At 68.7% G+C, this 54,932-nt stretch carries 56 protein-coding genes and 1 pseudogene (1 of these 57 running past the window's edge); 30 read left to right on the top strand and 27 right to left on the bottom strand.

Annotated elements, in window-relative coordinates:
- Positions 1–238 carry the 3' portion of a DoxX family protein gene (locus NO889_RS15630; protein ID WP_256413158.1) on the top strand. It extends 164 nt beyond the left edge of the window, so the window shows 238 of its 402 coding nt (coding positions 165–402); the start codon falls outside the window, past its left edge; it ends in the stop codon at positions 236–238.
- Positions 239–332: 94 nt separating this feature from the next.
- On the top strand, positions 333–635 hold the full coding sequence (locus NO889_RS15625; protein ID WP_256413157.1) for a hypothetical protein: 303 nt from the start codon (positions 333–335) through the stop codon (positions 633–635).
- Positions 636–687: 52 nt separating this feature from the next.
- On the opposite strand, the gene tmcA is transcribed toward NO889_RS15625, so the two are convergent.
- Positions 688–2,964 (bottom strand): tRNA(Met) cytidine acetyltransferase TmcA, encoded by a 2,277-nt coding sequence (tmcA, locus tag NO889_RS15620; RefSeq protein ID WP_256413156.1) that lies wholly within the window; start codon positions 2,962–2,964, stop codon positions 688–690.
- 119 nt (positions 2,965–3,083) lie between these two features.
- Here tmcA and NO889_RS15615 point away from each other — a divergent pair, with 119 nt between their 5' ends.
- Entirely contained in the window at positions 3,084–3,533 is a 450-nt protein-coding gene (locus NO889_RS15615; protein ID WP_256413155.1) for a UPF0179 family protein, read from the top strand.
- 12 nt (positions 3,534–3,545) lie between these two features.
- Here the strand turns inward: NO889_RS15615 and NO889_RS15610 are convergent, their stop codons facing one another.
- Positions 3,546–4,271 (bottom strand): guanosine phosphorylase, encoded by a 726-nt coding sequence (locus tag NO889_RS15610; RefSeq protein WP_256413154.1) that lies wholly within the window; start codon positions 4,269–4,271, stop codon positions 3,546–3,548.
- A 301-nt stretch (positions 4,272–4,572) separates the two neighbouring features.
- On the opposite strand from NO889_RS15610, the gene NO889_RS15605 reads away from it, so the two are divergent.
- From NO889_RS15605 to NO889_RS15595, 3 genes are all read left to right on the top strand, one after another.
- Entirely contained in the window at positions 4,573–7,293 is a 2,721-nt protein-coding gene (locus NO889_RS15605) for a polymer-forming cytoskeletal protein (RefSeq protein ID WP_256413153.1), read from the top strand.
- A 66-nt stretch (positions 7,294–7,359) separates the two neighbouring features.
- A complete protein-coding gene (hmgB, locus tag NO889_RS15600; RefSeq protein WP_256413152.1) occupies positions 7,360–8,703 on the top strand; it encodes a hydroxymethylglutaryl-CoA synthase in 1,344 nt (447 codons plus the stop codon).
- Positions 8,704–8,827: 124 nt separating this feature from the next.
- A complete protein-coding gene (locus NO889_RS15595; RefSeq protein ID WP_256413151.1) occupies positions 8,828–9,283 on the top strand; it encodes a 30S ribosomal protein S19e in 456 nt (151 codons plus the stop codon).
- Between the two features lie 189 nt (positions 9,284–9,472).
- On the opposite strand, the gene NO889_RS15590 is transcribed toward NO889_RS15595, so the two are convergent.
- A complete protein-coding gene (locus NO889_RS15590; RefSeq protein WP_256413150.1) occupies positions 9,473–12,181 on the bottom strand; it encodes a heavy metal translocating P-type ATPase in 2,709 nt (902 codons plus the stop codon).
- Between the two features lie 106 nt (positions 12,182–12,287).
- Complete coding sequence (locus NO889_RS15585) at positions 12,288–12,911, bottom strand: AsnC family transcriptional regulator (RefSeq protein ID WP_256413149.1); 624 nt, start codon at positions 12,909–12,911, stop codon at positions 12,288–12,290.
- 132 nt (positions 12,912–13,043) lie between these two features.
- Between NO889_RS15585 and NO889_RS15580 the strand changes: the two genes are divergently transcribed.
- Positions 13,044–13,247, top strand: coding sequence for a CopZ family metallochaperone (locus NO889_RS15580; protein WP_256413148.1), 204 nt, complete (start codon positions 13,044–13,046; stop codon positions 13,245–13,247).
- A 69-nt stretch (positions 13,248–13,316) separates the two neighbouring features.
- Here NO889_RS15580 and ppc read toward each other — a convergent pair whose 3' ends face one another.
- Entirely contained in the window at positions 13,317–16,019 is a 2,703-nt protein-coding gene (gene ppc, locus NO889_RS15575) for a phosphoenolpyruvate carboxylase (protein ID WP_256413147.1), read from the bottom strand.
- A 187-nt stretch (positions 16,020–16,206) separates the two neighbouring features.
- Between ppc and NO889_RS15570 the strand changes: the two genes are divergently transcribed.
- Both NO889_RS15570 and NO889_RS15565 read left to right on the top strand, forming a co-directional pair.
- Positions 16,207–17,043 (top strand): Rieske (2Fe-2S) protein, encoded by an 837-nt coding sequence (locus NO889_RS15570; RefSeq protein WP_256413146.1) that lies wholly within the window; start codon positions 16,207–16,209, stop codon positions 17,041–17,043.
- Positions 17,044–17,167: 124 nt separating this feature from the next.
- Positions 17,168–17,527 carry a DUF8113 family protein gene (locus tag NO889_RS15565; protein WP_256413145.1) on the top strand — a complete coding sequence of 120 codons (360 nt, stop codon included), beginning with the start codon at positions 17,168–17,170 and terminating at the stop codon, positions 17,525–17,527.
- Positions 17,528–17,535: 8 nt separating this feature from the next.
- On the opposite strand, the gene NO889_RS15560 is transcribed toward NO889_RS15565, so the two are convergent.
- The 4 genes from NO889_RS15560 to NO889_RS15545 all read right to left on the bottom strand — a co-directional run bounded on the left by NO889_RS15560 (position 17,536) and on the right by NO889_RS15545 (position 21,079).
- Entirely contained in the window at positions 17,536–18,105 is a 570-nt protein-coding gene (locus tag NO889_RS15560; RefSeq protein ID WP_256413144.1) for a DUF8060 family membrane protein, read from the bottom strand.
- The gene (locus NO889_RS15555) at positions 18,102–19,121 is read right to left on the bottom strand and encodes a DUF7490 domain-containing protein (RefSeq protein WP_256413143.1); all 1,020 of its coding nucleotides are present in this window, start codon (positions 19,119–19,121) and stop codon (positions 18,102–18,104) included. Before NO889_RS15555 ends, NO889_RS15560 begins: the two co-directional genes overlap by 4 nt.
- A 45-nt stretch (positions 19,122–19,166) precedes the next feature.
- Positions 19,167–19,697: a DUF5817 domain-containing protein gene (locus tag NO889_RS15550; RefSeq protein WP_256413142.1), complete on the bottom strand. Its 531-nt coding sequence runs from the start codon at positions 19,695–19,697 to the stop codon at positions 19,167–19,169.
- Positions 19,698–19,783: 86 nt separating this feature from the next.
- Positions 19,784–21,079 (bottom strand): helix-turn-helix transcriptional regulator, encoded by a 1,296-nt coding sequence (locus NO889_RS15545; RefSeq protein ID WP_256413141.1) that lies wholly within the window; start codon positions 21,077–21,079, stop codon positions 19,784–19,786.
- Positions 21,080–21,295: 216 nt separating this feature from the next.
- Here NO889_RS15545 and NO889_RS15540 point away from each other — a divergent pair, with 216 nt between their 5' ends.
- Both NO889_RS15540 and NO889_RS15535 read left to right on the top strand, forming a co-directional pair.
- Positions 21,296–22,672, top strand: a complete 1,377-nt coding sequence (locus NO889_RS15540; RefSeq protein ID WP_256413140.1) for an FUSC family protein — start codon at positions 21,296–21,298, stop codon at positions 22,670–22,672.
- A 104-nt stretch (positions 22,673–22,776) separates the two neighbouring features.
- On the top strand, positions 22,777–23,307 hold the full coding sequence (locus NO889_RS15535) for a type IV pilin N-terminal domain-containing protein (RefSeq protein WP_256413139.1): 531 nt from the start codon (positions 22,777–22,779) through the stop codon (positions 23,305–23,307).
- A gap of 141 nt (positions 23,308–23,448) precedes the next feature.
- On the opposite strand, the gene NO889_RS15530 is transcribed toward NO889_RS15535, so the two are convergent.
- A complete protein-coding gene (locus NO889_RS15530) occupies positions 23,449–24,072 on the bottom strand; it encodes a methyltransferase domain-containing protein (RefSeq protein ID WP_256413138.1) in 624 nt (207 codons plus the stop codon).
- Positions 24,073–24,190: 118 nt separating this feature from the next.
- Between NO889_RS15530 and NO889_RS15525 the strand changes: the two genes are divergently transcribed.
- On the top strand, positions 24,191–24,988 hold the full coding sequence (locus NO889_RS15525; RefSeq protein WP_256413137.1) for a DUF6663 family protein: 798 nt from the start codon (positions 24,191–24,193) through the stop codon (positions 24,986–24,988).
- Between the two features lie 10 nt (positions 24,989–24,998).
- Here the strand turns inward: NO889_RS15525 and NO889_RS15520 are convergent, their stop codons facing one another.
- On the bottom strand, positions 24,999–25,997 hold the full coding sequence (locus NO889_RS15520) for a C-terminal binding protein (protein WP_256413136.1): 999 nt from the start codon (positions 25,995–25,997) through the stop codon (positions 24,999–25,001).
- Positions 25,998–26,183: 186 nt separating this feature from the next.
- Between NO889_RS15520 and NO889_RS15515 the strand changes: the two genes are divergently transcribed.
- Positions 26,184–26,492, top strand: a complete 309-nt coding sequence (locus NO889_RS15515) for a DUF7536 family protein (RefSeq protein ID WP_417445378.1) — start codon at positions 26,184–26,186, stop codon at positions 26,490–26,492.
- On the opposite strand, the gene NO889_RS15510 is transcribed toward NO889_RS15515, so the two are convergent.
- Positions 26,489–26,770 carry a MarR family transcriptional regulator gene (locus NO889_RS15510; RefSeq protein ID WP_094530771.1) on the bottom strand — a complete coding sequence of 94 codons (282 nt, stop codon included), beginning with the start codon at positions 26,768–26,770 and terminating at the stop codon, positions 26,489–26,491. The genes NO889_RS15515 and NO889_RS15510 overlap by 4 nt on opposite strands.
- 395 nt (positions 26,771–27,165) lie before the next feature.
- On the opposite strand from NO889_RS15510, the gene NO889_RS15505 reads away from it, so the two are divergent.
- Positions 27,166–27,474 carry an EMC6-like membrane protein gene (locus NO889_RS15505; protein WP_256413135.1) on the top strand — a complete coding sequence of 103 codons (309 nt, stop codon included), beginning with the start codon at positions 27,166–27,168 and terminating at the stop codon, positions 27,472–27,474.
- A gap of 1 nt (position 27,475) precedes the next feature.
- Entirely contained in the window at positions 27,476–29,296 is a 1,821-nt protein-coding gene (locus NO889_RS15500) for a ribosome biogenesis/translation initiation ATPase RLI (RefSeq protein WP_256413134.1), read from the top strand.
- 19 nt (positions 29,297–29,315) lie between these two features.
- On the opposite strand, the gene NO889_RS15495 is transcribed toward NO889_RS15500, so the two are convergent.
- Positions 29,316–29,915: a universal stress protein gene (locus tag NO889_RS15495; RefSeq protein WP_256413133.1), complete on the bottom strand. Its 600-nt coding sequence runs from the start codon at positions 29,913–29,915 to the stop codon at positions 29,316–29,318.
- Positions 29,916–30,210: 295 nt separating this feature from the next.
- Here NO889_RS15495 and NO889_RS15490 point away from each other — a divergent pair, with 295 nt between their 5' ends.
- Positions 30,211–30,477, top strand: a complete 267-nt coding sequence (locus tag NO889_RS15490; protein ID WP_112080228.1) for an HAH_0734 family protein — start codon at positions 30,211–30,213, stop codon at positions 30,475–30,477.
- Between the two features lie 50 nt (positions 30,478–30,527).
- On the opposite strand, the gene NO889_RS15485 is transcribed toward NO889_RS15490, so the two are convergent.
- From NO889_RS15485 to NO889_RS15475, 3 genes are all read right to left on the bottom strand, one after another.
- On the bottom strand, positions 30,528–31,121 hold the full coding sequence (locus tag NO889_RS15485) for an L-threonylcarbamoyladenylate synthase (protein ID WP_256413160.1): 594 nt from the start codon (positions 31,119–31,121) through the stop codon (positions 30,528–30,530).
- A gap of 146 nt (positions 31,122–31,267) precedes the next feature.
- Positions 31,268–31,777 (bottom strand): redoxin domain-containing protein, encoded by a 510-nt coding sequence (locus NO889_RS15480; protein ID WP_256413132.1) that lies wholly within the window; start codon positions 31,775–31,777, stop codon positions 31,268–31,270.
- On the bottom strand, positions 31,777–32,049 hold the full coding sequence (locus NO889_RS15475) for a glutaredoxin family protein (RefSeq protein WP_256413131.1): 273 nt from the start codon (positions 32,047–32,049) through the stop codon (positions 31,777–31,779). Before NO889_RS15475 ends, NO889_RS15480 begins: the two co-directional genes overlap by 1 nt.
- Before the next feature lie 104 nt (positions 32,050–32,153).
- Here NO889_RS15475 and NO889_RS15470 point away from each other — a divergent pair, with 104 nt between their 5' ends.
- The gene (locus NO889_RS15470) at positions 32,154–33,536 is read left to right on the top strand and encodes a hemolysin family protein (protein WP_256413130.1); all 1,383 of its coding nucleotides are present in this window, start codon (positions 32,154–32,156) and stop codon (positions 33,534–33,536) included.
- 70 nt (positions 33,537–33,606) lie between these two features.
- Here NO889_RS15470 and NO889_RS15465 read toward each other — a convergent pair whose 3' ends face one another.
- The gene (locus NO889_RS15465) at positions 33,607–34,338 is read right to left on the bottom strand and encodes a DUF5781 family protein (protein WP_256413129.1); all 732 of its coding nucleotides are present in this window, start codon (positions 34,336–34,338) and stop codon (positions 33,607–33,609) included.
- Positions 34,339–34,417: 79 nt separating this feature from the next.
- On the opposite strand from NO889_RS15465, the gene NO889_RS15460 reads away from it, so the two are divergent.
- Positions 34,418–35,500, top strand: a complete 1,083-nt coding sequence (locus NO889_RS15460) for a WD40/YVTN/BNR-like repeat-containing protein (RefSeq protein WP_256413128.1) — start codon at positions 34,418–34,420, stop codon at positions 35,498–35,500.
- A 34-nt stretch (positions 35,501–35,534) separates the two neighbouring features.
- Here the strand turns inward: NO889_RS15460 and NO889_RS15455 are convergent, their stop codons facing one another.
- Both NO889_RS15455 and NO889_RS15450 read right to left on the bottom strand, forming a co-directional pair.
- On the bottom strand, positions 35,535–36,266 hold the full coding sequence (locus tag NO889_RS15455; RefSeq protein ID WP_256413127.1) for a queuosine precursor transporter: 732 nt from the start codon (positions 36,264–36,266) through the stop codon (positions 35,535–35,537).
- On the bottom strand, positions 36,259–36,447 hold the full coding sequence (locus tag NO889_RS15450; protein WP_256413126.1) for a ribbon-helix-helix domain-containing protein: 189 nt from the start codon (positions 36,445–36,447) through the stop codon (positions 36,259–36,261). Before NO889_RS15450 ends, NO889_RS15455 begins: the two co-directional genes overlap by 8 nt.
- A 314-nt stretch (positions 36,448–36,761) precedes the next feature.
- Between NO889_RS15450 and NO889_RS15445 the strand changes: the two genes are divergently transcribed.
- From NO889_RS15445 to solA, 4 genes are all read left to right on the top strand, one after another.
- Positions 36,762–37,352: a 50S ribosomal protein L15e gene (locus tag NO889_RS15445; protein WP_256413125.1), complete on the top strand. Its 591-nt coding sequence runs from the start codon at positions 36,762–36,764 to the stop codon at positions 37,350–37,352.
- Positions 37,353–37,445: 93 nt separating this feature from the next.
- Complete coding sequence (gene ubaA, locus NO889_RS15440) at positions 37,446–38,258, top strand: SAMP-activating enzyme E1 (RefSeq protein WP_256413124.1); 813 nt, start codon at positions 37,446–37,448, stop codon at positions 38,256–38,258.
- A 184-nt stretch (positions 38,259–38,442) separates the two neighbouring features.
- Entirely contained in the window at positions 38,443–39,126 is a 684-nt protein-coding gene (locus NO889_RS15435) for an HAD-IA family hydrolase (protein ID WP_256413123.1), read from the top strand.
- Between the two features lie 16 nt (positions 39,127–39,142).
- Positions 39,143–40,276, top strand: coding sequence for an N-methyl-L-tryptophan oxidase (solA, locus tag NO889_RS15430; protein WP_256413122.1), 1,134 nt, complete (start codon positions 39,143–39,145; stop codon positions 40,274–40,276).
- Positions 40,277–40,296: 20 nt separating this feature from the next.
- Here solA and NO889_RS15425 read toward each other — a convergent pair whose 3' ends face one another.
- Positions 40,297–41,370 carry an aldo/keto reductase gene (locus tag NO889_RS15425; protein ID WP_256413121.1) on the bottom strand — a complete coding sequence of 358 codons (1,074 nt, stop codon included), beginning with the start codon at positions 41,368–41,370 and terminating at the stop codon, positions 40,297–40,299.
- 170 nt (positions 41,371–41,540) lie between these two features.
- Between NO889_RS15425 and NO889_RS15420 the strand changes: the two genes are divergently transcribed.
- The 4 genes from NO889_RS15420 to NO889_RS15405 all read left to right on the top strand — a co-directional run bounded on the left by NO889_RS15420 (position 41,541) and on the right by NO889_RS15405 (position 44,473).
- Positions 41,541–42,470, top strand: a complete 930-nt coding sequence (locus NO889_RS15420; protein WP_256413120.1) for an acyltransferase — start codon at positions 41,541–41,543, stop codon at positions 42,468–42,470.
- A 32-nt stretch (positions 42,471–42,502) separates the two neighbouring features.
- On the top strand, positions 42,503–43,291 hold the full coding sequence (locus NO889_RS15415; RefSeq protein ID WP_256413119.1) for an Nmad3 family putative nucleotide modification protein: 789 nt from the start codon (positions 42,503–42,505) through the stop codon (positions 43,289–43,291).
- A gap of 100 nt (positions 43,292–43,391) precedes the next feature.
- Positions 43,392–44,084: a haloacid dehalogenase type II gene (locus NO889_RS15410; RefSeq protein WP_256413118.1), complete on the top strand. Its 693-nt coding sequence runs from the start codon at positions 43,392–43,394 to the stop codon at positions 44,082–44,084.
- Positions 44,085–44,176: 92 nt separating this feature from the next.
- A complete protein-coding gene (locus NO889_RS15405; RefSeq protein WP_256413117.1) occupies positions 44,177–44,473 on the top strand; it encodes a hypothetical protein in 297 nt (98 codons plus the stop codon).
- A gap of 19 nt (positions 44,474–44,492) precedes the next feature.
- On the opposite strand, the gene hisS is transcribed toward NO889_RS15405, so the two are convergent.
- From hisS to NO889_RS15385, 4 genes are all read right to left on the bottom strand, one after another.
- A complete protein-coding gene (gene hisS / locus NO889_RS15400; RefSeq protein WP_256413116.1) occupies positions 44,493–45,815 on the bottom strand; it encodes a histidine--tRNA ligase in 1,323 nt (440 codons plus the stop codon).
- Positions 45,816–45,866: 51 nt separating this feature from the next.
- Positions 45,867–46,322, bottom strand: a complete 456-nt coding sequence (locus NO889_RS15395) for a ferritin-like domain-containing protein (protein ID WP_256413115.1) — start codon at positions 46,320–46,322, stop codon at positions 45,867–45,869.
- An 87-nt stretch (positions 46,323–46,409) separates the two neighbouring features.
- Complete coding sequence (locus NO889_RS15390) at positions 46,410–47,003, bottom strand: DUF7411 family protein (RefSeq protein ID WP_256413114.1); 594 nt, start codon at positions 47,001–47,003, stop codon at positions 46,410–46,412.
- Positions 47,004–47,357 carry a DNA-binding protein gene (locus NO889_RS15385; RefSeq protein ID WP_256413113.1) on the bottom strand — a complete coding sequence of 118 codons (354 nt, stop codon included), beginning with the start codon at positions 47,355–47,357 and terminating at the stop codon, positions 47,004–47,006.
- Positions 47,358–47,479: 122 nt separating this feature from the next.
- Between NO889_RS15385 and NO889_RS15380 the strand changes: the two genes are divergently transcribed.
- A complete protein-coding gene (locus NO889_RS15380) occupies positions 47,480–48,586 on the top strand; it encodes a 60S ribosomal export protein NMD3 (RefSeq protein WP_256413112.1) in 1,107 nt (368 codons plus the stop codon).
- Positions 48,587–48,766: 180 nt separating this feature from the next.
- On the opposite strand, the gene NO889_RS15375 is transcribed toward NO889_RS15380, so the two are convergent.
- Positions 48,767–48,958, bottom strand: a complete 192-nt coding sequence (locus tag NO889_RS15375) for a DUF7317 family protein (protein WP_256413111.1) — start codon at positions 48,956–48,958, stop codon at positions 48,767–48,769.
- Between the two features lie 315 nt (positions 48,959–49,273).
- Positions 49,274–51,181 carry a helicase C-terminal domain-containing protein gene (locus NO889_RS15370; RefSeq protein WP_256413110.1) on the bottom strand — a complete coding sequence of 636 codons (1,908 nt, stop codon included), beginning with the start codon at positions 51,179–51,181 and terminating at the stop codon, positions 49,274–49,276.
- A 119-nt stretch (positions 51,182–51,300) separates the two neighbouring features.
- Between NO889_RS15370 and NO889_RS15365 the strand changes: the two genes are divergently transcribed.
- The 3 genes from NO889_RS15365 (at position 51,301) to NO889_RS15355 (ending at position 54,632) form a co-directional block, all read left to right on the top strand.
- Positions 51,301–53,337, top strand: a complete 2,037-nt coding sequence (locus tag NO889_RS15365; protein WP_256413109.1) for an AMP-dependent synthetase/ligase — start codon at positions 51,301–51,303, stop codon at positions 53,335–53,337.
- 196 nt (positions 53,338–53,533) lie between these two features.
- On the top strand, positions 53,534–53,827 hold the full coding sequence (locus tag NO889_RS15360) for a hypothetical protein (RefSeq protein ID WP_256413108.1): 294 nt from the start codon (positions 53,534–53,536) through the stop codon (positions 53,825–53,827).
- Positions 53,828–54,023: 196 nt separating this feature from the next.
- The gene (locus NO889_RS15355; protein ID WP_303653182.1) at positions 54,024–54,632 is read left to right on the top strand and encodes a trimeric intracellular cation channel family protein; all 609 of its coding nucleotides are present in this window, start codon (positions 54,024–54,026) and stop codon (positions 54,630–54,632) included.
- A 119-nt stretch (positions 54,633–54,751) separates the two neighbouring features.
- Here the strand turns inward: NO889_RS15355 and NO889_RS15350 are convergent.
- Positions 54,752–54,932 (bottom strand): annotated as a pseudogene (locus NO889_RS15350) (IS6 family transposase); the annotation flags it as partial.

The raw sequence follows: 54,932 nt of genomic DNA, 5'->3' as shown, positions 1-54,932 counted from the left end.
GGCACCGCTGGCCTCCGGAACGATGGTCGTCGCCGGCGTGGGAATCGCGCTCTGGCGGCTCCCGCGAGTTGCGACCGGCGCGGCCGCGACCTTCCTCGCCGTCGTCACCGCGACGATGCACGACTTCTGGAACGCCGACGAGGCCGACCGAAGCGGCGAGCGACTGGCCTTCTTCGGGAACCTGGCGATGCTCGGCGGCGTGCTCGTCTTCCTCCGGCGGGCGTACCGCTCCGAGTGAGCGGTCGTCGCGTCCGGACCGTCCCATCCGGTCCGTCGCGTCCGTACTTTTATTTCTCTACACCGTGTGAATAGGATTACACACGGAACCGACCATGTCCTACGACACCACCGCCGTCGACGCGCCGACGCTCGAGTTCGTCCCCCGACGCCGCGTCGTCGCGGCGATCGCCGACGACGCGGTCGACTCGCTGAGCGACCTCCGTCCCCGCGGCCGTGCCGAGGAGATAGAGGCCGAACTCCGCGAGATCCATCTTCCCGCGCTCGATGAGGCGGGATACATCGAGTGGGACCCCGAGACCGGCGAGATCGAACCCGGCCCGAACTTCTCCGAGGCCGCGGCACACGTTTCGGACCTCCCGAGCCCGGTTCACGACCCGGAGTCCGCCGACGACTGATCGACCCCCGTCGGCCGATCCACCGCGGGCCGGTCGGTGGTCGATGACGCGGTCAGCGGTCGAGAAAGCGGTCGCGTTCCGCCAGCGCGAGGTCGGTCCCGTACCGCTCGACGAGCGGCTCGACGGCCGATCCGAGCGCGCGCATACACGCCGCCGTCGAGACGTAGTCCAGCTCGTCGGCGACCGACTCCCACGGGCGACCCTGTAACACCTTCCGGACGAGCAGCCGCTCCTCGCGGTCGTCGAGAGCGACGTTGCCGGTCCCTCCGAGAAGCGTCGCGACCGCGAGGTCGCGGAACGCGCCGGGGGCGACGTCGTACATTCCCGGTCCGACCGACGCCGCGATGACGGCCCGCCACTCGTGAGGTGTGAGATCGACCGATACCGACGCGGGACAGGCCGCGAGAGCCCCGCGGACCACGTCGGCGTCCACGTCGCGGTGGGCGTCCGAGAGCGCGTCGCGCTCGCGGTCCCGGAAGGCGACCGCGTGCCGGTCGAGGAGGGCCCTCCCGGCGTCGCCCTCCGGGCGGAGCATGATCGCGGAGTGCTCGCCGGAGGCGTCGTTTCGGGTGGTCGAGAGGTGGACGCTCCGGTAGCCCGCCCGCCGCCAGAAGCGGAGGAGCCGCGGGGTCGCGCCGAACCCGACCGAGAGGTAGTCGACCTCCTCGCCGAACTCGTCGCGGACCTCCTCGAGCAGGCGCGATCCGATCCCGTGCCCGCGGAGCGCGTGGTGGACCGCGATCCGGACGGTTCGGAGCCCGCGGGGCTCGGCGGCGGCCTCGTCGCGGAGCTGGCTCGTGAGCACGTCCGGAACCATGTTGCCGCGGACGCGCTCTCCCTCGTACATCCCGCGCCGCGTCTCCGGGTCGAGCCCGCCCTCCCGCGCGAGCAGCGCGACGGCCACGACGCGGTCGCCCGCGACGAGCGCCCGCGCGACGAGGTTCGGCGCGTCGAGCAGCCGCGCGAGGTCGTTCGGCTCCGTCCGGTAGTGGGCGGCCACGAGCAGCCCGAACGCCTCGCCCAGCAGGGTCTCGTCCGCGATCAGGTCGTCGGGCGGGAGCGCCCGGTAGTCGACCTCCGCGACGGTCGTCCCCGCGACCGCCTCCGGGACCGCCGGGCGGGCGTCGAGCAGCAGCGCGCGGGCGACCCACGACTCCACCGGGTCGTCGCGGGCGTACCGGATCGGCTCGTCGAGTCGGACGTCCCGGACCGCGAACTCGCTCTCAGCGAGGCGGTCGCGGAAGCGCACCGAGAAGCCGCGGCCCGCCCCCTCGTAGCCGTGGACCGTGGTACAGAACGCGACCGCGGGCGCGGCGAGGAACCGCTCGAGCAGCCGCACCGGCAGCGCCGCCGCCTCGTCGACGATGGCGCAGTCCGGGTCGTCGGGGAGTTCGGCCGCGACCACCGGCGGCAGGAACCGGACGCGACCGCCGCCCGCGACGCGGACCGTCCGGTCGTCCTCGGAGTTCGTCCCGCCGACGCCGCTCCCGCCCGCGCCGACGACCTCGCGGGCGCGGGCGAACACCTCCGCCGCGTTGCGGAAGGCGGGGGCGGTGACGAGCACGTCGCGTCCGGCGAGCGCGAGCGCGCCGGCGGCGAGCCCCGCGGCGCTCGACTTCCCGCGGCCGCGGTCCGACTCGACGACGACCGCCGACCCTGGCGTCGCGAGCGACTCCAGCGCCCGGACCGCCCGCGACTGGTCGGCGGTGAGACACGTGTCGTACACGGTTCCCGGAAACGTCGCGGTCGCGGGACGGCCGGGGGATGACCGCGACCGTGACGGCGGCGGGTCGGTGAGCCCGTCGCGTTCGATCGTGGGCCTCCGTCCTCGGGATCCGCGCTTCGCCCCGCCCACGTCGACGACGGCGACGCCGGGGTGCGTCCGGATCGTCTCGACGAGCCGTTCGCGGAACCGCCCCGTCACGTCCGCGAGCGCGAACGGCGGGACCGCGAGCGACTCGTCGAAACCGTCTCGGCGGTCCGGCCAGTCGTCGAGCGTCGGGGTCAAAAGCACCAGGAGTCCGCCGCCGTCCACCGCCCCCGCGGCCCGCCCCAGCGCGTTCGGGACGAACCGGTCGTGACAGTCGAGGACGACGACCTCGCGCGTGCGGCCGAGAAGCTCGTCCGCGGACCGCGGAGCGACCCGATCGAACCGGAACCCCTCGCGGGTCGAGACGATCGAGACGCGTCCCTCGTCGGCGTCGACCGCCTCGATCGCGTCGTAGGCGGCCTCGACGCCGCGGTCGCGGTCGCCGGCGAGCACGAGGAGCCGCCGCTGGTTCGCCCGCTCGGCCTCGCGTTTCAGGTCTCCCGCCAGCGCCGCGATCATTCGACGGCCCTTCTCGGGCGCGGGGGATGTGTGTTGCCTTCCGGACCGCGGTGCGCGGTTACGGGCGTCGTTCCCGCCGAGGCGAGACGCTTACGACGCCGGGGGTCCTTCCTCCGACCATGCCCACGGTCACGCTCATCGGCTCGCGGCTCGCGGACGCCGGCCGCGAGTTCGTCTACGAGGGGGAGTCGCCCGACTGTGCGGGCTGTCCCTACCGGAGCCAGTGTCTCAACCTCTCGGTCGGGACGCGGTACCGGATCACGGACGTGCGCGAGAACGCCCAGACGCTCGACTGTGCCGTCCACGATTCCGGCGTCCGCGCGGTCGAGGTCGAGCCCGCGCCGGTCCCCGCGAACGTCCCCTCGAAGGGCGCGTACGCCGGGAGTCGCGCGTCGCTCGCGGGGCCGTGTCCCCACACCGAGTGTCCGAGCCACGAGTACTGCGTCCCCGACGGGGCGGACTTCGACGAGGAGCGCCGGATCGAGCGGGTGCTCGGCGATCCGCCGCACGACTACTGCGCGCTCGACCGGGAGCTGACGCTCGTGGAGTTCAAAGCCGAGGAGGAGTGAGACCGTCCCCCGCTACAGCCCGACGACCGCCTCGAGCGTGATCCGGATCGCCCGCTCGACGTTGTCCCTCGCCTTCTCGGGGAGCTCGTCGTCGGAGTCCGCCCCCTTCTGGGTGCCCGCGACGAGGTTGCCGTCGACGGTACAGATCGCGCCGGCGGCGAGTCCCTTCCGGCGGGCGAGCGAGAACACGGTCGCGGCCTCCATCTCGATCGCCAGCAGGTTCGCGTCCTCCCAGTCGGCGACGTACGCGTCGCTCTCGTTGTAGAACGCGTCGTCGGAGACGATGGGGCCGACGTGGACCTCCTCGTCGTTCGCCTCCGCGCCCTCGACGAGCGCGGAGAGCACGTCGTAGTCCGGGACCGCCGGGTACACTGCCGACTCGTAGCGCTTGCTCGTCCCCTCCTCCTTGGCCGCGCCGGTCGCGACGACCATGTCGCCGACCTCCATGTCGGCCTGGAGCGCCCCGCAGGTGCCACAGCGGACGAACGTCTCGACGCCCACGCGCGAGAGCTCCTCCACCGCGATGGCCGCCGAGGGACAGCCGATCCCGGTCGAACAGATCGTGAGGTCGACGCCCTCGTAGCTCGCGTTGACGACCTTGTACTCGCGGTTCTCGGCGACGAGCTCGCCGTCGTCACACAGGTCCGCGATCCGGTCGACGCGGCCGGGGTCGCCCGGCACGATCGCGATATCGTGGACGTCGCCCTCCTCCACCAGCAGGTGCGGCTGTTTCGCCATACGACCGTCTCCAGCGGCCGCGCGCAAAAACGACCCGGTACTCGGACGGCGGTACTGGGTGAGAGATGGTCGGATCGAGATTTGCTATAGCGGAATGTAGTGTACTGGCAGCGTAGGAAAGGGAGTGTGCCGACTGGAACGGACCGGGATCGACGGGGCCGAGAGCGGTCAGAACCAGGGAGCCGGTGCTCCGCGGCCGGTGAGTCTCGGGGACGCGGCACGTCCGTTCGGCGTTTTCTCGGTTCTCGTGCGTGAGACGCGGCGGCGGGCATTTATAACCGTCCGCGACCCAGGGTGGGCAATGAGCTTCAGTCACGACCGTCGGGGCCAGTCGGTCGTGGTGGGGGCGGTGGTCCTCTTCGGTTTCCTGATCCTCGCGATGGCGACGTATCAGGTCCAGTTCGTCCCCATGGAGAACGAGGAGATCGAGTTCGAACACAGCCAGCAGGTGGAAGGCGAGTTCTTGGATCTGCGGAACGCGATATTGAATGTCGGTTCGACGGGATCAGTACAGTCCGAGCCGATACAACTCGGCACTCGATATCCACAGCGGACGTTCTTCCTGAATCCGCCGCCCGCATCCGGATCGCTTCAGACGACGAACACGGACCAGATTCGGATCGAGAACGTAAGCGTAGAGGAGGGAGGAAACGCCGAAGCGTACTGGAACGACACTGACAACGACCTCACGTTCAACACGAGTTCGTTACAGTATCGTCCGAACTACAACGAGTACCGGGGTGCCCCGAGACTGATATATGAACACTCCGCCGTCGCTGCCGAGTTCGGGGGTGAAGAGGAGGCACTCTTCCGGTCGAACCCCACCGTTCTTCGAGACGGTACGGGAGAGGTCAATGGTACCATCTCGATTCCCATCCTTCTCGGAGAGTTCTCCGCGAATGGAGTCGATCCGGAGAGCGTCGATCTCAGATCGGTTTCAAGCGGCGAGCGCACGATCGCTCTCTCCGCGAACGAATCCAGTCGGATCGTTCTACCGACGGCTGTCGAGAACGAAACTGAACTCGCCGACGAGTGGAATCGAACGACGCCTGCCGGCGTGACTGCCAGGCCCGGAAACGGCAACATCAGTCTCGAAGGTATCGATGGTTCCTACTCGCTCGGACTCTCCGCGGTCACAGCCGACGATGGTGGGGCTGAGAAACCGGCGTATATCGTGCCGGTCAGTGGGACCACTGCCGTCGTCGGCGACAGCGTCGGCGTCGAGGTACGAGATAAGTATAACAATCCCGTCGCGGGTGCCGAGGTCTGGTTCGATGGTTCCAAACGTGTCTCCGGTACCGATGGGCGAGCGTTCTTCGAATCCAACTCTTCGGATGGTCTTACTGTAACGATCAACGATAGTAGCAACCCACTAAATTATGAAAAGGTTCTGTTCACCGTGACTGAAGCAGGCGGTAGTGGCAGTGTAAATCGGACGTTTAGCACGGAGTGGGACCCGTATCCAGATCCTCTTACTGTAGTGGCGAACAACGATCGAGATCTGAACGTAACGGTTTCCGATCGAAGCGGAAGTGTGTCCGATCGAAGCGGAAATCCGATCGCGAACGCGACGATCGATTACTCGATCGCTCCGAGGTCTCCCAACGGCTCTCTGACGAAACTGAACCAGTCGGTTCACGACGGAGCCGATAGCGTCAAATTCGAAGCAGGAAGTGCTAAGGAAAATGAATCTTTCGATGTATACGCGTCTGCCGGAGACGATGTCGATACGATAAGCGTGAAGGTCATCGACGGGAGCGTCGCTTTTCGAGACGAAATCTCAGAAAACGATACCGAATTCACTGTGGAGCACACTCTTACGAATCTTGGCTCGGGATATCTTGTTATTAAAAACGAGGATAGAGACGTCAACTATACGCGTACCGTCTCCGGGGTATCGAGTACCATTGAGGTCGCTAATGTCGGTGGCATCCGTGATGATGAAAATATCAACGCAACGTTGTATGAGAGCAGCAATAAGGAGACGCAGTTAGATAGCGATGACGCAACTGTGGTGGGTGAGAGAGGCGATGGAGAATCCACTCCCATAACTGCGTTCGAATCTACTTCGGCGTCGAATCTCGCCGCCAACTCGGACGACCAGACACAGACACTGACGTTTAGTGTCGACGGTGACCTCGTAGAAGACGAGGATGGAGTAGTCGAGATCGACCTGAGTAACGCACAAGATGGAACTGGACCCCCTGGATCGCGCGGTGTTCAGTACGGAGATGCGACGACAACAGTCATTGCCGGTAGTGGGTCCGCTACTATCGAGGCAGGAGGACCGAATGCTGTCGTTGAATATAGTGCGGGCGCAGGCGATGATCCACCTGACGCAGAGATTCAGATCGCTATCGAGGGGGTAGATGTTGGTGACGTCGTGGGTGATGAATACGACATTGAGTTCAGGCATCCAGACGCGGGAACGGAGATAACGACATTCGGAATCGCAGAAACCTCAGGTGATAGAAGATTAAATGGCAATGTAGATGGTGACGTGTACTCGACAGGTTCGTTGACACTAGCGAACGAAGCTGATATTGACGGTGACGTTGACGCCGACGGTTCCGTCACGCTCAATTACCAATCACAAGTTCGCGGCAGCGTTACCAGTAGCGATTCAGTTATGATCAGAAATGAAGCGATCGTTCACCAGAATATCCACTCCGATGGACCAGTTACGCTCAACTTCCGGTCTGACGTTAGAGGTATGATCACAAGTCGGAATTCCGTTACCCTCGAAAACGAAGCGATTGTACGCGATGATATCAAAGCAGATGGACCAGTTATACTCAGATACCGATCTGAGGTGAAAGGCGGGGTGACGAGCCAGAATTCAGTCACCTTGGAAAATGAAGCGGTTGTTGATCAGAACATCGAAGCGAATGGAACTGTAACGCTTAATTACCAGTCTGAGGTGAAGGGTGACGTACTAGTTGATTCGGCTGGCGACATCTCGTGTGATGACGCGACGATCAACGGACAATCTTGTACGGAGTACGTCGCCGAGAACTACTGAACGATTTCCACGATCGACGTAACGCTCATCGACACACCCATATGCCCACCTCATGAACGACCGTTCATGACCGCAGTGGGGATCGACGCCATCGAGATCCGATCCGGAAAGCTCAGACTCGACCTGCCGAACACCTTCGCCCCGCAGAAGGGTGACGACCCGGAGAAGTACACGAAGGGGCTCGGACTCACGAACTCCTCGTTCCCGGACGTCTACGAGGACATCGTCACGATGGGCGCGAACGCGGCCAAGCGCCTGATGGACCGAAAGGGCCTCGAACCCGACGACATCGGGCGGATCGACGTCGCCACGGAGTCGGCGTTCGACCACTCGAAACCCGTCTCGACGTACATCGCGGGCTGTCTGGAGAAGGTGTACGACGGCGACTTCGTCCACGCCAACAAGGGCGAGCGCAAGTTCGCCTGCGTCGCCGGCACGCAGGCGGTCGACGACGCGTACAACTGGATCCGCGCGGGGCGGAACCGCGGACGGGCGGCGATCGTGATCGCGACCGACACCGCGCTGTACGCCCGCGGCGACCCCGGCGAGGCGACCCAGGGCGCGGGCGCGGTCGCGATGCTGATCGCCGAGGACCCGAACCTCGTCGAGCTCTCGAACGACCAGGGGTACGGTTCGAAGGACGAGACGGACTTCCTGAAGCCGAACCAGCAGTTCCCGAGCGTCGACGGCAAGCGCTCGATGCAGGTGTACCTCTCGCGGATGCGCGAGGCGCTCGAGGACTACGAGTCGGTCGCGGGGAAGATCGAGCTCGACGACTTCGCGTACGCCCCCTTCCACACGCCGTTTCCGGGGATGGTCCGGAAGGCTGCCCTGCTCGCGTACCGCCACGTGATCCGCGACACGGAGTACGAGGACGACCTCGCCGGCGAGATCGGCCGTCAACCGCGCGAGGGCGAGTACGACGACCGCGAGGCTTACGAGGAGGCGATCCGCGAGTACATGGACGAGCTGAAGACGACGGAGCAGTACCGGACGTGGTACGACGACGCCGTCGAGCCGACGCTCGGCCTCTCTCGGGAGGTCGGTAACTGGTACACCTCCTCGGTTCACGTCGCCCGCGTGAGCGCCCTCCGAGACGCGCTCGAGCGCGATCGGGACTTCGTCGGCGAGACGCTGCTCGTCGCCTCCTACGGCTCCGGCGCGCAGGCCGAGATCCACGCCGAGACGGTCCGCGAGAGGTGGCGCTCGGAGGTCGAGGCGCTCGACATCGACGACCAGCTCGAGCGCCGGTACGACCTCTCGTGGGAGGAGTACGAGGACGTCCACGACATCCACGAGTACGACAAGGACCTCGACCGCGAGATCGAGGAGTTCACCGCCCCCGAGGGCGAGTTCGTCTTCACCGGCTGGGGTCGGATGAACGAGCGGAAATACCAGTACGTCGAGTAGCGGATCGATCCGTCGTTTAGCGGCCGCTCGTCGGCCGTCGATCCGCCGTTCTCCGTGAAAACGGCTCACACGACGGCTCTCGAATACGATGGGTTTAAACGACCTTGGGCTGAATTCTCCCCTAATGGTAACCATCTACGACGTGCCGGCGGACGCCCTCATCGAGGCCGTCGCGGCGCGACTCGAGGAGCGGATCGACGAGCCCGACTGGGTGGAGTTCACGAAGACCGGCGCTGGCAAGGAGCTCCCGCCCGAGCAGGACGACTTCTGGTACGTCCGCTCGGCGAGCCTCCTCCGCAAGGTCGCACAGAACGAGCCGATCGGGATCGAGCGGCTCGCCACCGAGTACGGCTCGAAGAAGCGCGGCTCCAACCGCTACATCGTTCGCCCCGGCGAGCACGAGAGCGGCTCCCGCAAGCTCATCCGCGCGTCGCTCCAGGCGCTCGAGGAGGAGGGGCTCGTCACCACCGCCGCCGGCGAGGGTCGCAGAGTCTCCGACGAGGGCGAGGCGTTCCTCTCGGAGGTCGCGAGCGAAGTCTTCGAGGACCTCGACCGGCCGGAACTCGAACGCTACGCGTAGACCGCTTCCGTTCTCTCTCCGTTCTCGTCCGTCGTGAGCCCTCGGCTCGCGGCGTGACCCGTTCGTGAGCGTCGACAGGAGTTCGACCCGCGTTGCTCTACTTGTATCTCATTCCGCTATATCAAACACGATCGGGGCGCGTGTCGCTCGGCAGCCTCTCCGTTGATGTCGAGATCTCGTTCCGGCGCGTCACCGCCGCCACAACGGTCGATACTCCTCGTCCGGCGTGTACCGGCGGAACAACAGGCTGTTCGACAGCACCGACACGCTGGAGAACGCCATCGCGACGGCGGCGAGCACGGGCTGGAGCAGTCCGAGCGAGGCCAGCGGGATCATCGCCGTGTTGTAGCCGAGCGCCCACACGAGGTTCTGTCTGATCTTCGCGAGCGTCGCCTCCGAGATGCGGATCGCCTTCACGACGTCGACCGGGTCGTCGCGCATCAACGTCACGTCGGCGGCCTCGATGGCGACGTCGGTCCCCGAGCCGAGGGCCGTGCCGACGTACGCGACCGCGAGCGCGGGCGCGTCGTTGACGCCGTCGCCGACCATCATCGCCTTGCGACCCTCGTCCTGAATGGATTCCACGGCGTCGGATTTGTCCTCCGGAAGCACCTCCGCGCGGACGTTCTCGGGGGCGATGCCGACCTGCTCGGCGACCGCGCGCGCCGTCCGCTCGTTGTCGCCGGTGATCATCATCACGTCGGTGCCCCGCTCCCGAAGCTGGCTCACGGCCGCTCTCGCGCTTCCCTTGACCGTGTCGGCGTTGGCGACGACGCCCGCGATCTCACCCTCCGCTCGCGGCTGACCGCCGCTCGCATCGCGGTTCTCGCTTCGCTCCGAACCGCGCACCGCGACCAGCATCGCCGTCTTCCCCTCCCTTTCGAGGCGCTCCATCGTCTCCTCGGCGGGCGTAGGGTCGATCCCGTCGTCGCGGAGGAGCTTTCGGTTGCCGACCAACACCTCGCCTCGCGGCTCCGCTTCGTCTCGGCTCGACCGTTCGGCGGTCCGTCCGACCGCCCTGCCGTCCACGGTCGCTTTGACGCCCTGACCGGGGACGCTCTCGAAGTCGACGGGATCGGTCACGTCGATGCCGCGGGCCTTCGCGCCGTCGACGATCGCACGGGCGAGCGGGTGTTCGCTCCCGCTCTCGGCGACCGCCGCGAGTCGAAGCACGTCGTTCTCGGTGAACCGCTCGCGCGCGGCGAGTTGGCCACCGTCGGCCGCGGGACCCCCGCCGTCCGCGACGGGTGAGCCGCCGTCAAACGCGACGACGTCGGTCAGTTCCATCTCGCCCCTCGTCAGCGTCCCGGTCTTATCGAAGACGACGGTGTCGACGTCCTTCGCCCGCTCGAGGACGTCGCCGCCCTTGAAGAGGACCCCGTTTTGCGCGCCGAGGGTCGTTCCGACCATCGTCGCGGCGGGCGTCGCCAGCCCCAGCGCGCAGGGACACGCGATCAGCACCGACGAGGCGAACACGATGACGGCGAACTCGAAGACCGAGACGCCGCCGCCGACGACCACGGGCCCGTCCGCGACGAGGCCCCACAGCGGAAGCGCGTCGACGAACCCCGCGAGCGCCGCGGGGAACAGGAACCACGCGACACCCCAGAACAGGGCGTTCGCGATGACCGCGGGGACGAAGTACGCGGAGATGCGGTCGGCGAGGTTCTGGATGTCGGGCTGGCGGGACTGCGCCTCCTTCACCGTCCGGACGATCCCCTGGAGTGCGGTGTCGGCTCCGACCCTCGTCGCCTCGACGACGAGGACGCCGTTCTCGTTGATCGTCGATCCGACGACCTCGTCGCCCTCGCCCTTCTCGACGGGGACGGACTCGCCGGTCACCATCGACTCGTCGACCGCGGACTGGCCGTCGACGACGACGCCGTCCGTGGGGATCCGCTCGCCGGGTCGGACCTTCATCCGGTCGCCGACCGCGACGTCCTCGAGGGGGATCTCCTCCTCGGTGCCGTTCTCGTCGACGACGGTGGCGGTGTCCGCCTCCATCTCCAGGAGCTTCCGGAGCGCCTCGCCGGCCTGCCCCTTCGAGCGGGCCTCGAGGTAGTTCCCGAGCGTGATGAACACGAGGATGAACGCCGCCGTGTCGAAGTACGTCCCGCCGGCGATGACGTCGAGGAGGACCGCCACGGAGTAGACGTACGCGGTCGTCGAACCGAGGGCGATCAGCACGTCCATGTTGGCGCGTCCGTTCCTCACGAGCGCCTTGTACGAGTTCTCGTAGAACGGCTTGCCGAGCACCGCCTGGACGGGTGTCGCCAGCGCGAACGCGACCCAGCCGGTCGGAACGCCGGCGATCCCGTCGCCGACGAGCCCGAGTCCCAGGAGGTGATCGACCATGAACGTCAAAAGCGGCAGGGAAAGCACCGCCCCGAACAGCGTCAAGCGGAGCTGTCGACGGATCTCGTCCCGCCGAGCGGCCTCGCGGGCGTCGCCCCCCGAGCCGTCGTCGGGATCGGCGTCCTCCCGGACGGGCGAGTAGCCGGCTCCTTCGATGGCGTCGTAGAGGTCGTTCTGGCTCGTCTCGGCGGGATTGTACGTGACCTGGGCCTCGTCGGTCGCGAAGTTGGCGTCGGCGTCGACGACGCCGGGCGTCCCCTCGAGCGCCTCGCGGATCGCTTCCGAGCAGTTCGCACACGACATGTCGGTGACCGCGATCGTGACCGAGTCGGTCACCGGGTCGTAGCCGGCCTCCTCGATCGCGTCGAACACCTCGCCGAGCGAGACCGCCTCGGGGTCGTACGCGACCGACCCCTCGTCGGTGGCGAAGTTGACGTTCGCCTCCGAGACGCCCTCGAGCGACTCGACGGCCTCCGAGACCGACTGCGAGCAGTTCGCACAGCTCATTCCCTGGATGCTGATCTGGCTTCGGTGCTGGCTCATTACCAGTATCTACGGGGTCCGTACTTAGTGGAGTTTCCCTTTCAAAGGTTCAGCGATCTCCGGGTAGAACTTTCGAATCTGAAGTGGATGCCGGGATCGATCCCGATCACTCGGCTCCCTCTCGGAGTCGATCGTACTTCTCCACGAATCGGCTCTCACACGACGGACAACAGAACTGGTATAAGTCGCCGTCGACGCGGGTCGCCGTTCCCTCGCTGTCGACCGTGTTTCCGCACTGCGCACAGGAGAGGGCGAACTCCGTTCCGCCCAGATCGGGCGACCAGTCGGCCCCCGCGAGCAGCGTCACCTCGAGGTCGTCGATCGCGTCGTCGACATCCATCCCGTCGTCGACCCTGCCGTCCTCGAGGGTGTCGGCGAGCCAGCCGGCGACGTCGTTGTCCGGGACCCTGGCGTAGAGTATCAAGTCGGCTTCGGCCGTGGTGAACGCGTGTTCGACCGCGCTCTCGTTAAGGAGGTGCTCCCTGATCGACGCGACGCTCGCGTCCCCGACGTCGAGCGTGATCAGCACCTGGATTCCGCCCCGGAGCTGTGACCGATCGACGTCGAGCGTGAAGCGGTTGATGACGCCCGTCTCCCGTAACCTGGCCACCCGATCCGACACGGCCGGAGCCGAGAGCCCCACGGCGTCCGCGATGTCGCTGTACGGCCGACGGGCGTTCGACAGCAGGAGCCGGAGGATCTCGAGGTCCGTCTCGTCGAGGTCGCGCATGGCGGAACGAAGGGCGGCGGGAAGGTAAAATACACCGCCGAAACGGCTTTCGATTCCACGGTTCTGATGCGGCTTTTCCCGAACGATCCAAGGCGAAACTCGCTAAAGCGCGGGAAACGTACGCACACTCGTATGACGACGACCATCGACGTCGAGGGGATGTCCTGTGAGCACTGTGAGCGGACGGTCGAGGAGGCGCTTCGGGACGTGCCCGGCGTGACCGACGCGACCGCCGATCGGGAGGACGGACGGGCGAGCGTCGAGGGTGACGCGGACGCCGCGACCCTCGCGGCGGCCGTCGAGGACGCCGGCTACACCGCACACGTCGACGGGTAGCAGCCGAGGAAACCGCCGGAATCGACACTGCGGCTGGAGGGGGCGGGACCGAAGAGTTCGCGGCGGGCATCACCCCGTGTTCTTCATCCCGGCGGCGATCCCGTTGACCGTGAGTCGGAGCGTTCGCTCCTCGGCGTCGGTCCGGTCGCTCCGCCCGAGCAGGTCGACCTGGAGCAGGTTGAGCGGGTCGACGTAGGGGTTCCGCCGGTCGAGGCTTTCCGCGAGCCACTCGCGCCGGATGAGTTCGTCGCGGCCGCTGACCGCGAGCACGAGTTCGCGTCCGCGTTCGTACTCCTCGACGAGCCGCGGGAAGAACCGCTCGCGGAGGTCGGCGGCGGCGAGGTCGGCGTACTCGGCGGCGATCTCCGGCTCCGTCCGCGCGAGCGCGAGTGCGGCGTTGTCGAGGGTCGTCCGGAAGAACGGCCACTCGTCGTACATCTCCCGGAGCGTCGCGAGCCCCGCCTCCTCGCCGACGGCCTCGAGGTAGGCGTCGAGTCCGGACCCTAGCGCGTACCAGCCGGGGAGGATGAGCCGGGTCTGCGTCCACGAGAACACCCACGGGATCGCCCGGAGGTCCTCGACGGTGCGCTCCCCGCTTCGGGACGCGGGCCGGGAGCCGAGGTTGAGGTCCTCGACGACGGAGATGGGCGTCGCCTGTCCGAAGTACGAGACGAACCCGTCGGCGCTCAACAGGTCGCGATATTCGCGTCGGGCGACCGGCACCATCGTCTCCATCGCGTCGACCCACTCCTCGGGGACGTCCTCCGTCGGCTCCTCGTTGGCCTCGTGCCGGGCGCGGATCTGCGCGTCGAGCATCTGTTCGAGCTCGCGCTCGGCGATGCGGTGGTTGGCGTACTTCTCGGCTATCGCCTCGCCCTGCTCGGTGAACTTCACCTGCCCGGTGACCGTCTCGTTCGGGAGCGCGAGCAGCGCCTCGTTCATCGGCCCGCCGCCGCGGGAGATGGAGCCGCCGCGACCGTGGAACAGTCGGAGGGTGACTCCCGCCTCGCGACAGAAGCTCGCGAGCCGACGCTGGTTCTTGTAGAGGTCCCAGTTGGCCGCGAGGAAGCCGTTCTCCTTGTTCGAGTCGGAGTAGCCGAGCATGACCTCCTGGACCTCCCCTCTGGTCTCGAGGGCGGTCCCGTACGCCTCGTTCTCGAAGAGCGTCCCGAGGATCCGTTCGGCCCCGTTGAGCGCGGACTCGGTCTCTAAGAGGGGAACGACGTCGAGCCCGCAGTGGTCCGGAAGCGAGACGACGCCGACCTGATCGGCTAAAAAGAGCACCTCGAGGACGTGGCTCGGTTCCTCGGTCATCGAGATGCAGTAGGTGTCTATCGCCTGCGTGCCGTACTCCGACTGCCAGTCGGCGAGCTCGCGGAAGCGGCGGAACACGCGCTCGGTCGTCTCCGAGACGTCGCCGGGGGCCTCGGCGTCGACGATCGGATCCGCCTGGAGGATCGCCTCGGTGAGGAACTCGGCGCGCGCCGCCTCGTCCATCCCGCGGTAGTCGACGCCCTCGGCGGCGACCGCCTCGGCGACCGCCTCGGTGTGGTTCTCGCGGTGGTCCCGGAGGTCGAGCGACGCGAGGACGAACCCGAACGTGTCGACCTGTCGGCGGAGCGGCTCGATGAACGACGTTCGGACCACGTCGTTGCGGTCGACGGAGAGCGACTCCGCGACGACCTCGAGGTCCGCGAGGAACGCGTCGCCGTCGGGGTACCCGCCGGGGCGCACGTCGTCGACGCGGTCGAGCCGCTCGCGCATCAGCTTCAGCTTCTGGCGGTACGGCTCGTCGGGATACCGCTCGCGGGCCTCCTCGACCACCGTCGGGAACCGCTCGGCGTCCGCCGCGAGCGACTCCCGAAGGGGGCCGTCGATCGCGTACCGGTCGCCGTCCTGGCTCAACACCGCCGAGAGCCGCTTACACCGTTCGCGGTACTTCTCGATGGCGATCTCGCGCTGCCGTTCGAGGGTTTCGGCGGTCACCGCCGGCGTGACGAACGGGTTGCCGTCGCGGTCGGAGCCCGCCCACGAGCGGAACTCGAAGAGCTTCGGGCAGTCGACGTCCTCGTACTCGCCCGAGATGGTCTCTTCGAACTCCTCGTAGGCGTCGCCGACCACGTCGAACAGCGTGTTCTCGAGGTACCACTGGACGTTTCGGGCCTCGTCTTCGGGCTCCGGACGGCGCTGACGAACCTGTCGGGTCCCCCAGAGGCTCGTCACCTCGGCGGTGACGTCGCGCCAGACGGCGTTCCGCTCGCGGTCGGTCATGTCGCGTTCGTCGAGCTCCTCGAGGTGGTTCGCGATCGACCGGAGCTTCGCTTTGACCGTCGCCCGCCGCGCCTCGGTCGGATGGGCGGTGAACGTCGGCTCGATGAGCACGTCTCCGAGCAGCTCCTCGAACTCGTCGGCGTCGACGCCGGCCTCGGCGAGCGCCGAGACCGTCTCCTCGAGGGAGTCGTGTAACGAGCCGTCGGCGTCCGCGTTCCTGACGGCGCGGACGCGCTCGCGCTCCTCCGCGAGGTTGATCAGCTCGAAGTACGTCGTGAACGCCCGTGCGACGACGTCCTCGCGGGCGTCCGAGAGATCGCCGATCGTCTCCTCGAGGGCGTCGCGGCTCGCCGCGTCGCCCCGCCGGTACTCGATCGCGTCCGTCCGGAGGTCCTCGACCGTCTCGTAGGCCGCCGTCGAGGTCTGTGCCGCGAGGACGTCGCCGAGCAGCGCGCCGAGCTCGCGGACGTCCGTCCGCACGCTCCGATTGTGCAACTCCATACCACCCACACTTCGGTCGGTTCCGGTTAAAACCGCCGTATCAACGAAGGTTTGCCTCGGCTGCGAGTGAATGTTCGTGACAGTTCGAGGACGCCGGCGCGTCCCGGTCGGGGGTGTCCCCGCGTCGACCCGGAGGGAACCGGCGGGTTCGTCACCCTTTTTACCGGTCCATCCCGAACCGATCCGTATGAGCATGTCCGATAAGTACCCGGCCGAGTCCGGGCGGCGGCGCTTCGTCAAAGGTGTCGTCGGCGGCGCGGCGCTCGCGGGGGTCGGCGCGACCGGGTCGGTGACCGTGAACACCCTGACGACGTCCGGCGGCGTCGGCGGCGGTCAGACGACCGCCATGACGATCGCCAAGGTGACCGGGCCGGCCCCGCGCGGCCTCCCGCAGATCCCGGTGCGCGTCACCGACGACGGGTACATCGAGGGGATCTGGCCGGAGACGCAGACCGTCGAGCAGAACGGCGTGGAGGTCGAGGTCGCCCAGGAGCAGATCGGCGGCCGCACGTACTCGGGCGCGTGGTTCCAGTACTGCGGGGTGGAGTCACAGGAGAACCTCGCCCCGGACTTCGAGTCGGACAACCTGTTCCGGGCGGAGACCGGCCAGTACGAGTGGCAGGACGACACCTACGATGGCGGCGACCGCATCCACGTCGACGACTTCCAGGACTACGACTCCTGGGGTAACGGCGTCGGCAACGACGGCGTCGGGAAGCCAGCGGCCGTGACGTGGCGCTCCGAGGACGCCGAATCGTCGCTCAACGTGACCGTCATCCGGTCGACCCGGATCGAGGAGGCCGCACAGGAGAACGAGTGGATTCAGGCCTCGACCGACCAGGGCTTCCTGGCGTACCTCAACGTCTGTACGCACTTCTGTTGTATCCCCGGCTACAAACAGCTCGCAGAGTCCACCAGATACGGGGTCGGCGACGGGACCTACTGCGTCTGTCACCAGTCCGGCTACGACCCGTTTACCCTCGAGGAGGCGTTGTTCGTCGCGCGGCCGCGTCCGGAGGATTAGCTCGCGCCCCCCGATCGACGCTCCGCGTCGCCCCCCGAGCGCTACGGTCTTTCGCCCACACGTCGCTGTGTCCTCGAACGACTCGGAGCGCGGCGTTTTTCCCTCGTTCGCCCGAAGCGCGTCCATGAGCGACGACCAGCGATCGGACGACGGCAGCGACGGTGACGGCGGGGACGACGGCGACGAGCGCGACGAGTTCGCCGCCGAACTCGAACGTGCCCGCGGTCTCCTCGACGACGACGGGATCGAGGCGGTCCACGTCGGCGTCGTCCGCGACGGCGAGGTGGACACCACGTTCGCGCAACGGACCGCCGACGACCCCGAGTCCGAGGGGTTGCGCGCGCTCGCACTGCTCGCGGCGCACGTCCAACTGGTCGCCGACGAGGCCGGCGTCGAGGCGTCGACCGTCGCCGGCGACGCCGCGACGCTCGCGGGACGGGTCGAACGGATCCCCGCCAGCACCGAGGACCTGCCCGAGGAGTAGCTCCGTCGCTACCGTTCCGCCTCCTCGGACGCGTGCGTCTCTCCCGTCGGGGTCGGCTCCGGTTCCTCCCCGTCGCCGGCGCGGATCCGGCTGAGCTGGTGGGCCACGCCGGCGAGCGCGACGAACAACACCGCGAGGTTGAACGCCGCGAGCGCGATCGGCTGGTAGGCCGGATCGAGCCACGTCCGGATCGCCCGCCCGGTCTGGCTGTAGAAGCTCCACCCCGCGATCAGCGCGAGCAACACCAGGGCGGCGAGCCCGATCCGGTCGAGCAGTCCGCGGAGATCGTCCGAGGAGAGCCGGGAGAGCCGTGATCCGCGCTCCTCGGACGGCTCGGGGTCGTCTCCCGCCGCGCTCTCGGTGGTCTCGTCTCCCGCGGTGCCCCCGTCAGTCGCGGCCGCCGGTCGGGTCGTCGGAGCGCTCGTCGAGGCGGTGGTCGGTTCGGTCGTCGGGGGTGTCGTCGTCGGGTCGATCTCGTCCGGTGTGTGGGTCATGGCGTCGGTGTTCCGTGGATCGGTGGTGTCGTTCGGCGCGTTCGTCGAGCCGTCGGCCGGCGTCTCGCGGAGGTCGTCGCTCATGACGCCCTCCGTGCGAGAAGCGTCGCGGCGAGGAGCCCGGCGAGCGCGACCGCGACGCCGAACCCGGGCGTCCCGTCGTCGGTGCTCCCGTCCTCGCCGTCCGGCCGGGTCTCGCCCTCCTCCCTGAGGGCGTCGTCGCCGGTCTCTTCGGAGAAGTCCTCGACCTCGAAGGAGACGTCCCGCACCGTCTCGTTCGCGGCGATCGTCTCCTGCGGATCGAGGTTGGCCACGCCCTGGGTCTCGTCGATCAGCACGTCGTCGTCGAAGAGCGCGGCGTCGACGTAGTAGTTGTAGCCGTCGGGGGCCTCGAGCGTCGTGGTCACGGTGTCGGTGCGGCCCGGCCGCACCGACCCGACCGTCTCGGTCGCCTCGTCGGCGATCACGTTGGACTCGGCCTGCCGGAGCAGCAGCCGGAGGTCGATCTCCTCGGAGGCGTCGTCGCCGCGGTTCGTGACCGACACGGAGACCGAGAGCGTCGCCGTCTCCTCGGTCGTCTCGGCCACGCTCACGGCGACGGTCGGCCAGACGTTTCCGTCGGCGAATTCGACCGGCGAGTCGGCGTACGACGGCGTGAGCGCCGAGACGCCGGCGACCCGCGTCGTCCGTTCGCCCCGTCGCTCGCCGTCGACGTACACCACCGTTTCGAGGCGGTAGCCGCCCTCGCGTTCCACGTCGAGGCTGCCGTTCACGGTCGTCTCTCCCTCGCGGTCGAGGGTGCCGACGTCCACGGTCGTCTCGTCGACGAGCAGCCCGGAGTCCGCGTCGATCGCGCGGTGACGGACCGTGACGTTCTCGACGGTCGATCCGCGGTGTTCGAGGTCGACGAGCAGGTCGAGCGTCGCCGTCTCCCCGCGGACCTCGCCGGGCGCGACGACGACGTCGACGAGACCGACCTGTCCGGGACGGTCCGTCTCCGCTCGCGGGTCGTCGAGGGCGTCGGGGACCGCGACGATCCCCACCGCGCCCGCGAGCACGACCGCGGCGGCGATCGCCAGGAGGGTGATTCGGGTGTCCATACGCCGCGATCCGGCGCCGGGGGTAAGTGTCTTGTCCGACCCGCGTCAGAGCGTTCGGTACCGTCCGCGCGACTCCGACAGCTCCCCGCGACGGGCGAGCCTCTCGAGGAGGTCGCGCGCCGCGTCGGCCGGGACGCCGCGGTCGGCCGCGTACGCGACGATCCGCTCCTCGGTCGGCTCGGCCGCCTCCTCGACCGCGTCCCGAACGATCTCCTCCCGCGACCGCGTCGACCCCGCGTTCCCCTCCGCGCGCGACCCGGCCTCGAACACCGCGTCGGCGTCGAGCCCGGAGGCCTCGAGGTACTCGCGGTCGTCGACGCCGGCGTCCTCCACGGCGCGTTCGAGGTCCGCGACGTGGTCGACCTCCGCGAACGCCGCGCTGTCGCCCCGTTTCTTCGCGAGCAGGGCCGCACGCGCCTCGCGGGCCGCCTCGCGGTCCGCGGACTCGAAGAGGCGTTTGAGCTTCGCGGTCCGGTGGGTCTTCTCACACCGCGAACAGCGGGCCGTCTCGCTCGCTCGCGGGTCGCGAACGAGCCAGAGGTTTCCACACCGGTTACAGCCGACGACCGCGTACATGTCCGCGTGTTCGCCGCCCCCGAATTTGAATCCTCGGCCGCCGCGGCCGACGCCGCTGCGGAGTCGGACGAACGAAACGGGGCGGATCAGCTCCCGTCGCCGTCGTTCGAACCGTCCGGACCGTCCGCATCGGCCGCGTCCGACGCGTCGCCGCCGGACGCGTCGTCGGGCAGCGAGATCAGGTTCTCCCGGCCGAGCCGGAGCTTCTCGACGCGCCCCGTGTCGGCCATCGCCGAGAGAAGCTGGGACACCTTCGCGTCCGACCACCCCGTCTCCGCGACGATGTCTGCCTGCCGCATCCGTCCGCCGTTCCGGTCGAGGAGGCGCTCGACGCGCTCCTCGTCGGAGAGAAGCGAGAGGTCCTCCTCGGGTTCGTCGCCCGCACCGCCGACGGGTTCGACGTCGTCTCCCGCCTCCCGTGCGTCCTCGTCTCCGCCGGCGGTCCGCGTCCCCGCTCCGGTTCCCGGATCGGGCCCGTCCGACGGATCGGGCGAACCGGACCCGTCGTCGGAGCCGAACCGGCGGTATCCGACGAGTCCGCTGGCGAGGACGACGGCCGCGAGAACGATGGCACCGGCGAGAAGCGTCCACGGCGGCGTCTCCTCGGTGGGCGGGGTCGACGTCGGCGCGTACACGACGGCCACGCGATCGTCGTCGCCGAACACTCGCGGTCCCTCGATGACTACGGAGTTGTCCTCGAGTCTCACGTTCGCCCCCGGCGTCCCCGAGATGGAGTACCCCTCCGGGGTGGTCACCTCGATCGTCTGGCCGGACTCGAGCGACCGCAGCCAGGTCTCGTTGTTCTCGGTCGTCAGCGCGTCACCCAACACGAGGTCCTCGCCGTCCTCCGCGAGGAACCCGGTCCAGACGAAGGTCAACCGGAGCTCCCCCGCAGCGGCTATCTCCGCCTCCTCGCCGTCCGTTTCGTTTCCTGCACCGTCCCCGGTCTCGGGGTCCTCGATGACGACGTACTCACGCTCGACGTCCACCACCCTCATCTCGCGGTCGGTGTTCCGGCTCGCCTCCTCCGCGAACCGCTCGAACAGCCCCGGCGACGGCCCGACTTCCCCGTCGACGAACCGCTCCCCGACCGTCTCGAACGAGGCCGTTCGGTTCGGATCGGCGAACTCGTACCGGACGACCACTTCCCACCGTGCGTCGCGGTTCGGCCGCAAGTCGATCCGTATCCGCGTCTCGCCCGTCGGCAAGGCCGCCCCGTCGACCTGCGTTGACGGCGGCGTCCCTATCGAGCTCGCGGACGGTGACTCCGGCGCCGACGGCTGGATGGAGGGGGCGGCCTCCCCGGTCGCGACCCCCGTACCGGCCACGAGGGAAACGACGAGGAACGCGACGAGGAGAACGCGAATCGCGGGGTTCCGCATGTAATTTGGGGGCACTCGCGCCCTGGGCAAAACGCTTTCTATACACCGTCTCGCCTCCCACGAGAGTCTTCGCTCGCGACGGTTTCGGCGCCGGAGACGGAGACCCCGCGTCGTCGCTCGCCGCGGACCCCGTCGAGTCGCGGCGGCGCTCTTGCGGTCGAGTTTCGCCGTCGCGTTGGGGTGGGTTTTTGACCCTCCCCGGAGAAGCGGGCGACGATGAGAGCCCTCTCCGTCTTCGTCGCCGCCCTCCTCCTCGTCTCGTCGGTCGTCGCCGGGATCGGCCCCGCGGGCGCGACGGCCGACGCTCGATCGGCGTCGCAGTCGACCGTCCCCGATCCCGCGTCGCAGCCGACCGTCTCCGATCCCGCGTCGCAGCCGACCGTCTCCGGGCCCGTCCCGCCCGCGACGGGGTCGGTCGGGTCGAGAGCGGTCCCGACCTCGACACACGGTGAGAACCTCACCCTCCGCGTGTTGTCGACGCCGCCGGGCGTCGAGCCGCGGATCGCGAGCCACCGGCGGGGCGTCAATCTCGGCACCTCGCTCGGGCTTGCGGTCGGTGATTCGGACGCCGCCCTCCGCACGGAAGCCGCGATACGGCGGATCGAATCCGCGGAGACGAACGCCGAGCGGCAACGGCGGATCCTCGCCGAGATAAACGAGGTGGAACAGGGCGAGGTGAGCCTCGACAGCCGACAGACGACGGCGATCAACGCACACGCCTCGGGAGAGCTGACCGACCGCGAACTCCTCGACGAACTGGTCCGGATCGCGGCGCTCGCCCGCGAGTACGACCGCCGGCTCGAGACGCTCTCTGAACTCGCCGAGGGGACTGACGGGTTCAGCACGCCCGATCGCGTCAGCACGCTCCAAGTCCAGCTTCAGGTGTACGAGGGCCCCGTCAGGGAAGTCGCCCTCGAGACGGTTCGCGGGGACCGATCGGGAACGGAGATCCACGTCCAATCGAGCCGGAACGCGATGGTCCTCGCGACGATCGTTGACGGCCACTACGTCAGGGAATCGCTCCGGCGCGATCAGTGGGACCGCGGGGGCGACGACCTCGGAAGCGAGGCGGCGATAAACGCGACGGTCGAGGCGTATCCGGAGACGACCGACCTTCGCGAGGCGAACGCGCTCGGGGCGGGGACGGTCCAGCGGATCACCGTCGACCACGACTTCGGGACGCTCCGGACCTTCGTCAGCGGCGGCACCGAACGGGTGTTCCTCGAACACCAGCGGATGGCGCTCTCGACGTTCCCCGACGCGGAGTCCGTCTCGACGGCGGAGGACGGGTTCAACGTCACCGTCAATCGGACGTATCCCGGCGGTCCCGTGACCGTCACGGTCCTCGATTCGACCACCGGCGACCCGCTCGAGGGGATCACGGTGACGAAGAGCGCCGGCGGTACCCCGAGCGAGACCATCGGAAGCACCGACGAGGACGGCGTGGTCCGGACGCTCTCGCCGGCCGACCCGTACCGGATAACCGTCGTTGACGAGCCGCGAGTCGCCGTCATCGACGATATCGACCCCATCAGGACGCCGCGGGTGGCAGACGACGTCGAGAACGAAGACGACGCGAACGATAGCGCCTGAGTGCGACGAGAACGTCCGACTACGGCGAGCGACCCGATCGCGGCGAGAACGCCCGAGTGCTCCCGTCGGCGATCCCTTTTATTCAATGACGGCTCAGACGCCCCGTGTCGTCACGAACTTCACACGGGCCGAACGCGCCCGACCCGCCGTCACCGGGCACGCCGAACGCGCGGCGCTCGGCGCGTGCGCTCGCCCCGCTCGCCGGGTCGCTTCTCGTCGCGATGACGGTCGTTCTCGCGGTCGGCGTCACGGCGGCGACGACGCTCGATTCGCCCGCCGAGCCGTCGCCGACCGCGGTGACGTCGATGGAGGTCGAGGGCGACCGGATAACGGTCACTCACGACGGCGGCGATCCGATAGACGTCGACGAGATGGCGGTCCACGTCAGCGTGAACGGCGAGCCGCTGGACCGTCAGCCGCCGGTCCCGTTCTTCTCCGCGGCCGGATTCAGACCCGGTCCCACCGGCGCGTTCAACGCGGCGAGCGACGACGAGTGGGTCGTCGGCGGCTCCGCGTCGTTTCGGGTCGCGGGGACGAACGATCCGTTCATTCAGCCCGGCGACCGGGTCGAGCTTCGGCTCTCGGTTCGCGAGCAACCGATCGCGACGCTGGAGGCGACCGCCCGTCCGGGGTGAACCTCACGCGTCCGCCTCGACGACCGCGGGTCGGTCCGTCCCCCGCCCGGACCCGACCTCGACGACCGCGGGTCGGTCCGTCCCCCGCCCGGACCCGACCTCGACGACCGCGGGTCGGTCCGTCCCCCGCCCGGACCCGACCTACTCCTCGGGGACCCGCGCGACGGTCGTGATCGCCCGCGGGCTTCGCGGAGTCGCACGCTGGATGTGGTGTTCGAACGCCTCGTAGCCCGCCGCCTCGAACATCCGGTCGGCCTCGTCCTCGTCGTAAAACAGCATGATCGCGTCGGCGACCCGCTGGAGGACGCGGTTGTGCGGGTAGTCGGGACCGACGACGAGCACTTGCCCGCCCGGCTTCGCGACGCGACGCAGCTCCCTGAGCCCCTCGACGGGATTCGGCCAGTACTCGATCGAGCCGGACGACCAGACCACGTCGAAGACGCCGTCGCGGAAGGGGAGCCGCTCGGCGTCGCCGCGGTAGAAGTTCACGCGGTCGCGCTTCCCGAACTTCTCGAAGGCCTTCTCCATCTGGTGAACGCTCTGATCGAGCCCGTGGACGTCGTCGGCGTGTCGTAAGAGTCCCTCCGTGCCGAACCCCGTGCCGCAGCCGACGTCGAGCACGCGGTCGTCCTCGCCGAACTCCAGCCACGAGAGCGCCTCCGCCCGCATCTCGTCGTTCCAGTTGAACCGGTTGACCCGGTCGTACACCTTCGAGAGGTACTTGTAGAACAGCCGGGCGTTCGACTTGTCCTCGAGGATCCCCATTGGTCGTCGGTTGGGGAGCCGACCCCATAACGACACGGATCCGGTCCGAATCGTCGGTTCCGTCGACGAGCCGGATCGATTCCGACCGCCTTATCCGCCGACCGCCCGTTCCGCCCGTATGAACCCGACGACGACCGGCCGGTTCCGGATCCACGACCGCCGTCCGCGACCCGTCGACGGCGGCGACGGCCCCGCCGAGTTCGTTCTCGTCGAACTGCCGGAGGGGCCGATCGATCCGACCGACGCGGACGCGGCGGAGGCGTACGACCCGCTGTACGCGACCGCGACCGGCTACGACGGGGACCTCGCCGATCGGATCGCCGACCTCGACCCCGGAGCCGTCGTCGACGCGACGCTGGAGTGGACGGACGGCACCGCCCGGTTCGCCGAGGTGACGACCGTCCGCGAGAGCCGGTTCCGGTTCGCCGACGGGGTAGAGGGAATGTTCGAGGCCGCCGTCGACGCGTGGCAGGGGATCCGCGCCGAGGGGGAGGCGGTGGGATCGGTCACGACGCGATCGACCGACGGGGAGCCGAACGGCGCGCTCTACCTGTTCGCCGACGGGCCCGGAACCGACACGTTCGGGGAGCTTCGCGCGGCCCGGATTCCGGTGGAGCCGCTCGTCGATCGGGTCAACGAGACCTGCGGGGACGACGCGCCCCGCGAAGTGTTCGTGCTCCGGCCGGCGGACCACGACTTCGTCGCCGTCTACGTCGTCTTCGAGCGCGACGGGGTGCTCGCGAGGACGATCCGGGACACCTACGGGCTCGGCGACGGGCTGGCCGCGGGGCTGGAGTCGTCCGGCGTCGACACGATCGAGACGACCGGGGCCGAGGGGTCCGCAGACGACCTCGACGCCGCCGCCGACGGCGAACGCGACGCCGACGGCGAGTTCGACCTCACCGACCGGCTGTGAGCGCTGCGGCTCAGAGCCAGTCCGCGTCGGGGTCGACGCGGCCGTCGGGGACTCCGCCGTTGAAGACGGCTGCGACGTCGGCGGCGACGCTCCGGTTCAACTCCTCGCGAGCGTCCTCGCTGTACCAGGCGGCGTGTGGCGTGATGATCGTGTCGTCACGGCCGACGAGCGGGTCGTCGTCCGGCGGCTCCTCGGCCAGCACGTCGAGGCCCGCGGCCTTGATCGCTCCGGACTCCAGCGTCTCCACCAGCGCGCCGGCGTCGATCACGGGACCGCGTCCCACGTTGATCACGACGGAGTGAGCCGACAGCCGGGCGAGCGCGTCGCCGTCGACGATCCCCCGCGTCGACTCGGTCAGCGGGGCGTACACCGCGACGTGGTCGCTCCGGTCGAACAGGGCCTCGAACGTCACCTTCTCGACGCCGCGTTCGTCCATCCGGTCGCCGTCGACGAACGGGTCGTACGCGAGAAGCGTCGCGCCGAACCCCGAGAGCTGCTCCGCAGCTCGTCTCGCGATGGGGCCGAACGAGAGCAGACCGATCGTCGACTCGCTCACCCGCCGGATCGGGCGTCCCTCCTCCCACGTCCAGCGACCGTCGGCCACCGCGGCGTCGTACTCCGCCACTGACCGGAGGCAGGCGAAGAGCAGCGAGAGCGAGTGCGTGGCGACCTCCTCCGTACAGTACTCCGGGACCCGCGTCACCGTCACTCCGGCGTCGGCCGCGGCCGAGACGTCGACGTCGTTGACGCCGACTGCGGCCCGAACGACCACCTCGAGTTCGCTCCCGAGCGCGTCGAGCGTCTCGGCGGTCACGGCGGTGTCCACGTCGACCACGACGGCGTCGAATCCCGCACCGTCATCGAACCGCGATCCGGCCTCGATCAGCCGTCCCGTCGCCCCGAGTCGAGCGACCTCGATCTCGACCGGCTCGTCGACGGCGTCCCCGATGAACGCCCGGAACGCGTCGGGATCGACCATCGATGACGCCGAGAGAAGCACGCGTTTCATACGCACCGGTCGGCCGAGACCGCCTTAGTCCCGTTGACTACGACTAGCCCTGCTCCGAAAACAACTTGATCGATCGTGACGTGTCCTCGGCCGACGCCGGCGCAGGTCGGAGAGTCCTTCCGGATCGGCCGGAGGGGGTCGGATCGTTCCGACGGCTCTTTGCGAGTGTAGCGGTTACGGGAACGCGTGAGCGACGACACGACGGACAAGCCCCCGATGCTCGTCCTGCTCGAATCGCTGGCGTTCTACCGGAACGTCCGCGTCGGACTCGCGGTCGGGGTGGCGTTGGCGGTTCTGCTGTACCTCACGCGCGCGATGGAACTCCTCGGTCCGGTCGTGGAGGTCCGTGAGTACCCGGTCGTCGGTCCCGACGTCTGGTTCGCTCTCCTGGCGTTCGTGTTCGCGGCCACGTCGGCGCTCCTTGTCGCGATAGCGCTCACCGTGTTCGAGGCGGTTCGGGGTGCCCGGTCGGTCGAGCGCGAGGGACGGAGCTAGTCGGCCGTACAGGAGGCATCCCGGTCCTCGCTCGTGAACTCCTGAGCGGGTTCCGTGAGTTTATAGAGGTTCTGCCGGGCGTCCGCGAAGTAGACGTCCTCGTCGACGACGTCGATCCCTTCGAGCCGTTCGAGGGCGTAGCGGACGGTCCGAGCCGACAGCATCGACTCCTGAACGATCCCCTTCTGTGTCAGCGGTCCGTTATATTCGAGTACCTTGAAGACGAGTTTGGCGCTCGGCGGGAGGTCGTCGAGACCCTCCGTTTGGGTTCCAGCCATCGCTATGAATCGAAGCCGCACACGGGCATAAATGTTGATACAATCCCCCCGATCTCGTCCGACTTACCGGTATTTATTGCTGGTTAACCGCCCCAGAATCGGAATTCTCTGCCGCAAAAGCTCCGGTGGACTGACCAGTCAGTCAGCGATCGATCCTCGCGCGCGCTCGCCGAACGGTCGTATCGACGGACCTCGCCGGCCGGATCGAACCGGGACCGATCCGTCGTCCTCGACGCCCCGATCAACAGGTGTGTATACTGATATGTTCGGGATGCGTACGAGGACGAGGCGGACACGAGCGGACGAGACGTGTTGGTGAGATACGAGCGGAACGAGCGGTGGAGGCGCGTGAGCGGAACGAACGGTTTTTCACTGGCGATCGCGGATCCGTACGTATGAGCGACGAATCGGGGATCTCCGGACACGCCCGGAGCGTGGTCGTCACCACGATATGCTGTCTCGCGGGGATCGCCGCGGGCGTGGTGTCGGCCGCCTACGTCGGGACCGATCCCGTCGACGCCGCCGACACGATGGCTCTCGTGGTGCTCGGCGCGTTCGTGTTCCTCCAGTACCCAGTGTACAGCGTTTTCGGCGTCGACATCGCCGACTTCGGCGTCAAGGACAACTTCTACGTGGCGTTCATGACCTTCACGCTGTGGTTCATCAGCTACACCGTGCTTCTCACCTCCGCGGTGACGTTCTGAGATGGCCGACGACAGCATCGCGGTCGTGGATCTGGACCGGTGCCAGCCCGACCGATGTAACTACGAGTGTGCGAACTTCTGCCCGCCGAATCGAACGGGAAAGGAGTGTATCACCGAGCGCGGCGAGGACGCCAAGGAGGGCGATCCCGACCAGATCCGTATCTCCGAGGAGATCTGTCTCGGCGAGACCTGCGGCATCTGCGTCGAGAAGTGCCCGTTCGACGCGATCGAGATCATCAACCTCCCCTCCGAACTGTCGGAGGATCCGGTCCACCGGTACGGCGAGAACGCGTTCGCGCTGTACGGGCTTCCCACCCCCGAACCCGGGAAGGTCACCGGCATCCTCGGTCCCAACGGGATCGGGAAGTCGACGGCGGTTCACGCGCTCGCGGGCGAGCGGGTCCCGAACCTCGGCGACCACGAGACGGAGCCCGACTGGGAGCGCGTCCTCGACCGCTTCCGCGGGACGGGCCTCCAGAACTACCTCGCCGCGCTGGAGGCGAACGACGTGACGGTCTCGCGAAAACCCCAGTACGTCGACCAGATCCCGAAGCAGTTCGACGGCAACACCCGCGACCTCCTCGAGCGGACCGACGAGCGCGGTGCGCTCGACGACCTCATCGACCGGCTCAACATCCGCCCGGTGATGGACCAGGACATCGACTCGATCTCCGGCGGCGAACTCCAGCGCGTCGCGATCGCGGCGTGTCTGGCGCGCGACGCCGACTTCTACTTCCTCGACGAGATCACGCCGTACCTCGACATCGGCCAGCGGATGGTCGCGGCGCGACTGGTCCAGGAGCTGGCGAACGACCCCGAATCCGAGCGGTCGATGCTCGTGGTCGAACACGACCTCGCGATCCTCGATCTCCTCGCCGACACCCTCCACGTCGCGTACGGGGAGCCGGGCGCGTACGGGGTCATCACGGACCCCAAATCGGTTCGAAACGGGATCAACGAGTACCTCAAGGGGTACCTCGAGAACGAGAACATGCGGATCCGACCCTCCGCGATCACCTTCGAGGAACACGCGCCGCGGGCCTCCTCGAAGGGGACGACGCTCGTGGAGTACCCGGACCTCGAGAAGTCCTACGGCGAAGGGGAGTTCGAGCTCCACGTCGAGGGCGGGACGATACACGAGACCGAGGTGCTCGGGATCGTCGGCCCCAACGGGATCGGGAAGTCGACGCTCGCGAAGCTGTTCGCCGGCTCGCTGGAGCCCGACACGGGCAGCCTCGAGTTCGAACTCGACATCGCGTACAAGCCGCAGTACATCGAGATCGACCAGCCGATGCGCGTCGACGCGTTCCTCTCGTCCATCACCGACGAGTTCGGCAGCTCCTACTGGAACACCGAGGTCGCCCGGCCGCTCCAGCTCGACCGGATCATGGAACAGAACCTCACGGACCTGTCGGGCGGCGAGCGCCAGCGCGTCGCGATCGCGGCGTGTCTCTCTGAGGACGCCGACCTCTACCTGCTGGACGAGCCCTCCGCGCACCTCGACGTCGAACAGCGGGTGCGCGCGACGACCGCGATCCGCCGGTACGCGGAGAACCACGACGCGACCGTGATGGTGATCGACCACGACATCTACATGATCGACCTGCTGGCGGACCGCCTGATGGTGTTCGACGGCGAGCCCGCGGAGCGCGGTCGCGCGACCCGCCCGCAGGAGATGCGCGAGGGAATGAACGACTTCCTCGCCGATCTCGACATCACCTTCCGACGCGACGAGCGAACCGGCCGCCCGCGGATCAACAAGCCGGACTCACAGAAGGACCGCCAACAGAAGCGCGACGGCGAGTACTACTACGCGCCCTAGGGAGCGAGCCGGATTCGGCTCACCGGTCGTCGTCCACGCCGACCACCAACGTGGGGACCGAGCCGCCGCGTTGAACCCGCGTCGGGAGCGGTTCGGGGTTGACGAGCCGATCCAGTCCGGTCCGACGGGCCGAGCCGAGCACGACGAGGTCGACGCCGTGAGCCTCGGCGAAATCGAGCACCTCCTCGTGGGCGGTGCCGTATCGGAACCACTTCTCGACCTCGACGCCCCGCTCGCGACCGCGGGCCTCGACGGCCTCGACGGCGGCTTCGCCCTCGCGCTCGCGACGCTCGACGACCACGTCCCACGCCTCGGTCGTGTCGACGACGTACAAGGCGTCCACGGTCGCGCCGTGTGCGGACGCGAGGTCCAGTCCCGCCTCGACGGCCGCCTCGCCGACGTCGGTGCCGTCCGTGACGACCAGCACTCGCTCGAAGAGGCCGGCGGCGGCTCGAGCCGTGGTCGGATCCGCGTCGGCGTCCGGCTCGTCGGCGGGGTCCGGGCGGCTCGCGCGCTCGTCGGCGTCGCGGTCGGCCGCACCGAGGTCCGTCCCGTCGGGGGGCCGGACGGTCGACTCTGCTCCGTGGCGGCTCGCGTCGGGGTCGGTGTCTGCTGACATGGTCGGTGGTCGACGAGCCGTCCGGTGGACGCTCGCCCGTTCTACCGTACGGTCCGCTCCCGGCCCACTTAACGATTTTCGACAGGATAGACGATTATCATTATCTATCCTCTCTCGGGACTGATCAATGATTATGATCGGAGAATAATCGAACGAACGATCCGTTTTCTCCGATATCGCACCGTGGGTCGACGCGGACCGGTGTCGGGCGTCGGCCGACGGCGTGGGCTCGATCACCCGCCGGCGGATCGCTCGTACCGAAGCGATTAAGCGATGAACCCGCCAACTTCGGGACATGCAACACCTCATCGTCCGCGGTGACCCCGGCATCCGTCGGGACGCGATCATCGAGTACGAGGGCGAGGAGCTGGTCTGTTTCGGGATCAGCACGCAGGGCGGGTGGCACGGCCCCGACGAGCCGCAGCTCTGGTGTACCGTCGGCACGCCCGACGAACGCGAGGCCTACGAGAAACGCGAGTACGTCCCCCACTGGCTCGACGTCGACACCGTCGACGCCGAGGCGCTCGACGTGATCAAAGCGAAGGGCGACCTCTCGGTGTAGCGGGCGGCTCGCGCCGACGACCCCCTTCTCGCCTCCGTTCCCGATCGTCCTCACACCGGCGGGTCCGCGAGCCACGCTTCGACCGCGCCGGCCATCGCGCCGCGCCGGTGTATCTCGCCGCGCTCGGGGTCGACGACCGTGCTCTCGGCCCCGGAGGTCTCGCCGCCGTCGATCACAGTCGCGGCCCGGTCGCGCACCCGTTCGTCGAGGTCGACGACGCGAGTGACGCTGCCGGTCCCGGAGACGTTCGCGCTGGTGGCGGTCAGCGGTCCCGTCTCCTCGAGCAGCGCGCGGGCGACCGGGTGGTCGGGGACGCGCACGCCGACGCGGTCGCGTCCGGCGGTCAGCGCGTCGGGGACCGACCGATCCCCCTCGACGACGACCGTCACCGGCCCCGGCAGGAACGCCCGCATGAACGCGGTCGCGAGCGCGGTCGGGCGGGCGTGTCGCAGCGCGTCGTCGACGCTCGCGACGCCGAGCGAGAGCGGGTCGTCGCGGTCGCGTCCCTTGGTCTCGAACACCCGGTCCACCGCGTTCGAGTCGAGCGCGTCCGCTCCCAGCCCGTACACCGTCTCCGTCGGGTAGACGACGAGCTCGCCGGCCGCGACCGCGTCCGCGGCCCGAAACAGGAGCTCCCGGTCCACGTCGGCCGCTCCGTCGGCGTCGAGTCGGCGGTCCTCGGTACCCGTGTCGGCGTCGTCGATCACGGATCGACGTAGGCGTTCGGTGCGAAAAAGGATAGCGGGTCGGATCGTTCGTGAGGCGCGTTCGGACCCGCACGGACCGGCTCTCAGTCGCGGAGGTCGTCGATCGCCGACTCCACCGCGTCGTAGTCGGGGAACGAGGGGTGCTCGCTCCCGACCCAGGCGTACCGGACGACGCGGTCGCCGTCGAGCAGGAAGACCGCCGGGCGCGCCTCCGTGATCCCCGCCATCCCGTCGATGTCGTGAGCGACGCCATACGCCTCGACGACCGCCGCGCTCGGGTCCGAGAAGACCCGAACCCCGTCGCCGCGTTCGGCGAGCAGGTCCTTGTGTTCGTACGGCGAGGAGATCGAGACGCCGTACACCGAGAGCGCGTCGGCCCACCCGCGATCGTCGATCTCGTTGTAGACGTACGTCGTCTGGAACGCGCCGTCCATCGGGTGGAAGACGAGGAGCGTCGGCCCGTCGACCACATCCGACAGCGAGCGGTCCTCCCAGAACTCCTCGCCGACGAGGGGTCGGGTGAACTCGGGGGCGGTCTCGCCGGCCGTCACGTGGTCCGTCTCGGGGAGTTCGACGACGTCGAACTCCGGCATCACGCACCCGCCTCCGCGCCGGCGTCCTCGTAGGTCCCCTCGAGGTACTCCACGATGTTGGCGCTCTCGGACATGGTCACGCCCGTGTTCCGGTCGACGATCGCCGGAACGCTCCGCGCACCCGAGACGCGCTTGACCACGTTCCGATCGGAGTGCATCGGCTCGACGTACCGGGACCGGTACTCGAGGTCGAGACGGTCGAGCGTCCGCACGACCCGCTCGCAGTACGGACACGCCTGTAGTCGGTACAGGGTGATCTGTGGATCCGTCATGCGATCCGTTTCGGCCGCGGGAAGGGTAACCGTAACGGCCGCGGCACCGTGGGGGACGGCCGAAGGTAACACTTTAACTGCGTGCCGACGGAAGTGGGGCGATAATGGGCTTATCGTCAAGCGTGCTGACAGTCGGCCCGCTCCAGTTACCGGTGATGGGAGACACCACTGTGGCCCTCCTCGGCGCGCTCATCATATTCGTGTTGATCGCGCTGTCGGCCTTCTTTTCCTCCTCGGAGATAGCGTTGTTCTCGCTCCCGCAACACCGGATCGACAGCCTGGTCGAGGACGGCGTTCCGGGAGCGGATACGGTACAGGCGTTGAAACAGGACCCCCACCGTCTGCTCATCACCATCCTCGTGGGGAACAACATGGTCAACGTCGCGATGTCGTCGATCTCGACCGGGCTCCTCGTCTACCTCGGGTTCGGCCAGGGACAGGCCGTCACCATCGCCACGTTCGGGATCACCGCGCTCGTTCTCCTCTTCGGCGAGAGCGCGCCGAAGTCGTACGCCGTCGAACACACCGAGTCCTGGTCGCTCCGGATCGCCCGTCCGTTGAAGCTCTCGGAGTACGTCCTCTTCCCGCTCGTCGTCCTCTTCGATTACCTGACGCGCGTCGTCAACAAGGTCACCGGCGGTCGGTCGGCGATCGAGACCTCCTACGTCACCCGCGACGAGATCCAGGACATCATCGAGACCGGCGAACAGGAGGGCGTCATCGAGGAGGAGGAACGCGAGATGCTCGACCGGATATTCCGGTTCAACAACACCATCGCCAAGGAGGTGATGACGCCCCGCCTCGACGTCACCGCCGTCTCGAAGCAGGCCAGCGTCGAGGAGGCGATCCAGAAGTGCGTCCACGCCGACCACGAGCGGGTTCCGGTTTACGACGGCAACCTCGACAACATCGTGGGCATCATCACCGTCCGGGATCTGGTTCGCGAGCTCAACTACTCGGAGGGGGAGCCCTCGCTCGAGCGGGTCGTCAAGCCGACCCTCCACGTCCCCGAGTCGAAGAACGCCGACGAGCTGCTCGCGGAGATGCAGGACAACCGCCTCCAGATGGTGATCGTGATCGACGAGTTCGGAACGACGGAGGGGATCATCACCTTGGAGGACATGGTCGAGGAGATCGTCGGCGACATCCTGGAGGGCGACGAGCCCGAGCCGATCGAGTTCATCGAGGAGAACGTCGCGTTCGTTCAGGGGGAGGTCAACATCGACGAGGTCAACGAGATGCTCGGCATCGACCTCCCCGAAGGCGAGGAGTTCGAGACGCTGGCCGGCTTCGTGTTCAACCGCGCGGGCCGGCTCGTCGAGGAGGGCGAACAGATCGAGTTCGACGGCGTCCGGATCCGCATCGAGCGCGTCGACAACACCCGGATCATGAAGGCTCGGGTCACGGTCCTCGAGGGGGCCCAGGAGAGCTCGCAAGAGTCCGTCGAATCCCACTCCGAGGAGCTGACGACCGACGAGCCGGAGTGACGAGGGACCGCCGACGAGCGTGAACCGGCCGCGCGGATCGACTGCGCGAGTCGACCGCACGCCGTCACGGTCACACGGCGTACGCGCGCGCGGCCGAGACGAGCGCCTTCCGGTAGGCGCTCTCGCTCGGGTCCGGTCCGAGGTCCAGGAACCGCCGTTTGAAGCCGTCGACGTCGACGTCCGCGGCGTCGCTTTCGGCCGCGCGAGCGAGGTCGTACAGGCGGTGGCTCGGCTCCGCGAGGTCGTGTCGCTCGACGAGCGCCAGCGCGAACGCCGCGTTCACCGCCGTGATGTCCGGGTCGGCCCCGGCGGTCACCGGCGGCGGTCCGGGCCGGTTCGGGTCCGGTCTGTCCGCGACGGCCGTCGCCAGCGTGGACTCGAGGAAGCCGACCAGCTTGTCGGCGGGCGCGACCGAGAGCGTGATGTCGTCGGCGTAGATGTCCTTCATGTGATTCGCGATCTGGTAACAGTGCGCGAGCTTGCGCCGCTCGACGGTCTCGCCGGCGAGCCCGAGATAGAGCGCCTCCTCGGTCGACTGGAGGTGTGAGGCGTGACCCTCCTCGTACCGGGCCATGTGCGAGAGCTCGTGGACCGCCAGCTCGCGGGCCATGGCGCTCGTAGCGGCGCGTCGGGAGACGTTGAGGACGTGGTGGTCGGCGTAGTGTCCGGCCCACGTCCGCTCGTCGGGGTCGTCTCGAACCTTGACGTAGACGGGATCCTCGAGCGAGAACTCGGTTTCGAACAGGTCGGCGGCGCCGAGAAACGGATCGGGGGGAACGTCCCCCTGTACGCGGAGGTCCATGCTTACCGTTACCACGGGGTGGGGTGGTAAATCGCTTGCGGCGTCCACGCTTATGGTCCCACCGGTCGTCCTCACCGGTATGAACGCCTACGCGGCCTACGCCGACGGGCTCCGCGTCGTCGATCCGGACAGGGGGCGCGTCGAGACCCGCCTCGACGGGCGGCGGGTGGAGTGCGTGGCGGTCCACCGAGAGGCACCGGATCGCGTGTTCGCGGGGACGTTCGACGACGGACTGTACCGCTCGCTCGACGCGGGCGAGTCGTTCGAGCGGATCGTCGGGGACGCGCTCGGTCCCGAGGGTTCCGGCCCGGACGCGGTCACCGCCCTCGCGACGAGCCCGCACGACCCCGAAACGGCGTGGATCGGCACCGAACCCTCGCGGCTGTACCGGACCGTGGACGGCGGTCGATCCGTCGAGCGCGTCGCGGGGATGACCGACGCTCCCTCCGCGCCGGAGTGGTCGTTCCCGCCGCGTCCGGACACTCACCACGTCCGATGGATCGCGGTCTGTCCCGACGGTCCCGACCGGTGGTACGTCGGGATCGAGGCCGGCGCGTTCCTCGTCACGGCCGACGGCGGCGAGACGTGGATCGACCGACCGCCGGGGTCGCGCCGGGACACCCACACGATCGCGACCCACCCCGACGCCCCGGATCGGGTGTACGTCGCCGCGGGCGACGGGTACGCCGAGAGCGACGACCGCGGACGGTCGTTCGAGGTCGTCGACGAGGGGCTCGAGCACGGGTACGTCTGGGGGCTCGCCGTCGACCCCGGCGACCCAGACCGGGTCCTCGTCAGCGCCGCGAGCGGCGCGACCGCCGCCCACCGCCGGGGCGAGGCCTACCTGTATCGACGGGAGGGAGGGGCCGGCGACGGAGAGGCGGGCGACGGAGGGGCCGGCGACGGAGAGGTGGGCGACGGAGGGGTCGGCCGCGGATCGGCCCGGAACGCGGACGGGACGGCCTGGGAACGACTCGACGATCGAGGGATTCCGACCGGCGAGGGAACCTACCGGGCCGTGCTGGCCTCGGCGGAGACCGCCGGCGAGTTCTGGGTGCTCACCAACCACGGACTTCACCGGACCGCCGACGGCGGCGACCGGTTCGACCGGATCCCGGCAGAGCTCCCGGAGGCCGTCCCGCGGGCGCTCGCGGTCGCGTGAGTTTCCAGCGAGATCGCCGCTCCAGTCTGGGTCGCTACTCCCGAACCGCGCCGACGACGAGGTAGACGAACGGGGTGTCGAGCACGGCGATCAGTAGTTTGAGGAGGTACTGACCGACGATCAGCGCGCCGACCGCGCCGAGCGGCAGCGCGTCCCCGACGCCGAGGAGGGTCGGCGCGACGAGGAACGCGACCGACACGAAGATGACGGTGTCTATCGCCTGGCTCGTCGCCGTCGACGCGAGATTGCGGAGCCAGAGGTTGGCCGAGCCGGTCCGGTCGCGGATCGCGTGAAAGAGCACGACGTCGACGTTCTGGCTGACGACGTACGCAAGCAGGCTCCCGGCGACGATGTTGGTCGTCGGGCCGAGCGCGGTTCCGAACGCGGCGGCGACCTCGGGGTCGACGCCCGGCGCGGCCAGGGTCGACCACACCAGCGCGAGCACGACGAAGTTCATCGCGAACCCCACGTTGACGACGACCTGGGCGGTCCGGCGACCGTACAGTTCGGCAAGGCAGTCGGACGCGAAGAAGGTGATGGCGTACGCGAGCGCCGCGCCGGGGAGCAGCACCTGCGGCCCGACCACGGGCAGCGCGACCGGCAGCGACAGCGCGAGCACCTTCGCGGCGGTGACCTGCGCCGTCGCGAGCGCGGTGACGAACAGCGCCACGAGTCCCACCGCCGCCACCGCGGACCGGGAGAGGGGATCGACCGCGAGGAGGCGTTCGGTGTCCGCCCCTCCAGTCGTGTCGGCTCCGTTACTCATCCTGTCCGCCCTCGTCCGTCAGCCGGCCGTGGCGCGCGTCTATCTCGTCGAGGGTGTCGAGCGTCTTGCGGATCGACGCCCGGACCGCGTCGCTGCGGTTCACGAACTTCCCGTCGTCACCGACGTGTTCGTCGAGGTCCGCCAACAGCTCCTGTGGGATCTCGACGCTTATCTTGGGCATACCGCGATATTCTTTGAGGAATATATAAAACGCTGACGAGTGGGAGACCGGGCCGTGAACTCGACACACGTCGTCCCGACGCTCGTCATCTCGACACACGGCCTTCGGCTCCGATCCGCCGTGCGACCCGTCGGCACGCCCGCCGCGGAGCGAAGCCCTTATGATCGAACGCGCGGAAGCGTGGGATAACTCGCTGGTACGGACGTCCAGCGGGCACTCGCCGCCGGACGAGATCGGGTCCGCCGACCTCGCTCCGGGACGAGACGACATGTGGCCGAAGTCCGGCCGAATCGCAAGCGTCCGTGGACGAACCTATGGCACGAAGCTTCTACTCGCACATCAAGGACGCATGGCAGTCCCCCAAGGAGGGGAAACTCGCGGAACTCCAGTGGCAGCGCAAACAGGAGTGGCGCGACCAGGGCGCGATCGAGCGGATCGACCGCCCCACCCGACTCGACAAGGCCCGCGAGCTGGGTTACAAGGCGAAACAGGGCGTGGTCGTCGCCCGCGTGAGCGTCCGCAAGGGCGGCTCGCGAAAGCAGCGGCACAAGGCCGGCCGCCGCTCGAAGCGGCAGGGCGTCAACCGGCTCTCGCGGCGTAAGTCGATCCAGCGCATCGCCGAGGAGCGCGCCTCGCGGAAGTACCGCAACCTGCGCGTGCTCAACTCCTACTGGGTCGGCGAGGACGGCTCCCAGAAGTGGCACGAAGTGATCCTGGTCGACCCCGCTCACCCCGCGATCGAGAACGACGAGGAGCTCAACTGGATCTGCTCGGACGACCACAAGGGTCGCGCGTTCCGGGGGCTCACCTCCGCCGGCACCAAGGGCCGCGGCCAGCGCAAACGCGGCAAGGGGACCGAGAAGACCCGCCCGTCGGTCACCGGCAACGACCGGCAGGGCAAGTAGAGCCGCCCCCTCGACACTTCTCCCGTTTATCCGCCGGCCAGCGGCGGCGCAGCCGGGAAAGCGGTTATACCCGAGCGCCACCCACCTCCCCGCATGAGCCTCTCTCTCGATTCCACGCAGCTCGACCGGTACTCCAGACACATCATCATGGACGAGGTCGGTCCCGAGGGACAACGACGCCTCCTCGAGGGCAGCGCGCTCGTCCTCGGGGCCGGCGGGCTCGGCGCGCCCGCCATCCAGTACCTCGCGGCCGCGGGCGTCGGCACGCTCGGGATCGTCGACGACGACGTCGTCGAGCGCTCCAACCTCCAGCGACAGGTGATCCACGGGGACGACGACGTCGGCGAGCCGAAAGTCGAGTCGGCCGCGCGGTTCGTCGACCGTCTCAACCCCGACGTCGACGTGGAGGCCCACGAGACGCGTCTCGACGTGGACAACGCTCGCGATCTGATCGGTGCGTACGACGTGGTCGTCGACTGCGCGGACAACTTCCGGACGCGGTACGTCGTCAACGACGCCGCCCGGATCGAGGGCGTTCCCGTCGCTCACGGCGCGATCTACAAGTTCGAGGGGCAGGCGACGACGCTCGTCCCCGACGGCCCCTGTTACCGGTGCCTGTTCCCGGAAGCGCCCGAGCCGGGCACCGTTCCCGACTGCGCGACGACCGGGGTACTCGGAGTGCTCCCCGGAACCCTCGGTTGTATCCAGGCCACGGAGGCGGTCAAGCTCCTGCTCGGCGCCGGCGAGCCGCTCGCGGGCCGGCTGCTGTTTTACGACGCGATGGACATGACCTTCGAGACGGTTCCGTACCGGCGGAACCCGGACTGTCCGGTGTGTGGCGACGAGGGGATCGAGACGATCGAGGGCGTCGACTACACCGGCGGCTGTCGGATCGACGCGGACTGACGGCCATCGTCGCCGTCGGCTCGGCGCGAACGCGGAATCGACGTGGGCGTGGAGTCGACGTGGACGGAGTCCGGACGCGGAACGATGAACACTCGTTTCTTCACGTATCCGCCCCGAACGTCGACGATCGTTCGGTCAGTCCACCAGTACGTTTATTGGTTGATACGATACGCCAGTATTCACGATGACCTTCGAACCCGATCGGGTCGACACGGTGTTGGTCGACTCCTACAGCACCCTCGTCGACGAGCTCTCCACGCGGAGGGCGCTCGAAGAACACACGGAGAACCCGGAGGCCGTCGCGCGCATCTGGGACCTCCGCGGCAGCCTCTACGGGATCACGTCCGCCCTGTTGGACGACTTCAAACCCACGCGGGACCGGTACCGGGTGTCGCTGGAGTACGCCCTCCAGACGGCGGGCGTCGAGGTGTCGGCGTCCGAACGCGAGGAGATCCTCGACACCGTGGACGACCTCGACGTGTACGACGACGTCCGGGAGGGGCTCGAACGGCTGATCGACGACGGCTACGAGATCTACATGCTCTCGAACGGCGACCCGGAGATGCTGGACGAGCTGGTCGTCCACGCCGACGTCGACAACCTCCTCACCGACACCGTCAGCGCGGCCGACGCCGGCGTCTGTAAGCCCGGTCGGGAGCTCTACCGCCACGCCGCACACAGGGCGGGGACCGCCGTCTCCCGGATCGTCCACGTCACCGCCTCCTGGTACGACGTTCAGGGCGCGTTATACACCGGGATGCAGGGCGCCTGGATGAACCGCGCCGGGACCGAGTGGGAGGACATCCTCCGCGATCCGCACCTCGAGATCGAGACGTTCCACGAGTTGGCGGACGAGCTGGGGGCGTGAGCCGGGTCGACTCGACATGTCTCGACGAACCGAGTTCGACGCCGTCGTGATCGGCGTCGGCGGGATGGGCAGCGCCGCGGTGTGTCACCTCGCCGAGCGAGGGGTCGACGTCCTGGGGATCGAGCGCTACGACGTTCCCCACGCGCGCGGGTCGTCTCACGGCGAGACGCGACAATACAGCCTCACCCAGAAACACCCGGACTACGTCCCGCTCGCGCGGCGCGCGGGCGAGCTGTGGCGCGGGCTCGAGGACGACGCCGGCCGCGACCTCTTCACGGAGACGGGGTCGGTCTTCGGTGGGGAGCCGGGGTCGGCGTCGTTCGAGCACGCCGTGGAGTGCTGTGCGGAGTACGACCTCCCGCACGACGTCCTCACGGGAGCGGAGGTCAACGAGCGATATCCTGGCTACGAGCTCCCCGAGGAGTACCGCGTCGTCCACCAGCCCGACGGCGGATTCATCGCCTGTGAACGCGCCATCACGACGTACGTGGCGCGGGCCCAGTCGCTGGGGGCGACCGTCCGGGCCCGCGAGCGGGTGCTCGACTGGCGGCCGACGGAGTCGGGGGTGGTCGTGGAGACCGATCGGAACCGGTACGAGGCCGAGAACCTCGTCGTGACGGCCGGCGCGTGGGCGAGCAAGCACGTTCGACCCCTCGAGAACGCGCTCAAGCCGCAGCGGCGCGTGATGGCCTGGCTCCAGCCGGAGGACCCCTCGACGTTCCGGCCGGAGAACTTCCCCGTGTTCACCCTCGACTCCCCGGAGGGGAACAGCTACGGGTTCCCCGTCCACGAGCAGCCGGGGTTCAAGTTCGGGCGAGCGCCCGAACGCACGGAGACGATCGATCCGGACGACTGGCGGGACGAGCCCACCCTCCAGGACGAGGAACTGCTGCGGATGATCCCGGAGCGGCTCTTCCCGGAGGCGACCGGTCCGACGATGCGGCTCACCTCCTGTATCGTGACCCGGTCGCTGGACGGCGACTTCTATCTGGGCACCCATCCCGAGTACCCGCACGTCTCGGTCGGCGCGGGCTTCTCGGGGATCGGGTTCAAGTACGCGAGCGTGGTCGGGGAGGTCCTCGCGGATCTGGCCACCGAGCGGGAGACCGACCTCCCGATCGAGCGCTTCCGGCTGGACCGCATCGCCTGATCGACCGGACCCACCCGCGATCAGTACGAGGCGGCGCGCTTGTCGAGACCCGCGGCCGCGATGTCCTCGCCGTCGACGGAGGTCCGGAGCGCGTCCATCCCGTCGTCGCGGTCGATACCGAAGTTCCGCGCGTACAGTTCCTCGAGCCGGTCGTACTCGGCGTCGGAGATCGGGGGAACCCCGCTCGCGGCGCTCCACTCGGCGATGTCGTCGCCGTCGCGGAACGTCGGCGTCACCGAGGCGACCTCGTCGTGTGCGAGCAGCCAGCGGATCGACGCCTGACTCAGGGTTCGGGTTCCCTCGACGCCCTCGGGGTCCTCGAGGAAACGGATCGCCTCGACCTTCTCCCAGCCGGTCTCGTACCACTCCTTGGGGCGGTGCGAGCGGTGGTCGCCCTCCTCCAACACGGTGTCGGGCGTCACTTGCTCGTTGAGAAGTCCCGAGGAGTGGGGGACGCGCGCGATGACGGAGGTGTCGGAGCCCGTCTCGCGGATCGTGTCGATGAAGTGGCGGCCGGGCTCCTGCTCGAAGAGGTTGAAGACGGTCTGGACCGCGTCGAACTCGTCGTACTCGACGGCGGCGTCGCCCTCGGCCAGCCAGCCGATCGAGGGGCCGAGCGCCCAGCCGAGCGCCCGGACGCGCCCCTCCGACTTCCACTCGCGGAGGAGGTCTCGAACCTCGGGCGTGACCTCGCCGACGTTCGCGTTGTGGAGCTGGAGCAGGTCGACGTAGTCGGTGTCGAGGCGGTCGAGCGAGGACTCGAGCGCCTCCCGGAGGTACGTCTCGTCGAGCTCCTTCGGCAGCTCGCCGTGGCCCGCCTGCGGGTTGTCGTAGAAGTCGTAGCCGACCTTCGTCGCCAGCGTGACCTGATCGCGGCGGTCCGCGATCGCCTCTCCGACGATCCGCTCGCTGTCGCCGTGACCGTACACGTCGCCGGTGTCGACGTACGTGACGCCCGCGTCCAGGGCGTCTCGGACCATCGACACCGCCTGGTCGTCCGACCGGTCGCCCCACCAGTCCGTTCCGACGACCCACGCGCCGAAGCCGATCTCCGACACCTCGACGCCGGAGGTCCCGAGTTCTCGGTGCTGCATGAGATGTCGTTGGGTGCGGGGACACTTATCGGGCCCGGTCGTCCCCGGAACCTGGGATCGGCCGACGCACCGGAGGAATCGACACTTCGAGCGGGGCCAGATGCGACCGCGCCGTGGCGCGTGCGTCACACAACCGAACCCATTTGAGGATCCCCGCCGAAACCAAGCCGATGACAAAACGACACGTGTCCCTACCGGACGACGCGGAGGCGTCGGTCCAGGGGTTCATCGACGAGGTCGACGACAGGCTCTCCTCGGCGGAGGACACCTGCGACGTCGTTCGGGACACGCTGATCGACCTCCACGGCGACCGCGAGCGCTGGGAGGCCTGGCAGGCGGGCGAGGACGTGTCGAAGGCCGAACACGTCCGGCTTCAGGGGTACGACCCGTGTAACGCCACCCTCGAGTCCGAGTACTACGCCGAGAAGGACGAGGAGCGGTTCCGGCGCTCGAAACACCTCCAGTGGCTCTGGCGACAGTTCGACGCCACGCCGATGGCCGACAACGTCGAGTTCGCCCTGCGGTTCCGCCGGATGCTCGGCAAACACCTCTTCGCCGAGTGCGGCGACGGCTGTCGCTTCTTCAAGGGGATCTCCTTCACCTACGGGCACAACATCGAGATCGGCGACAACGTCGTGATCCACGACGACGTTCACCTCGACGACCGCGGGAAGCTGACGATAGGCGACCGCGCGTCGATCTCCGACGGCGTCCACGTCTACAGCCACGACCACGACCTCGTCGACCAGACCGAGGTCCGTAACTTCCACACGATCGTCGGTGACGACGCCAGGGTCACCTACGACGCCATGGTGCGGGCCGGCTGTCGGATCGGCGAGAACAGCGTCGTCGGCGCTCGCGCGGTCGTCCAGGGCGACGTCCCGGACCACCACGTCGCCGTCGGGACGCCCGCGCGAAGCATCCGCGTGAAGCCCGGCTGGGAGGACGAGGCCGAGGAGCTCGATGACGGCCGCCTCCCCGACCGGAGCGACGAGCGCGAGATCGAGTACGACCTGCCCGAGGACCTCGACCGCTTCGACGAGTTCGGTCGTGACCTCCGGCCGCCGGGGGCGACGGGCAGGCCGAACGCGCCGGAGTGACCGGACCGAACCTCGGTTCCGTCCGTTCGTCCATGCCCCGCGCCGTCGCCGTCAACGTCGCCGCCAACACCAACGAGCCCGGCTTCCGCGGGCCGGTGTACCCCGACGGCTCGTTCGCGTACGTCCCGATCCCCGAGTCGTCGGCGACGCTCCCGCGCGACCGGTTCCCGGTCGACGAGCCGCTCCCGACGTACGCCGACCTCGACCTCCCGTTTTCGCTCCCCGCGTCGCTCCGCGACCGCCCGGCCCACATGGACCCGGAGTTCCCCGGCGTCCACGGCCGCGACCGCGCGACCTACGGCGACCCCTACGCGATCAAGGCCGCGCCGATCGCCGACCTCGAGCCGGGCGACTGGCTGCTGTTCTACGCCACGCTCTCACTCCGGCCCGTCGACTGGCCCGGTCCGGGGGCGGACCGTGGCGGCGACGACGCGGTCGGCGACGTCGCGTCCGCCGCGCCCGACGACGACCTCGCGCCCGACTGGGGGGCGTATCTGTTCGCGGGTATTCGCGTCGACCGGGTCCTCGGCGGCTCCGGTTCCGACGGTCCGTCCCGCGCCGCGGCCGCCGAGGCCGTCCCGACGAACGCCCACCTGAAACGCGACCCCTTCGACGCGCGCGTCGTCGTCGCCGGCGACCCGGCCGACTCCGGGCTCTTCGACCGCGTGGTCCCGCTGAGCACGCCCGAAGCCGGCGCGGACGCGAACGACCTCGTCACGGACCTGTCGAGCGACTCCGGGAAGGGACCGTGGTGGCGGCGGCCGATGCGGTTCGACGCGTCCGCGACGGCGACGCTGTCGGACCGGATCCGTCGGGCGTGACCCGGCCGTTCCGTCCCTCGTCTCCGCCGCCGTCACCGTCACCCGGCGCGGATCGTGGGTATCCCCCGGTTTCTTTCCGGCCGACGCCGAGGTCCGTCCCATGGCCGCGATCTGTTTCGACATGTACGGGACGCTCTGTGACACGGCGAGCGTGACGCGGGCGCTCCGCCGTGAACTCGACGTCGCCGACGCGCTCGTCGACGCGGTGGAGTCGACCTGGCGCTCCAGACAGCTCCGGTACAGCTACCAGCTCGCGCTGATGGAGTCGTACCGTCCGTTCTGGTCGGTGACGCGGGACGCGCTCGACTTCGCGCTCGACCGGTACGACCTCGCGCCCGACGCGGGGACGAGAGAGCGGGTCCTCGGCTCCTACGAGGAGCTGGAGCCGTTTCCCGGCGCGACCGAGACGCTCGAGTCCCTCTCGGCCGACGGGCACGCCGTCACCGTGCTCTCGAACGGGAACCCGGAGATGCTGTCGACGCTGGCGGGGAACGCGGGGATCGACGGCGCGCTCGACGCGCTCCTCAGCGCCGACGCCGCCGGGACGTTCAAACCCGCCCCAGCGGTGTACGAGACCGCGGCCGCCGAGTTGGGCGAACCGATCGGCGACTGCTGGCTCGTCTCCGGGAACGCTTGGGACGTCGCGGGCGCGGGGAGCGCGGGCATGGAGACGGTCTGGGTGAACCGGGCGAACGACCCCTTCGAGCGGATCGGCACCGAGCCGACCGCGACCGTCGGGACGCTCGCCGAGGTCCCGGAGGCGGTCGCGGCCGCCCGCGACGATCCACGATAACGGCCGGGTCGGGATCGCGGCCGAACCGCGACGACGATCGGTTCGAACTGGGCCCGCGAAACGCCCTTGCTGATCGACTCCCAAGGCGTCACATGGCCGACCTCCCGGCGGTCGAGATCGCGTTTCGACTGGTCGTCGCCGGGGCGTTGATCGTCGCCCCCACGCTGCTGTTTCTCGGCTTCTGGCGGTTCCTGTCGTGGCTCCGGGACGACGCGCTCGTCGAGCGGCTGGCCGACCGCGGGGTCTTCGAGGAGGCGCGCCGCCCGTCGGCCGCGGACGTGCTCGCGACCGCGACGGTCTCGGAGTCGGGCGTCCGCCGATGTCCGGCCTGCGACGCGCGGAACCTCCCGACCGCGGATCGCTGTCGGGAGTGCGGAAACGTGCTGTGATCCGGTGACTGAGAGTCCGCTACTCGTAGTCCTCGTAGGTCGGCCGGCCGGAGTCGGGCGGGAACTCGTCGACCGGGGCGGTCGTCTCGTCGCCGCTTTCCATGTCCTTCACCGTCACCTCGCCGTTCGCGAGGTCGCGCTCGCCGACGACGACCACCGTCTCTGCGTTGATCGAGTCGGCGTAGCCGAGCTGCGCGCCGAACGAGCGGTCGGAGACGTCGCCTTCGACCACCACGTCGTCGCCGAGCGCCCGGAGGTCGCGGGCGATCCGGGCGGCCGTCGCGCGGGTGTCCCCGACCGAGAGAACGTAGTAGTCCGTCGAGAGCTCCTCGTCGGGCCAGACGCCGGCGCGCTGACACAGCAGCTTGAGCGTCGCGTGGCCGGGCGCGACCCCGACGGCGGGCGTGGGTTGGCCGCCGAAGCTCTCGATCAGGTCGTCGTAGCGACCGCCGCCGAAGACGGAGCGGGAGACCTCGCCGGTGGAGTCGAAACACTCGAAGACGACGCCGGTGTAGTAGTCGAGTCCGCGTGCGGTCGTGAGCGAGATCTCACAGAACTCGCCAGCGCCGAAGTCGTCGGCGGCGGCGAGCACGCTCCGGAGGTTCGAGACGGCGGCCGCGACGTCCTCGCCGCCCGCCTCGGCGACCGCATCGAGGTCCGCGGGGTCGTCGATGCCCGTGATCAGGTCGTCGAACTCGCGGGCGGTCGCGCGGTCGAGCCCGGCGTCGGAGAGGAGACCGAGGTACTCGCCGTCGTCCACCTTCGCGCGCTTGTCGACCGCGCGGATCGCGGCCTCGACGTCGACGCTCTCGGGGTCGGCCGCGAGCGCCCGCACGAGCCCGCCGAGCACGTCGCGGTGGGAGACGCGGAACTCGAAGTCGTCGCCGGTGAGTCCCAGGTCGGTCAGGGCGTCCGCGGCGACCGCGAGCACCTCGGCGTCGGCCTCGGGCGCGGAGGAGCCGAAGACGTCGATGTTGGTCTGGTAGAACTCGCGGAACCGCCCCTGTTGGACCTGCTCGTAGCGCCAGAACGGCCGGGTCGACATCCACTTGATCGGCTTCGAGAGCTCCTGGCCCTTCGCGACGACCATCCGGGCGACCGTCGGCGTGAGCTCGGGCGTGAGAGACACCTCGCGGCCGCCCCTGTCCTCGAAGGCGTACAGCTCCTCGACTATCTCCGCTCCCGACTTGTCGACGTACATCTCCGTCCGCTCCAGGGCGGGCGTCGCGACCTCGCGGAAGCCGTACCGCGCGGCCGCCCCCTCGATCGCGTCGGTCACCTCCCGGCGGGCCGACTGCTCGCCGGGATAGAAGTCGCGAAAGCCTTTGAGTCCCTCGTACATGGACGCGGCTTCGGCGAGCGCCCGCTTGAAACCATCCTTTCGGACCCGAACCTACTCCGTCGGGTACTCCTTCTGGAATCCGCGGAACTCGGTTCGGTGGGCCTCCTCGTCGGAGAGGATCGTCACGGCGAGGTCCTCGGTCACGGGGTCGTTCGCCGCCTCCGCGGCGTCGATCAGGTCCCGGTAGGTCGCGATCGCGTCCTCCTCGGCGTCGAGCACGCCCTCGATGACGGCGAGCACGTCCGTCGAGTCCTCGGGCGGCTGAAGCGAGTCCTGCCGGGCGGTGAACTCCGCGGAGCCCGGCGGTCGCGCGTCGAGCTGTTTGAGCCGCTGGCCGAGCTGCTCGGCGTGGCCGAGCTCCTCCTGGATGTCCGCCTGGAGGCTCTCTTTGATCTCCTCGGCGCGCACGCCGTCGAGGACGATCGCGTTCGTCTGGTAGTTCATCACGGTCTCGATCTCGTCGGCGTACGCCTTCCGGAGCAGGTCGACGACGCGGTCTGATGCCATGTTCCCACGTAACCGCCCCGGACCGAAAGCCGTTCCGGCTCGTTTCGTCCGCGACGAGTCGGCCCCTCGGCCGATCGATCGTCCCGCTCAGTCGTTCCGTCCGCGGACGTACGTCTGGTCGTGGTCCGGGAACACGTCGGTGACGGTCTCCTCGCCGTGCTCCTCGGCGATGAGCGCCCGCAGCTCGTCCTCGTAGTCCGCCTTCGGGACCTGCTCGCTCGGCCCCTGTTCGACCTCGAAGGTCGCCTCCACGAGGCGGTCGACCGCGTGCCGGCCGAACCCCGAGAGCGGCGAGATGTAGTCGACGCCGTGGCGGTCCTCGAGGCTCTGTGCCTGCGCGCGCGAGACCGTCGGCACCCGGTCGTCCCGGCGGCTCCCGTCGGCGATCGCGTCGACGTCGCGCTCGGCGATGGTCTCCAAGGCGTGTTCGTGGACTCGCTGGATCCCGTTTCGGGGGTAGCCGTCGGCGATCATGCGCTCCGCCGCCTCCTCGGCGACGGCGCGGTCCAGCTCGATCCGCTCGAACGGGAAGCCGATCTCCGCGGCCGCACGCTCCGCGTGCTCCCAGTCGTTGGTGAGCCCGAAGCTCCCGGTCACGCACCGAACGTCGTAGAAGCGATCGAGCAGGGCGGCGGCGAGCGAGGAGTCCTTTCCCCCGCTGTACAGGAGCGCGAGATCCATCTACCGCCGCCGGATGTCGAAGCTCTTCTGTTCGGGTTGGAGCTCCTTGAGCAGGTCGCGCATCTGCTCTTCGTCGATGCGTCCCTGAACGCGACCGCTCTGTGCCAGCGAGGCGACCTGCTGTTTGACCTTCTTCGCGAACTCCGGTTTCGACATCTCGACCGCGTTGAGTCGCTGGCGCGCGCCGTCGGTCAGGTACTGTTTGAGCACTGCCTCCTGTTGGGCCTCCGCGCGCTGTTGGGCCTCCTGTTGGGCCTCGGCGTCGCCGCCGTCCTCGCCGGCTCGGTCCTGAAGCTCCTGCATCTTCTTTTCGCGCAGTTCCTCGAGCCGTTCGTCGTCGGGGTTACCGCTCATGTCCGTGCCTTCTCGGTCCGGGCGAAAAACGATTTCGGAGGATCGACCGCGTCTCGACGCACACGGCGTCCCTCGGGGGACGCTTCGGGCCGCTTAAACGGCTCACCGACGTATCCGCGGTCATGAGCGAGTCGCGGGAGTTCTGTCCTCGGTGTGGCGACGCCGTCCCCGAGCGTCGCGACCCCTTGCCCGGCGATCCGGCGGGACGGGACGCGCTGTTGTGTGACGACTGCTACTTCGAGGACTTCGAGCTCGTGGACGCGCCCGACCGGATCGAGGTGCTCGTCTGTTCCGGCTGCGGGGCGGTCCGACGCGGGGAGTCCTGGCGGGACGTGGGCGCGCGCGACTACACCGACGTCGCGGTCGAGGAGGTGGCCGAGGCGCTCGGCGTCCACGTCGCGGCCGAGGACGTCGACTGGGGCGTCGAGCCCGAACAGGTCGACGAGAACACGGTCCGGATGCACTGCCGCTTCTCGGGCGTCGTCCGCGGGACGCTCCGCTCCGCGGACGTCACGGTCCCGGTGAAGGTGTCGCGGGGCACCTGCGACCGATGCGGCCGGATCGCCGGCGGCTACTACGCCGGGGTCGTTCAGGTCCGCGCGGACGACCGCGAGTTGACCGCCGCGGAGCGCGCCGAGGCGCTCGAGATCGCGGAGTCGTACGTCGCCGACCAGGAGGCGAAGGGCGACCGGGAGGCGTTCATCACGGAGGTGAACGAGACCGACGACGGCCCCGACGTGAAGCTCTCCTCGAACCGGCTCGCCCAGAACGTCGCGACGCGGATCACGGAGGAGCTGGGGGGGAGCTTCCAGTCGTACCCGACGCTCGTCACCGAGGACGGCGACGGCAACGAGGTGTACCGGGTGACGTTCGCGGTACGGCTCCCTCGCTACGCGGAAGGGGAGATCCTCGATCCCGAGGACGGCGACGGCCCGGTGCTCGTCACCGGCGTCTCCGGCCGGATCCAGGGGGTTCGGCTCGCCAGCGGCGACGAGTACGCGTCGGCGTTCGACGAGGGGGAGACGCCGGCTGCGACCCGGCTCGGAACGCGGAGCGACGCGACGGAGACCACCGTGGTGACCGTCGAGGACGACCGCGCGATCCAGGTGCTCGACCCGGAGACGTACGAGGCGCGGACGGTTCCGAACCCCGCGTTCGTCGACGACGACGCCGACGAGGTGTTGGCGTTCAAACACGGTGAGGACGTCCACCTCGTCCCGCGCGAGTAGTCGGGATCGGTGCCGGGAACGATCGGGAATCGCGGGGACGCCGTCGAGCGCGACGGTCGTGGAACGGACGTGCGGGGCGTTCGGGGCGCTACTCGCGAGTGCGGGAGCCGTGAAAAGCGGGGGATGAACGCGGGTCGGCGTGGAGGTCTCCGTCGGACCGGTTCCGGTTCGGGACTCCGATCAGTCCGCGCGGGCGGTGTGGTCGCTCCCGGCCGCTGCCGAGCGCTCGGCCTCGGTTACCTCGATGCCGCGCCGTTCCAGCTGTCGGATGAACTCGGCCTCGCTGACGCCCGCCTGCGTCGCCGCCTGCTCCAGCGTCAGCGTTCGCGCACCGTACAGGGTCAGCGCACTCGACAGCGCGTTCGTTGCCATACCCACGTATCCTGCGTGAACGTTTATGAAGCTTACTAATTCATTCAGGACCATGATACACCTTATATGATATAATGTATCGCGGCGACCGTCGCGAGATATATAATGAAACTTCATCACACGGCGTCCGAGTCGGGGAATACCCGAAGGAATTATCGGGCTCTACCGTCGAGACGGGCCATGGACAGACAGCAGGCCTTCGCGCTGTTCTTCGCGTTCCTCATGGTGAGCTCCATGGTCGCCTGGGGGATCAGCTTCCTGTAGGTCGGTTCGGCCGCCGCGCGGGACCGGAGGGATCCCCCTCCAGGCGGGTCGCTAGCCGTCGCCCCAGACGTCGGAGAGCGGATGGTCCTTCCGCCGCTCCGCGTCGGCCTCCGACCGGGTCCGCGTGGGTTCGCCGTCGTCGGCGTGAGCCGTCGAGGTCGATCCCGACCGCCCTCTCGTCCCGGAGCCGCCCGTCGCCCCACCGTCCGCTCCCGCCGACCGCCCGGACGACGTGGACCGCGACCGCCCCCGCCGGCGGCCGGCGCGACCGGGGCCCGACGGGTCGGCGTCGATCCCGGCGAGCGCGGCCGACGGGTCGAACGCGGGGAGGTCGGGAGTCGTCATCGCGTCGATCTGGTCGCGGAACCACGGCGGGGTGTCCGCCGCCGCCCGGTCGAACAGGTCGAGGAGCGAGTCGTCCGCGAGGTACGTCGCCCCGTAGTCGTCGGGCGCGCGGACGACGCGGCCGCACGCCTGTATCACGGTGCGCAGCGCGGTTCGATGGTACCACGCCCACTGGCCGTCGGCCAGCCGCCGGGCGACCCGCGAGTCGTTGGTGTTCCGGTAGGGCGCTTTACACACCACCTGCCAGCGGCAGAGGTCGCCCTCCAGGTCGAGCGCCTCCTCCATCTTCACGGAGACGAACACCTCGGGGTCCGAACTCGCCTTCCACGCCTCCAGTTCGGCGTCGCGATTCGCTCGGGTGTGTCTCCGGACGCGCGCGGCCACGCCGAACTCGCCCAACCGCTCGACGAGCCGCCCCGCGATGTCGTAGGAGTGCGCGTGGATAAGCCCCTTCTCGTCCGGATGCTCGGCCATCAGCCGGACGATCAGTCGGGCGATCTTCGGCACCGTCTCGTCGCGACGTTCGTAGGTCATCGACCCCTGCGTCGCGTCGTACAGCGGGCGGTTCGAGAGGGGGAACGTGTGCTCGACGTCGACGAGGGCCACGTTCGCGGGATCGAGCCCGACGCCCCGACAGAACGCCTCCTTCGAGAGGATCGTCGCCGACAGCAGCGCGAACTTCTCGCCGCGGTCCCAGACGGTGTGTCTCAGGTAGCGCGCGGGATCGAGCGGCTTGATAGCGAGCGCCGATCCCTCGCCGTCGGGCTGGTCGACGACCCACGTCGTCGGCGAGTCGGGGTCGCGGTAGTCCTCGAGGAACCAGCCGAGCTCGGAGATCAGCTCCCCGAGCCGGTCGCGTCTCGCGACCTCCTCGCGGCTCAGTTCGGGCCGCCCGACCAGGTCGTCCTTCGCGCGCTTGGCGACGCCGCGGAGCGTCTCGACGAACCGGGCGGTGCGGTCGAGCGCGTCCTCGTCGTCGCCGGCGTCGCGCTCCACGTCCGGGACGCCCACGTCGTCCCAGACGGGGACGCGCTCGGGCGAGAGGTCGATCGTCGCGTACATCTCCGCCCACTCCGCGAGCCCGTGCGCCTCGTCGATCACGACGACGTCGCGTTTGCCGAAGGTCTCGGAGCCAGCCGTCCGCATGAAGTACGCGAGCGTCATGGCGGCGAAGCGGCCGGCGGAGGCGATCGCCCGGTCCGAGAAGTACGGACAGCGGTGTTTGATCGAGCAGTCGAACCCCTGCTCGCGGACGCAGGGCGCGCGGTCGACCGGCGTGTCGTGCTCGCCGGGGAGGACGCAGTCGTAGTTCGACTTCCCGCGGATCACCTTCAGGTCGGAGAGCAGGTCGTCCGCGGCGACGTCGTCGAGCTGGGAGACCTGCGGGGTGGTGTAGTAGGCGTCGGTTGGCTCGCTCGGGGCCGCGTCGGCGATCTCGCGGGCCGCGCCCGTCACGGCCCGCGCGAGCAGGGACTTGCCGCTGCCGGTCGGCGCTCGCACCAACACCACGTCGTTGCCGGCGGCGAAGGCGTCCCGGACGTCCGCGAGCGCGCGCTCCTGTGCGCCGCGGAAGCTCGGCGCCGGGAACTCCGCGGGGATCCGATCGGGGTCCACACGACCCCCTCGCGCGCTCCGGGAATTAAACCCTCGGAGAGGCTTCGGCGCGGTCCGTCCGAGCGAAAGAAACGAACAACCACCGGATCGTTTATTATACGCCCGTGAGTCTCGATGGTATGAGTTGGCAGGAAGCCGAGCGGCGGTTCGCGGACGAGGTGGTCGCCCGCGAGACCCTCCCTCGAACGTTCGAGCGCTCCGCCGCCCGCAACGCCGACCGCGTCGCTCAGCGGTACAAGGGCGGGGTGTACCACCGGTCGCTCGTCGCCGCCGGCGTCCTCGATCCCGCGCCCGCCGGCGGCTACGCGGATCTCACGTACGCGGGGATGCGGTCGATCGTCCGGAACCTCGCGGCGGGGCTCCGCGAGGTCGGCGTCGACGAACGGGGTCGGCTCGCGATCTACGCCGGAACCCGCATGGAGTGGGCGCAGGTCGACTTCGCGGCGCTCGCGGCCGGCGCGGTCGTCACGACGGTGTACGCCTCCTCGTCGCCCTCGCAGGTCCGCTACCTGCTCGAGGACCCCGAGGCGACGGTCGTCGTCGTCGAGAACCGCGCGCTCCTCGGGGAGGTGCTCGACGCCCGCGACGACCTCGCGCACGACCTGGAGGCGATCGTGGTGATGGACGAGGTCGGCGGCGGTGACGACGCCGGCGAGATCGACGCCGCCGACGTCTACACCCTCGGCGAGATCCACGGGATCGGCGCGGACGCGTTCGACGAGGAGACGTACGAGTCGTGGCTCGACTCGACGGCCGTCGACGACCTCGCGAGCCTCATCTACACCTCCGGGACGACCGGGAAGCCGAAGGGGGTCCGGCTCACCCACGGGAACTTCCGGTCGAACGTGAACCAGTGCTACCGGCGGTTCGCGGACCGGCCCGACCGCGACGCCGGGATACCGGGGATCGACGCGGGCTCGACGACCCTCTCGTTTCTCCCGCTCGCGCACGTCTTCGAGCGGCTCGCGGGCCACTACATGATGTTCGCGGCGGGCGCGACGGTCGGCTACGCGGAGAGCCCGGACACGCTCCGGGAGGACTTCGGGCTCGTCCGGCCGACGACGACGACGAGCGTCCCGCGGGTCTACGAGAAGCTCTACGACGCGATCCGCGATCGGGCGTCGGAGTCGCCGGTGACCGCGCGGATCTTCGAGTGGGCCGTCGACGTGGGGCGGCGACACCACGCGACCGACGACCCCGGTCCGCTGCTCGACGTGAAGCGCGCGCTCGCCGACCGACTCGTCTTCTCGTCGGTGCGGGAGGCGCTCGGCGGGAACGTCGACTTCTTCATCTCCGGCGGCGGGTCGCTGTCGGCGGAGCTGTGCGCGCTGTATCACGCGATGGATCTGCCGATCCTCGAGGGGTACGGGCTCACCGAGACGTCGCCGGTGATCTGCGTCAATCCCCCCGAGGAGCCGAAGGTGGGCACCATCGGGCCGCCGGTCGTCGACACCGAGATCGCGATCGACGGCCGGGTCGTCGGCGAGGAGGTCGCGGACGTCCCCGGCGACGTGGGGGAACTGCTCGTTCGGGGCCCGCAGGTGACGGGAGGGTACTGGAACCGTCCGGACGCGACCCGCGAGGCGTTCTCCGCACACGACGCGCTCTCCGCGGACGCGACCGTGGCTGGCACGCCGCCGGGCGAGCGCGACGGCGACCCCGAGGAGCCGTGGTTCCACACCGGCGACATCGTCCAGCTTCGCCCCGACGGTTACGTCGCCTTCCGCGAGCGGGCCAAACAGCTGCTCGTGCTCTCGACCGGCAAGAACGTCGCGCCCGGCCCGATCGAGGACCGCTTCGCCGCGAACCGGTTCGTCGAGCAGTGCGTCGTGCTCGGCGACGGCCGCAAGTTCGTCTCGGCGCTCCTCGTTCCGGACTTCGAGGCGATCGAGGCGTGGGCCGACGACGAGGGGATCGACCTCCCGTCGGATCGACGGGAGATCTGTCGGGACGAGCGCGTCCGCGAGCGGTTTCAGGCGGAGGTCGACGCGGTGAACGAGGCGTTCGAGCCCTACGAGCGGATCAAGCGGTTTCGGCTGGTCTCCGAGGAGTTCTCCGCGGAGAACGATCTCCTCACGCCGACGATGAAAAAGAAGCGTCGCAACATCCTCGACCGGTTCGCCGACGAGATCGAGATGATCTACGCCGGAGAGTAGGGGATCGACGTCGCCGAACGGTACTCATGCCGTTCCGATACACCGCTTTCGGGCTTCTCGACCGAGAAATCCACTATCTCAGTCCGTTCGACCCGACAGCGAGCAAGTTTTTATCATCTATTGAATAGCTTATTCTTATTTTATATACTTAAATTTATCAAACATTCACAAGGCCCGAACCTCCATTCTCGCGACGATGTCGGAGCTTCGAAACGCCGTCGATCCGGTTCGGAGTACCGTGTCGACAGCCACGGATCACGTCGTCCGGGCGGCGAGAACGCTCTCGGCCGGCGTCGGACTCGCCGGATGGGTGCTGTTCTGGTCGCGCGTCGTCGAGGCACACTACTCCCAGGGTGACCTCGTCTCCGCGGCGTTCACGACGACCGTGTTCGTTCTCCCCGCGATCGGGGCCCTTCTCTGGTACGTCGCTCGTTCGCTCGATGTCGACGCGATACCGACGCGGGTGGACGTGAACGCGATCGGAAGTTGATCGCCTCGCGGGGGCGGACTCGTCGGACCGGCCGTGGTGGATCGGTTCGACGCCGCCGCGAAACGCCGCTCCGACGGCGGCACGGACGTCCCGGTCGCCGGACCCGCTGACGGCAGATTCAACCGTTCGGCCCGCGGAGGGCGAACCAGTGAGCCGGGAGCTCCTCATCACGCTGTTCGGCGACCCCTTCGCGGTGATGAACACGATCGGGCTCGTCGCCTTCGCGCTCGTCGGGTCGGCGAAGGCGATCCGCGAGGAGTTCGACCTGTTCGGGATCACGATCGTCGGGCTGGCGATGGCGTTCGCCGGCGGGGCGACGCGGGACCTCCTCGTGATGCGAACGCCGCTGGCGCTCCAGTCGCCGGTCGAGATCGCGCTCGGGTTACTCGGCGTCGCCCTGGCGATCGGGTTGCGGGTCGTGCTCGCCGCGCCTGATACCCACCCGATCACGCTCGTCGCCGACGCGATCGGGCTCGCCGCGTTCGCCACCACGGGGGCGATCGTCGCCACGGACGCCGGCGTCTCCGCGTTCGGCGTCGTCGCGATCGCGACGATCAACGCGGTGGGCGGCGGCGCGTTCGCCGACCTCCTGCTCGACCGAGCGCCGTTCATCCTCTTCGAGGACTTCTACGCCAGCTGTGCCGTGTTGGGCGGGCTGACCTACGTCGTGGCCGGGACCGTCGGGATCGCCGGAAGCACCGCCGCCGCCCTCTGTGCGGCCGTCACGGTCGCCACGCGGCTCGCGGCCGTCACCTACGGCTGGGAGCTTCCCGCGGCCGGCGAACTGGAACCGCCGGGACGGTGAGCCACGCGCTGTCGACGCGGTGAGCCACGCGCTGTCGACGCGGTGAGCCACGCGCCGGCGCGGGCTTCGTCCACGCGATCGACGAGGAGTCCCCTCGTCCGGAGTCCCGTCGTGTTAACTTAAGCATGATTCCACCAGACGGTGTGGGCTTGCAACCACGTTTCCGCGGTCGATGGATCGACATGGCTGAAACAGTTTGAAAACGAAGAGGTTCGTCGTTGTACTTCTCTAAAGACACGTTCGACAGAATTTCTCAAACCGTGTTGTTCGACGCGGTAACTGTAGTTTTCGCGGCGGAGA

This window comes from Halorubrum rubrum (genome assembly GCF_024494685.1).
In the GTDB taxonomy this organism is placed as follows: domain Archaea; phylum Halobacteriota; class Halobacteria; order Halobacteriales; family Haloferacaceae; genus Halorubrum; species Halorubrum rubrum.
This window is presented reverse-complemented; position numbering and strand designations above follow the sequence as displayed.

Excerpts from the sequence above, each read along its gene's own strand:
- NO889_RS15530 (WP_256413138.1), bottom strand. The coding sequence starts at position 24,072 with ATGGGGATCCTCGAGGACAAGTCGAACGCCCGGCTGTTCTACAAGTAC.
- NO889_RS15455 (WP_256413127.1), bottom strand. The coding sequence starts at position 36,266 with ATGAGTAACGGAGCCGACACGACTGGAGGGGCGGACACCGAACGCCTC.
- NO889_RS15540 (WP_256413140.1), top strand. The coding sequence starts at position 21,296 with ATGAGAGCCCTCTCCGTCTTCGTCGCCGCCCTCCTCCTCGTCTCGTCG.
- NO889_RS15450 (WP_256413126.1), bottom strand. The coding sequence starts at position 36,447 with ATGCCCAAGATAAGCGTCGAGATCCCACAGGAGCTGTTGGCGGACCTC.
- NO889_RS15595 (WP_256413151.1), top strand. The coding sequence starts at position 8,828 with ATGGTAACCATCTACGACGTGCCGGCGGACGCCCTCATCGAGGCCGTC.
- ppc (WP_256413147.1), bottom strand. The coding sequence starts at position 16,019 with ATGGAGTTGCACAATCGGAGCGTGCGGACGGACGTCCGCGAGCTCGGC.
- NO889_RS15510 (WP_094530771.1), bottom strand. The coding sequence starts at position 26,770 with ATGGCTGGAACCCAAACGGAGGGTCTCGACGACCTCCCGCCGAGCGCC.
- NO889_RS15425 (WP_256413121.1), bottom strand. The coding sequence starts at position 41,370 with ATGCAGCACCGAGAACTCGGGACCTCCGGCGTCGAGGTGTCGGAGATC.
- NO889_RS15415 (WP_256413119.1), top strand. The coding sequence starts at position 42,503 with ATGCCCCGCGCCGTCGCCGTCAACGTCGCCGCCAACACCAACGAGCCC.
- NO889_RS15360 (WP_256413108.1), top strand. The coding sequence starts at position 53,534 with ATGTCGGAGCTTCGAAACGCCGTCGATCCGGTTCGGAGTACCGTGTCG.
- NO889_RS15470 (WP_256413130.1), top strand. The coding sequence starts at position 32,154 with ATGGGCTTATCGTCAAGCGTGCTGACAGTCGGCCCGCTCCAGTTACCG.
- NO889_RS15435 (WP_256413123.1), top strand. The coding sequence starts at position 38,443 with ATGACCTTCGAACCCGATCGGGTCGACACGGTGTTGGTCGACTCCTAC.
- tmcA (WP_256413156.1), bottom strand. The coding sequence starts at position 2,964 with ATGATCGCGGCGCTGGCGGGAGACCTGAAACGCGAGGCCGAGCGGGCG.
- hisS (WP_256413116.1), bottom strand. The coding sequence starts at position 45,815 with ATGTACGAGGGACTCAAAGGCTTTCGCGACTTCTATCCCGGCGAGCAG.
- NO889_RS15560 (WP_256413144.1), bottom strand. The coding sequence starts at position 18,105 with ATGAGCGACGACCTCCGCGAGACGCCGGCCGACGGCTCGACGAACGCG.
- NO889_RS15525 (WP_256413137.1), top strand. The coding sequence starts at position 24,191 with ATGAACCCGACGACGACCGGCCGGTTCCGGATCCACGACCGCCGTCCG.
- NO889_RS15460 (WP_256413128.1), top strand. The coding sequence starts at position 34,418 with ATGAACGCCTACGCGGCCTACGCCGACGGGCTCCGCGTCGTCGATCCG.
- NO889_RS15390 (WP_256413114.1), bottom strand. The coding sequence starts at position 47,003 with ATGGATCTCGCGCTCCTGTACAGCGGGGGAAAGGACTCCTCGCTCGCC.
- NO889_RS15505 (WP_256413135.1), top strand. The coding sequence starts at position 27,166 with ATGAGCGACGAATCGGGGATCTCCGGACACGCCCGGAGCGTGGTCGTC.
- NO889_RS15480 (WP_256413132.1), bottom strand. The coding sequence starts at position 31,777 with ATGCCGGAGTTCGACGTCGTCGAACTCCCCGAGACGGACCACGTGACG.
- NO889_RS15380 (WP_256413112.1), top strand. The coding sequence starts at position 47,480 with ATGAGCGAGTCGCGGGAGTTCTGTCCTCGGTGTGGCGACGCCGTCCCC.
- NO889_RS15475 (WP_256413131.1), bottom strand. The coding sequence starts at position 32,049 with ATGACGGATCCACAGATCACCCTGTACCGACTACAGGCGTGTCCGTAC.
- NO889_RS15570 (WP_256413146.1), top strand. The coding sequence starts at position 16,207 with ATGAGCATGTCCGATAAGTACCCGGCCGAGTCCGGGCGGCGGCGCTTC.
- NO889_RS15385 (WP_256413113.1), bottom strand. The coding sequence starts at position 47,357 with ATGAGCGGTAACCCCGACGACGAACGGCTCGAGGAACTGCGCGAAAAG.
- NO889_RS15465 (WP_256413129.1), bottom strand. The coding sequence starts at position 34,338 with ATGGACCTCCGCGTACAGGGGGACGTTCCCCCCGATCCGTTTCTCGGC.
- NO889_RS15585 (WP_256413149.1), bottom strand. The coding sequence starts at position 12,911 with ATGCGCGACCTCGACGAGACGGACCTCGAGATCCTCCGGCTCCTGCTG.
- NO889_RS15355 (WP_303653182.1), top strand. The coding sequence starts at position 54,024 with ATGAACACGATCGGGCTCGTCGCCTTCGCGCTCGTCGGGTCGGCGAAG.
- NO889_RS15405 (WP_256413117.1), top strand. The coding sequence starts at position 44,177 with ATGGCCGACCTCCCGGCGGTCGAGATCGCGTTTCGACTGGTCGTCGCC.
- NO889_RS15365 (WP_256413109.1), top strand. The coding sequence starts at position 51,301 with ATGAGTTGGCAGGAAGCCGAGCGGCGGTTCGCGGACGAGGTGGTCGCC.
- NO889_RS15615 (WP_256413155.1), top strand. The coding sequence starts at position 3,084 with ATGCCCACGGTCACGCTCATCGGCTCGCGGCTCGCGGACGCCGGCCGC.
- NO889_RS15490 (WP_112080228.1), top strand. The coding sequence starts at position 30,211 with ATGCAACACCTCATCGTCCGCGGTGACCCCGGCATCCGTCGGGACGCG.
- NO889_RS15580 (WP_256413148.1), top strand. The coding sequence starts at position 13,044 with ATGACGACGACCATCGACGTCGAGGGGATGTCCTGTGAGCACTGTGAG.
- NO889_RS15495 (WP_256413133.1), bottom strand. The coding sequence starts at position 29,915 with ATGTCAGCAGACACCGACCCCGACGCGAGCCGCCACGGAGCAGAGTCG.
- NO889_RS15410 (WP_256413118.1), top strand. The coding sequence starts at position 43,392 with ATGGCCGCGATCTGTTTCGACATGTACGGGACGCTCTGTGACACGGCG.
- NO889_RS15420 (WP_256413120.1), top strand. The coding sequence starts at position 41,541 with ATGACAAAACGACACGTGTCCCTACCGGACGACGCGGAGGCGTCGGTC.
- NO889_RS15605 (WP_256413153.1), top strand. The coding sequence starts at position 4,573 with ATGAGCTTCAGTCACGACCGTCGGGGCCAGTCGGTCGTGGTGGGGGCG.
- NO889_RS15445 (WP_256413125.1), top strand. The coding sequence starts at position 36,762 with ATGGCACGAAGCTTCTACTCGCACATCAAGGACGCATGGCAGTCCCCC.
- hmgB (WP_256413152.1), top strand. The coding sequence starts at position 7,360 with ATGACCGCAGTGGGGATCGACGCCATCGAGATCCGATCCGGAAAGCTC.
- ubaA (WP_256413124.1), top strand. The coding sequence starts at position 37,446 with ATGAGCCTCTCTCTCGATTCCACGCAGCTCGACCGGTACTCCAGACAC.
- NO889_RS15550 (WP_256413142.1), bottom strand. The coding sequence starts at position 19,697 with ATGTACGCGGTCGTCGGCTGTAACCGGTGTGGAAACCTCTGGCTCGTT.
- NO889_RS15375 (WP_256413111.1), bottom strand. The coding sequence starts at position 48,958 with ATGGCAACGAACGCGCTGTCGAGTGCGCTGACCCTGTACGGTGCGCGA.
- NO889_RS15520 (WP_256413136.1), bottom strand. The coding sequence starts at position 25,997 with ATGAAACGCGTGCTTCTCTCGGCGTCATCGATGGTCGATCCCGACGCG.
- NO889_RS15500 (WP_256413134.1), top strand. The coding sequence starts at position 27,476 with ATGGCCGACGACAGCATCGCGGTCGTGGATCTGGACCGGTGCCAGCCC.
- NO889_RS15395 (WP_256413115.1), bottom strand. The coding sequence starts at position 46,322 with ATGGCATCAGACCGCGTCGTCGACCTGCTCCGGAAGGCGTACGCCGAC.
- NO889_RS15555 (WP_256413143.1), bottom strand. The coding sequence starts at position 19,121 with ATGGACACCCGAATCACCCTCCTGGCGATCGCCGCCGCGGTCGTGCTC.
- NO889_RS15565 (WP_256413145.1), top strand. The coding sequence starts at position 17,168 with ATGAGCGACGACCAGCGATCGGACGACGGCAGCGACGGTGACGGCGGG.
- NO889_RS15590 (WP_256413150.1), bottom strand. The coding sequence starts at position 12,181 with ATGAGCCAGCACCGAAGCCAGATCAGCATCCAGGGAATGAGCTGTGCG.
- solA (WP_256413122.1), top strand. The coding sequence starts at position 39,143 with ATGTCTCGACGAACCGAGTTCGACGCCGTCGTGATCGGCGTCGGCGGG.
- NO889_RS15545 (WP_256413141.1), bottom strand. The coding sequence starts at position 21,079 with ATGCGGAACCCCGCGATTCGCGTTCTCCTCGTCGCGTTCCTCGTCGTT.
- NO889_RS15610 (WP_256413154.1), bottom strand. The coding sequence starts at position 4,271 with ATGGCGAAACAGCCGCACCTGCTGGTGGAGGAGGGCGACGTCCACGAT.
- NO889_RS15625 (WP_256413157.1), top strand. The coding sequence starts at position 333 with ATGTCCTACGACACCACCGCCGTCGACGCGCCGACGCTCGAGTTCGTC.